The sequence below is a fragment of the Enterobacter sp. ECC-019 genome, from assembly GCF_043974075.1.
Classification (GTDB): Bacteria; Pseudomonadota; Gammaproteobacteria; order Enterobacterales; family Enterobacteriaceae; genus Enterobacter; species Enterobacter asburiae_D.
This window is the reverse complement of record NZ_CP143759.1, coordinates 4,300,201-4,353,295: the sequence shown is the minus strand read 5'-3', so window position 1 is coordinate 4,353,295 and position 53,095 is coordinate 4,300,201. Positions and strand designations below refer to the sequence as shown.

Genomic DNA, 53,095 nt, shown 5'->3' with positions numbered 1-53,095 from the left:
ATAACAAGAGTAGGGAGTGGTGTTTCGCTATCCCCCTGCTCGCGTTTTTTGTTTGGCTGCCAATCAATGCCCTTGCTGATTACCCTCGCTGCAACGCGATCCGCGGGTACTCTCGCTACGTCGAAAAAATCTTTTGCCATCTTGAACACCATCAGAAATTCATCAAAAATTTGTACTCAATCAGCGAGCCGAACACGACGGCCACCAGCAACAGGCCAAACAGCAGAGAAAGGAAGAATGCTTTCATTTTCTGTCCTTCAGTTTGCTGTATCGTTCATGGCTCATTACTTCCCAGTTCTGGCCGCCGTCTCGGGACAGCAGTCGCCAGCGGCGATTAACCTTCAGGCTCAGGTTTCCGGAGCCGTGCATACGGCAGGGATGAATCCGCCTGGCTCTGAACTGGCGGAGGACATGGACCGCCTGCAGGTGCACCCACTCAGGAATTCGTATCGCTGTCAGGGCCATTGTCCTTCTCTCCTGCAGGTGGGGTGATCGTGTAACCGGCTTGTTCAGCCATCCATAAAAAAGTCTCCAGCGATGCTGTAACCTCGCCGTTCTGAACCGGGCGCGCGTGGATAACTTTCCCGTTCTCGATTGTCAGCACGATATTTACTGGTTCGTGCGTGATAATTGGTGTCTGGTCACTCATGGCTTGTCTCCGCTGTGACTGTCTTTTGTTTCTTGGCAAACTCGACCAGCTCAGCAATGAGATCGTCGATTAATGCCTTTCCGCTTTCTGTCAGGAACTCACCGCTGCCATTCACATCTACGGCGTTGCTGTAAATTCCTCTGATGGTTTTTACGCCGTCAATATTCCCGTATTCACTGAGAGCCAGCTTTTCGAATCGTCTCAACAGACCATCAAGCAGTATTTCTGTTAATTCGACGGTGTTTATTCCCCCCTTAGGCATATTAATAATGATGCAGGTGCTTCCGGTTTTACGCTGGTGGCGTAATAACGCAGCCTTTAAAATTCGTCGGCGATATGTTTCTATTAATTTATCCATTGCGCTGTTCTTCCTCCAAACTCATAACTATTTCTTCCTCCTTTTCGGTCCATCCGTGAATCTCAGCGGCTAGGTCATAAACCAGAGCGCATAGAGTTTTAAGTTGAAATCGGTCGAGCTTGTCGTGATATTCATATAATGTTTGCGACAAACCAGATAACTGTTCTGCTTTGATATTCACACCCTGAATATCCTGCCTTTTTAAAATGCTCATAATTACCGTCCATATGCTTTTTTAAGGTAAAGTCGAGCGATTACCTCGTAACCGCAGGCCGCATAAAGGCATGCTGATCTATATGCCGTTTTATCTTTGATGAAAGTCATACGAAGCGCCTCACAGCTAAAGATGCGACTACTCTTCCGTGAATACGTATGTCTTTTTGCTCACCGGCATTAAGCGTGTAAGTTTGGTAATGGAGATTGTCAGAAATAATCTTTAGTGCCCCGTCCGACAAGGGTTCTATTCGCTTGATGAACAGGCAGTTACGGCCAAAAACATCGCCCGTAAAAACATAGATTCCTGGGGTAAGAACGCGGCCTCCACAATCAACGAAAGCTACAATCTCACAGGGTTCGATAGTCGGCTGCATTGAATCACCTTCCATCCTGCAGCTCTTAACTCTGTTTCCAAAATCATTAATATTGTCAGAGCCGAAAAGCATTTGTGGTGTTTTAATTGGCTCGTTGAAAGAAAGTGAATTTTGCATTTTCATTTCCTCAGGGTGAGTTTGGTCACGCCAGTTAAGGCGTTATATTTATTTCTATATTTATTTAATCAATGATCTAGCGGAAAACATATTTTTAATATCAGGATGCTCATTAATGATTTTTTTAGCTTCATCACAGGCATCATCATAGCTTTTGAAAAAATCAACTAATACGAAATAGTTTTCATATCTTTGGTAAATCGCAAATTCTATCCCATCGATAAGATTGGTGATAAATTCGTAATTAGCATCGCCCTGATAGGGTTGCGCTGTTTTTAAATATACCCAATGGCTTCTGCTTTCTTTGATTTTTTTATGAATATCAAAGTGCCTATTACCCGTTACCACTTGTGGATCTCTTTTCATTTCTCTGGCTCCGTCACTTGCCGATGAAATGAATAATACTAGATGTTTTAGTATCTGCAATACTAAAAGTATATTTTTGTGGTAAGGATGTGCTTACTTATTGAAATGTAAAGAAATAAAAAAAACCTGTCAGGAGGACAGGTTTTGTACTGTTAGTAGCTTAATCAGAGCCACATCATAGCTTGAACAACGACACCTATGATCCTGCAATTGCCGTTGATTGGAATGAGAGGATATTGAGGATTCAATGGCTTGAGATAGGTTTTCCCGGCGTCAATTACCAGTTTTTTAAAGGTCGCTTCGTTTGCGTCGGTAAGCTTGGCAACTACTAAACTCCCATTGATTGGTTCTTTACCTGTATCGACTAAAACGTACATACCTTCAGGAATGCTCATACCGACAGGAGAAGTCATTGAGTCACCCTGGACTTTCAACCAGAATCCTTGACCTTCAATGTGTGCATCGGAATCGTACCATTCATCAATGTCTTTGAGTGTGTACGGTTCTATAGCCTCACACCATGCCCCTGCACTTACCCAGCTAATGAGCGGGTATGTCCCACGTGGTTTGGCCGGGCCATGATAAGTAACGTTTGATACCTGAGATAACAGCTCAGCTTCTTTAGCAAGAGCTGGGCTGAAACTCGAAATCGGCTCATGAAGCAGTTTCGCAAACTTAGCTGCAACTGGAAGATTCAGTGGGTTTCTACCGTTCAGGTAATGACCGACAGCTCCCTGAGAAATGTCCAGTTCGTCGGCCATATCAGCTTGGGTGATGCCCAATTCTTTTTTCTTCGAGTCATACAAGGCCTTAAGGCGCGCTGCGTCTTGAAGCTGTTCTGTCGTCAATCTGCTTTTCTTTTCCATAGCCTGATTTAATACCAAAAGTTTGATTATGTCTCCTACCTATAGTACCCTTCATTTTAATACTTTTAGTAGTATTTAATCGTAGAGGACGTATGAACCAGATTACTCTTAAGGAATACGTGAAAGAGCACGGCCAGGTAAGAGCTGGCGCAGCGCTCGGAGTAACGCAAATTGCCATAAGCAAAGCATTAAGAGCCGGTCGGGAAATCTTTGTTGTGATTTCTGAGGAAGGGACTGTTTCAGCTTTCGAAAACAAAGCATTCCCATCTAAGCGGCGAAGCGATGAAACCAGAGCCTGAGTTACTCAGCATCTTACCTTCCGATTTTAGCCATGCGGATGCCGAGTGGATTAAGCAGCAGTTACTTAGCCTGACACCAACTGCACGACAAAAAGCTATCCAGCGTTATGCAGCTGTGTATCAGGAGACGTTCGAGGCCGAACCCGTTTCATACCGCAAGGAGAACCGGGCAAGGCATGAAGCAAACACAAGGCTTCGCCTGTTTGTGAGAAATCAGGGCAGGGCTTTACAGGGGTATACCGCCGAACCTCCCCTGGCTGGAACGCAATCGCGCTCCTCATTGTTTCGGGTTTAAAGGTACCCGAACAGAAGCAGGCTTAAAGGTGCCTGTTCAGGTTGGCAACCAACTGACCCAACTCCTCATGTGTACTAGGTAAGTAGTACGTTTTTATGGGGAAGAGGGAAAGGGGGGTAAGGGGGGATTGGGTGTAGGGGCAGGAATAGGGTCTTTTCCAACAGGAGAGATCCATTGGTTAAGTAGATCACTGTCTTAAGGGCGCAATTTAAAAAAACGCCTGTATCAGCAAGGTAGTACAAAGCGCTCAGGCGCTGAGAAACGAAAAGGGTTCTTCCTGGAAGAGTGATTTTTCAGAGGAGCTGAATCAGAAGGGAGGCTGGCAGCCTTTGGGGAGGCCACCAGCCATGTGAGGGGGAATCCATGAAAACCACATCACAAAATGATTATCTCATCAGCACGGGGGCAGCACAATGGAGCTGACGATCACGCCGAATTTTGCACAGGAACGAGCGCTAAACATGTTGCGCCGTGACTGGAAGGCAAACGACACCTTCATGGTGTACTCGCCAACTGGTAGCGGTAAAACGGGTTTGGCCGCCTTCATCGTTGCCGGGTTTGTCAGCCGTGGTATGCGCGTCCTGTTCTGTGCACCGTACACCATCCTGATCGGTCAGACGGCTAATCGGTTCGTGGAGTATGGATTACCGGGCGATGAAATCGGTTATATCTGGGCGGATCACCCGAACTACGATCCGGACCGGAAAATTCAGATTGCCAGCGCCGACACGCTTATTCGTCGAGTTTTTCCTGAAAATATTGATCTGCTGATTATCGACGAAGCACACCTGCGTAAAAAACGCATCCTGAAGGATATCGAACGTCTGCGTGGCAAAGGCGTAAAGGTGATTGGTCTGTCGGGTACTCCGTTTTCCCCGTTCCTGGGCAAATACTATGACCGACTGATTAAGCCGACCACCATCGGCGAGTTAATCCAGCGTGGCGATCTGAGTAATTACGAATTTTACGCGCCAACTAAGCCGGATCTGAAAGGCGTTAAAACCAAAGCATCGCTTGAGTACGGCAGCGATTACAACGAAACGCAGCTGGCTGAAATCATGTGCGGCTCTACGCTGGTGGGCGACATCGTACAGAACTGGCTGGAGAATGGCCGGGATCTGCCTACCATCGCTTTCTGTGTCAACGTAGCCCACGCCAATTACCTGACAATCCAGTTTAACCTGGCGGGTGTTAACGCTGAGGTCATGACCGCCGACACTCCAGTGGATGAGCGCCAGACCATCATTCACCGCTTTGAAACTGGTGCAACGAAAATCATCGTTAGTGTGGGCGTTCTGGTGGCCGGCTTCGATAGTGACGTTCGTTGCATCATCTACGCCAGGCCAACAAAAAGCGAAATTCGCTGGCTGCAGGCGCTCGGGCGTGGCTTGCGCACCGCGCCGGGTAAAGAGTCTTGCCTCATCTTCGATCACAGCGGCACCGTGCACCGTTTGGGTTATCCGGATTCAATCGAGTACGACGATCTTCCCGGTAAGTCTGACGGCATGGAGGAAAGCGCGCGCCGCGCAGCTGAGGAACGGGCCGAAAAACTGCCACATGAATGCTCTCAATGCCATTACATGAAGCCAGCTGGCGTCTATGTATGCCCGAAATGTGGGTATAAGCCGCTGGGCGGTGAGGACGTCGATACCGACACCGGCCGCAAACTCAAAAAGCTGGGTAAAAACCAGCATCAGCCCACGAAGGCAGAGAAACAGGCCTGGTGGAGTCAGATCAAATTCTATCAGCGCCAGCGCGTATCGCAGGGGAAAAAGCCCGTCAGCGATGGCTGGTGCGCAAATACCTTTCGCGAACGGTTTGACGAGTGGCCTAACGGGTTAAGCGATTTCCCGATGGAGATCACGCCGACCGTCTCTAATTTCATCCGGCACAAACAGATTGCGTATGCGAAAGGACAGGAGAAGGCCAAGCGCCTGCAGGAGGCATCAGGCACGGCAGCCCCATCCTCAGTACAGCAAGCACAGAAAGCGATTAGCGATATCAAACAGCAGTTAGGAAAACGAGCATGAAGACGGCAGAAGCAGCAAAAGGCCAATGGGCCATGATTTTCGAACATTACGGACTGCCGCCGATCACCGGTAAACACCATTTCAGAGGCAAATGTCCGCTTTGTGATTCGATTGGTAAATTCCGCATCGATGACCGCGACGGCGCGGGAACCTGGATTTGCACCTGCGGCTACGGTACGGGATTGGACTTGGTTACCAAAACCCAGGGCAAACCATTTAACGAGGTTTGCCGCGAAATTGATGAGCTGATCGGCAATACGTTCAGGCGTGACAAAGTGCCTGAAGCCAGTGACGCTTCTAAACTGCGGAAAAAGGTACTCAACAATTTTGCAAAAATGGCTCCTTTGCGCGGTACATCCGGCGCCGATTACCTTAATTCTCGCGGTATTTTTAAGCTTCCAGCCGAGGCGGTACGGTTAAACCCAAAGCAACGGCATAACGGCCGTGTCTACCAGTCGATCTATTCACTGGCAACGGACGATAAAGGGGAACTGTGTTACCTCCACCAGACGTTACTCGATGGCGCAAAAAAGGCTGATATCGGGGCCAGCGCAAAGCGACAGAAATCACTACAGGAAGATAACTATCTCGATCATGCCCGGTCAGTTGCGATCCGTATGTTCCCGGTCGCCAGCACCCTGGGCATTGCCGAAGGCATCGAAACGGCCCTATCTGCGCACCAGATTTATAACGTGAATACCTGGGCGACTATGACGGCAAATTTCATGAAGAAATTCCGCGTTCCTGCTGGTGTTAAGCACCTGATTATTTTTGCCGACCGCGACGAGAACAGCGCTACCGGGCTGGCGGCTGCGTATGAATGCGCTCATGCCAATCTGCTGGCAAAGAATGACCTGCAGCGCGTGAGCGTGTACTGGCCGGATCACGATGATTTCAACAATATGCTCATGAACGGTGATCAGGTTCGTGAGCTGGTTTTCCACAAGAAAAAGGCGGCTGCGTAATGCGTACTGATAACAACGAACATAAAGCACTATTCACCATCCCGACGGCAGCGCACAGCTCCGCCCTCGCAAACATCAAGCCTCTGCCCGAGCAACGGAGAATCACCGGGCATAAGCAAACTGACGCTTATCTTTGGGTGCTGGAGGTGATCCGTCTGAACGAACCCGCACATCTGGACGCAGCCGAAGCCGCGCTGGAGAAAATTAAAATCTCCCCAAAAGAGGCCGAGGAACGTTACGCGCGTTATTTGCTGGCGAATGGTGGCGATCCTTTCCAGGTTGCCTTCGGTACCATCGGCATGGATAACCCGGCCCGGGTAATCAAGAACGCCCGGGAGAACATCAAAAAAGCAGCATCAGTCAGGGCCACGTTCGGCAGCTATGAGGCAGCTCTCGAAGATGTGGAGGCCGAGCGAGTAATCAAGTCTTCCCCGAAATTTATCGACGATCACCTTTGGGGATGGACTCCGGCCGAGAAGAAAGCTGGCAGCATTAACGGCAGCCGTATGAACGAAATTGATGAACAGCGCCGGGCATTTGTTGAAGGCTATCGTGATGTACTGCCAGAGCCCGATACGCTTTCTGACGTTGTTCGTGAGTTTGTTTACTGGGACTGGCTCTACAGCGTTCGTCACACTGCAACTAAAGAACAGGGCTATGAATTTGGTTACTCCGAGCATCACGAATCCGTATATGACCGTGAGCGTTACCTTGAAAAATTGCTGGCAACCATCAAACCCGTGACGCGAGCTGAAGCTATCGAGGTATGTCGCTGGTTCCTTGAAAGTGAAAAGGGCCAATACATGGAGAACCACGGCGCAGCGGTGATTCTTAACCTGGTAGGGGAGTGTGAATAATGAAACTGGAAGCGTCACTCAAACATTTCAGCCCACAGGGAATGCACATCAGCGACGACGTGAAAGGAACCTCTCCGGATCGTATCACCGGCACCGATGTTATGGCGGCCATTGGTACCACCAGCAGCCGAGCGCGGTTTGGCCTGGCTGCCTTCTTTGGTAAGACCGGGATCAGCAAAAGTGATGAGCAGCTGGCTGTACAGGCTCTGGCGCGTCATGCAATGGAATCAGCGCCCAGGAATGTACGTAAAGTAGCTGCAGGAGAGTTTGGCTGGTGCATGCTTACGCTTGCACAATTCGCCTTTGCTGAATACTCCCGTTCAGCGGAAACCAGCGTGACGTGTCACAGCTGCAGCGGCAGCGGATTAACCTCTCAGTATGAGGATGTGATCAAACATCCTGGAGTCTTCAACTCTGACGGAATGGAAATCGTACCGCCGAAAATCAAGCACGAACTGGTCAAGCGTAAATGCGCGGCATGTAACGGTAAAGGTGAGCTGCTGGCCCGATGCCGTTGCGGCGGCAAAGGTGAGGTGCTCGACCGCAAAGCCACAAGCGAGCGCGGCGCGCCGGTGTTCAAAACCTGCGAGCGCTGCAGCGGAAACGGATTTTCTGGGGTGCCGTCTACTGCAGCCTATAAAGCGATACTGAAGCGAGTCCCGGATCTGCACGTCAGAACGTGGACCCGTAACTGGAAACCGTTTCTGGAGGCGCTTGTCGACGTCTGCCACAGGGAAGAACAAAAAGCGGACTCGGCGTTTCAGGACGCAACGAGCTTTCGTGATGATGTGAACAAAATTTAGCATATTAGCGACTTAAAACTTGATTTTGTCCGAACTTGTCGTGTATGCTTCAAATCGTAGGTTATTGCGCCTGCACGAAATCAAACCCGCCTCCGAGCGGGTTTTTTTATGGCCGTAACAGGGAAGAGCATTGGGCTTATGGGCGTTCTGCGTCGAGGGCCACCCTTCGGGGGTAAGAGTGACGATAACCCGTCACAGTAGGCTCAGTGCTCTCCCCGTTACGGTTAATTGCAGTCCTCAGAGACAAGCCGAAGATAAGCATCGGCAACCGTAACCAATTACTCCCGAATCAGGTCAACACGAATGACAACATTCATCATTTGTGCGTCCGGCCCGTCTCTCACTAAATCAGATTGCGAACTGATCTCCGGATCGGGGCTGCCGGTTATTGCTGTTAACTCCACCTGGCGAGCCGTGCCTGATTGTGAATACATTTACGCGGGTGATCTGCGCTGGTGGGATGCAAACATCGATGTTCTGCCGTCCTCAGCCTCTCGCTGGACCTGTAATTACCGGGCTCATAAACGCTATGGGCTAAATCTGTTTGATACAGATACCCGGTGGGCCTTCAACTCCGGGCAGCGCTCGATTCTGTTTGCTGCCAGCCAGGGGGCGAAAAACATCATCCTGTTAGGGTTTGACTGCTCCATTAATGGCGGTAGTCACTGGCATGGTGATCACGTCGGGCTGGATAATCCTACAGCAGAGAGTGTTACGCGATGGCGCGGGGAGTTTGCCAATACCGCCAGAGCGCTGACCGGTAAGGTGAATATCATCAACAGTAGCCGCCAGACAGCGCTTAAGTGCTTCCGGCGTCTCGGCCTCAATGAGGCTTTACGCGAGGTAGCATGTTAAACGTTCCTCTATTCATTGAAGGCATGCTGGGCATGGGTGACAACATCTACCAGCGCGCTTTCGTTAAGCAGTTGCCCGCCGGTACTTATATCCGGACCGCCTGGCCCGAACTGTATGAAGATTTGCCCGTTCTGCCTGTTCGCAGTTTTACAACGCTCCGCACGCAGCGCAAAAACGAGTACCGGACGCAGGCCGCTTTTCACCTGCCGCCAGATATGCGCCAGACAAAACGGATTTTCTACGGTCCGGATCATCTACGGCGCGGTTCAATATTTGACGCGATGCGCCAGCAGTTTGGCTCCGAGCCGTCAGAACTCGACTTGCCCTCTTACGGACCCGCTGAATTTACGTCTGAAAAGCCGATCGCGGTAATTCGTCCGGCTACTGTTCGCAGTGAATGGCGCAGCGACTCCCGTAATCCTGATCCGGATTACCTGTTGCAGGCATCACGGCTACTGAGAAAGCATTTCTGCGTAATCAGCGTGGCTGACCTGCAGGAAGGGGAGGAGTGGGCCGTCGGCGAACTTCCCGAAGCAGATCTGCGCATGCACTCCGGCCAGCTCAACTTCAAATCGCTGATGCGCCTGATTGAGCATGCCGCCGTGGTGGTTACGCCGGTGGGCTGGGCGCTTCCTGCTGCTATTGCCTATAAAACGCCGGTGTACGTTGTCGCTGGTGGGCGAGGAGGTCACAACGCCCCGGAAATCGTAACCGATCCGGCGATGGACCTTTCTCGTGTTGGCTGGGCAATTCCCGACAATTACTGCCGCTGTGAAGCATGGGATCACCACTGCGACAAGCGGATTTCAAATTTCTCCGATAAATTCGAGGCCTGGCTCCATGAAGTCGTTTTATCAGGAACTGGAAAGCGGTCTGGTATTTTTACCGGAGCTGGGGATCGGACGTTACCCGGTTCCTGCGTCACGCCCGTATGACGAGCAGTATTTTGCGAAGTATCAGCTGCTGGCCGACACCGAAACGGGCAGAGCTTTAACGCAATCCCGTATTGAGCTGGTGGAGCGCCATTTTCACGGCCCTGTTCTCGACGTTGGTATCGGTGCCGGTCAGTTCGTCTCTACCCGACCGGGAACGCTTGGGTATGACGTTAATCCGGCCGGTATTGCCTGGCTGAACGAGCGGGGCGCATTCGCAGATCTCTACGCCAATAAGTGGCGAGCACTGACGATGTGGGATGTACTGGAACACATCGACGAGCCGGAGCTGGCGGTACAGCAGGCCAGTGAATACGTTTTCGTGTCGATCCCGATTTTCACTGATGCCGGAGACATTCTCCGCTCCCATCATTTCAGAAAGAACGAGCACATCTGGTATTTCACTGATGAAGGTATCAGGCGCTGGTTTGCAGAGCAGGGCTATACCTGCGCAGAGCAAAACACAATCGAATGCCAGTTAGGGCGTAAGGGCGTCGCTTCGTACGCTTTCCGCAGAATTTAATTTCCCATTTCATCACACAGCACCCCGAACCCGGAGGTGTGGAATGCAACGTATGAACCCAACAAATGGACACGACTTACCGTATTGGTGGTCGGCTGCTTTAGGGGTGTTCTCTTTGCTCAGCCTACAGGATTACGTATTTATTATCGGTGCCCTTGTATCGGCATTTTTCACGATAAAAACCTACTACGCAAAGCGCAAAGAAGAGCGTGAGCGCATGGCAGAGGAAAGGAAAAGAACCCAACTGCTGGCGAACTACTTATCAGATGTAGGTAAAAAACCACACTCCGATCGTCCGGCTACCGCCGAGGTGGTAACGGAGGCTATGCGGAGAATTTCTAGTGGCACAGTTGAAACTGAGTAAGAAAAGTGGAGCTGCCGGAATTGTTTGCTCGGTAGCTACGATTATCGCAATAGTGCTCAACGCTGGGCATGTTCGGACCAATGAGCGCGGTCTTGAACTCATCGGCAACGCGGAATCATGTCGTCGAGATCCTTATATTTGCCCGGCTGGTGTGCTCACTGATGGCATGGGCAACACCCACGGGGTTAAACCCGGCACAGTTAAAAACGACCAGCAGATCGCGGCGGAATGGGAAAAAAATATCCTCGATGCTGAATCCTGTGTTAACCGGTACGCCAACGGCAGAAATCTGTCTGATGATACTTTCAGCGCTGTAGTATCGGTCACGTTCCGTGCTGGGTGCGGCAATATGCGGAGCTCGACAATGTTCTCCCTGTTCCGAAAAGGTGACCTTAAGGCGGCGTGCTACCAATTTCCTCGCTGGGTTTACGGTGGCGGCCGGGTTCTTCCTGGGTTGGTTACTCGCGCAGGTAAAGAGGAAGCTCTCTGTCTGGACGGTCTGAAATGATCACCATAGCCGATATCAAAGCCTCATGGCGTCTGATACTGCTGGTGGCCGTCATTGCAGTAGTCGCCGTGCTGTGTGTCCTGCTGGCAAACAGCCGCTCTGACGTAGCTACGCTGAAGAGTGATAACGGCGTTCTGCGCAGTGACAACGCCCTGCAGGGGACGGTTATCGCTGCTCAGGCTTTCAACTTCAACCGGTTTAACCAGGTTGCCGAAAACGCCAGCCGACTAAACTCGCTGATTGATGCCAGCTCCGATAAAACCGTTATCGAGTATCGGGAGATCCTCCGCCGTGAAAAAACCTGTGATCTGCCTGTTCCTGCTGATGTCGCTGGTGGGCTGCTCAGCTACGCGAACAGTTTACGTGCCAGCGCAGTGCACACCGATTCCGGGGACGCTGACGCAGCCGGTGATAGCGCCACTACCACCAGCGCGCTGACGTATTGCCAAGCTGTTCTCTGGATCAAGCCGCTGCTGGCCGCTATCGAAAAAGCGAATAACCAGCTGGCTGGGATACGTGAAATAGAGAAAACCAGAGCCTCGCAATAGCGGGGCTTTTTTCTGCGCCTCGTACGCGCATTTCAGAGAGTCTTTCAGTAGTGAGCCTGAGGAGCATCGTTAAAGGTGGCGACCTCTCTCGGGCGTTGCTCCTGTACGACAGGCTCACACCTTAAAGGAAACGCAATGAAGAAATTTTTCACTGATGCAGCAACAAAAATAACTTTTTACGCGCTGCTCGCCGCTTTGCTTTTTGCTGTTACTACAGGTGCCGGTTCTTTATTGAGAGTTGTTGCCGCCGCCTACTGGGTGATCGTATTGCTTGGCGCGGTAGTTGGTTTGTTAGCTCTCATTATTACGTTTGGTGTCGAGTATTCAAAGGATGATAAGTCCCGGCGGGAGGGTATTGAATACCTTGAACGCTTTGCTAAGCGCAAGAACGCAATAGCGAGAGTATGGGGATGGTTCTGCCTGGTGCTGGGGGCTTCCATGCTTGCATACGGTGGGTGGGTGTTTACAGCGGTAGCCTACGTAATAGCGTCATTGTTTGTGCGCCTGTGCTGTTCACTTGCTCGTGATAAGGTCGAGAAACTAACCGAAAAAGAGGTGGCTTGATGGCTCGCTTAAATGTCGAAGTAATCCCGCCGAGTAATGAGCAAATAAACCAGGTGATTGAAGAAATAAGCCGGAAATATGCACGTAAGCCACTTACTCCTCAGATCGAAGGCGAGCTCCAGCGTGAAGCCGCTCGACTGGTGCGCCGGTTTACAAAAACGAAAGTAACGCTGGTCCGATAAATTCATTACAAAAGCCATTCACCGAGTGGCTTTGATAATGTTTTTTGAGTGAGGATTGTTCAGTATGGCTTCGATAAAAGAATCCACTGATGCCAATGGACAATCAAAATATTACGTCCACTGGAAGGATGAAAAATCCGGTCATGGACGCCGCCGCATTTTTAAGAATATTGATGATGCTGCACATCTTTTCTGGCAAAAACAGAATATCGAGCTGGATTGTCGAACCGCCAGCTGGACCGGAATAGACCATTCCTGGACTTTCCGAAAGTTAATTCTGTTTTATCTGGGGTATCAGGCCGGCAAGCTGGAAAAAAATATTATACGGCTGTCGTCATATACGAAATGCCGTCACGATCTTCTCGCTGTAGACGGGCCGATACTGGAAAAAAATATTCTCCATATCAGCCATCGTGATATCGTTGATTCGGTTCGCACCGGCTGCCATCGCTGGATTCGTTCGGCTTTCTTCCTGCTGGTGGAAAAGCGGCTCATCACTTTTAACCCTGTTGACCGTCCCGCGCGCCGGAAGCGTCGACCCATCACCATACCGCCATCATCATCGGTCAGAGAGCTACTGAATAACGCGCCAGTTCGTGAGCGTATCGCGTGCTGGCTCGGGATTTGTGGCCTGCGCATCGGTGAGGCTCTGGCGATTACTTATAACGACGTGTCAGCCGACTGGATCGACATCCGGGGACATGTTGTTGACGGCGTTATACATGAGGGGCTGAAAAGAGGAGTGGAGCGCCGTGTACGGATGCCGCGTGAGCTTTTCGCGTTGCTGGATAAAAGTAAACTCGGTACCTCTGAGCCTCTTATCTGCAACCAGTTTACCGGCGCATGCCTCGCTACCAGCTACGGCACTCAGGGCGTTCTCGTCAGAACCCTGAACGACTATGGCATTAAACGATTCCATCATCTTCGCCACTTTGCTGTATCTCGCCTGGCAAACAAAGGCGTCGATATTCTGAAGGTTTCCCGACTTATTGGGCATTCGAACATCAAAACCACAATGGACGTTTACGGTCACCTTTTCGGTGAAGTGGTGGAGATGGATTTGGACGACTGAGTTATCCACATAGTGGAAATATTAGGGCGATCCACTATCTCCCCATTCTGCGCGGCCTCCGGGCATCAAATCGCAGTTTTTACGGAAAATCGATAACTCCGCATTTTTTGACGTTTTTAATTCCGCACTCAAACCCAGAAGGCTTGCGGCCTCGGAGCAGATTTTTTCTCAGAATTATTCCGCACACAAAATGCGGAAAAATGATTTTGAACAAAATATGAACAGCACTCGATTTCAGGTAAGCGTATGGCCCGTAAAAATAGCTTTAAGAAGGCCTACGTCGGTATCGTTATTGATATGGCTTTGGCCCGTAACAAGATCTCAAACCGTATGGTCGCCCAGCGACTGGAAATTGACGAGGCGACTATCCGCAACTGGCGCAAGGAACATGCCGACTTTAATCGTGCCTTTACCGAGGCTCGCGAAGTTCTGATGGAAAAAATTAACAACGTTGCAGCTAAAAGCCTGGACGTTCGCAAGCGAAAGATTGTCACCAAATCCTCGGATGGACTGAAAACAACCGTCGAGGATGTTTTACCAACGCACAATGATGTTGCGGTGTTTGCCAAAGCTCTTGGACTCGGCCGCAGTGTTTATGGGGAAGAAGACCGTCAGCGTGATGTGCTTCGTGAGGTGATGAAGCACAAGGTGGCCGGGAAATACAACGCGCTGGAGGCGGCGCAGCTGCTTGAGGCTGAGGGGGTAAAAGTTCCGGCAACCCTGCTTATGGAGCTGGGAGCACCGAAAATTTTCGAACCGTTCAACAATATGGACGAGGCAGCCAAAGCCGACGCGGCGAACCTGACCCCGCAGGAAGCAGCAGATATCTACAAAAAATACCTGGGCTGAAAATTGCAAAAACAGGCGTTTCGAACCGTAAAAACGCTATGCACTTTTTGACCCGTTTTATGCACGTTTTATTCATCCCGATTTGACCACTTTTCTGTTCAAAACACAGGCTTCACGCCGTTTGCGTGATGGGTGCTGTTGCGCCAGTGCGGGTAACGACCATTATGTTAAATCGGGGCGTTTTTGAGGAATTTTTCTGTGCCGATCCCGTTCCCCTTTGACTTCCGCAAACCGGACTATACCGCCGTGTTTGAGTGGAGAATGGAGAGGCTGGAGCGGATCAGGAAAGCGCCTGAAATGCTTCCGGCACTCCGTGAGTTTTACCGCACTAACCCGGCCCAGTTCATCATCGACTGGGGCATGACGACGGACCCGCGTAACCTCGATTATGGCCTGCCTGCCACCATCCCGTTTTTGCTGTTCCCCCGCCAGGAGGAATGGATTAACTGGATCATGGACAGACGCGGAAATCGTGAAAACGGGCTTACAGAGAAAAGCCGTGAAATGGGGCTGAGCTGGACTTCTGTCGGCCTTGCCTGCTCCCTGTGTCTGTTTAACAAAGATATGGTGATTGGTTTTGGTAGCCGTAAAGAGATGTACGTGGATTCCACGAGCGACCCAAAATCACTTTTCTGGAAAGCAAGAAAATTTATTGAATTGCTCCCGGTAGAGTTTCGCGGTGGCTGGAATGAAAAAAAGCACTCCAGATTCATGGAGGTGGAATTTCCGGAATCAGGGGCGATCATCAAGGGAGAGGCTGGCGATAACATTGGCCGTGGTGACCGTACCACGCTTTATTTCGTGGATGAGTCGGCATTCCTTAAACGGCCATTACTCATCGACGCTGCGCTCTCTCAGACGACCCGCTGCCGTATAGACCTCTCATCCGTCAACGGCATGAATAACCCGTTTGCCCGTAAGCGCCACAGCGGAAATATCCCTGTGTTTACGTTCCACTGGCGCAGCGACCCGCGCAAGGATGATGAGTGGTACCGCAACGAATGTTTGAAAATTGATGACCCGATTATCGTTGCTCAGGAACTGGACCTGAACTACAGCGCATCCACAGAGGGGATTCTCATTCCTTCTGAATGGGTACAGGCTGCCGTCGACGCGCATATCAAACTGGGTATTCAGCCCAGCGGCCAGCGCCTCGGCGCAATGGATATCGCAGACGAAGGGAAAGACAAAAACGGCTTTTCTTGCCGCTATGGCTTCCTTCTGCAGAACGTTCACGAATGGTCTGGCATTGGCAGCGACATCTACGCCTCTGTCGTTAAATCGTTTGGGTACTGTGACGATTACGGTCTGGATGAGTTCCGTTTCGATGAGGACGGTCTGGGTGCTGGTGCGCGTGGCGATGCTCGCGTGATAAACGAGCTCAGGCAGGCTGAAGGCCGGGGGACAATCACAGCTACGCCTTTCCGTGGTAGCGGTAGCGTATTCGATCCGGAAGATGAAGCCGTTCCTGGTGATAACGGTAAAGCGGCGCGCCTGAATAAAGACTTCTTCGCGAACGCGAAAGCACAGAGCTGGTGGCATCTTCGCAAGCTTTTTCGTAACACCTTTCGCGCGCTGAACGGGATGGACTACAACCCCGACGAAATCATTTCGATAAGCAGCGAGATAGAAAATATTGACCGCCTGCTGATGGAGCTTTCACAGCCTACATGGTCGAAAAACCCCGTGGGTAAAATCCTCGTGGATAAACAGCCGGAAGGTACAAAATCGCCGAACCTCGCCGACGCCGTGATGATTAACTACGCGCCGATGGATTCCTCTCTCGATATCTGGTCTAAGCTCGGAGCATAAAAGCTATGGCGAAAAAAACAGGAAGAGTCGCCACAGCCGACTCTTACGATAACTTTGTCGCGCGAGTTGGCATGCAGCAGCCAAATCAGCATGCAGCGTCAACTTATCGAGCTAATTACACCAGCCGCAATCGTCTGCTGTTGGAATGGGCGTATCGTTCTTCGTGGATCATCGGCGCAGCTGTTGATGCAAAGCCCGACGATATGACAAAAAAAGGTGCCAGAATAACCAGCGAAATTGACCCAAAGAGGCGGGGGATTCTGGAGGCCAGATTCGAAGAGCTAAAACTCTGGGAAAGGCTGAACCTGATACTGAAATGGTCCAGGCTGTATGGTGGTGCCGTTGGACTAATCCTCATTGAGGGTCAGGCACCTCTGACGCCTCTGGTGCTGGATAAAGTGGGAAAAGGCAGCTTTAAAGGCCTCGCTGTTCTCGATCGTTGGATGATTAACCCTAATCTCGGGCGACGCATCAAGACACTCGGGCCTGAGCTTGGTAAACCAGAAACTTACGAAATCGTTACTTCTGCACAGGGTATTCCCCCCTGGACGGTGAATTACAGCCGGCTGATTCGTATGGATGGGATAACCCTACCGTACCAGCAAGCTCTAACAGAAAACGAGTGGGGAATGTCCGTTGTAGAGCGTATCTTCGACCGCCTGACATCGTATGACAGTACGAGTGTTGGTGCGGCACAGCTCGCTTACAAAGCGCATCTGCGCACGGCAAAAATCAAGGAACTGCGCAAAATTATTGCTATGGGTGGAAAACCATACGAAGCGCTGCTCAAACAAATGGACATGGTGCGCCAGTTCCAGACTAATGAAGGGATGTCTCTCTTTGATGCTGAAGATACCTTCGACACTCACTCCTACTCGTTCGCCGGGTTATCTGATCTGCTGAGCGAGTTCAAGGAGGATATTGCTGGAGCCGTCGGCATTCCGCTGGTTCGCCTTTTTCGCCAGTCGCCGAAAGGGTTTTCAACGGGCGATTCGGATCTGGCGAACTACTACGATGACGTCGGTGCCGCGCAGGAAAATACGCTACGTGGCCCAGTTCGTCTGCTCTATGACGTGCTTCACCGCTCAGAGTTTGGGGAGCCGCTGCCGGACGATTTTACGTTCGAGTTTAACCCTCTCTGGCAGATGTCAGACGTTGACCGTTCAACGGTGGCAACCAACACCACCACCGCACTGGCGACCGCTGTGCGTGAGCTAGGGATGCCTCCGGCAGCCGCATTAACCGACCTCAGGGAAACGGCGCGTGTAACGGGCATCGGTGCATCCATTACCGACGAGGATATTGACCATGCGAAGGCCCAGTGGTCGGAGGATGAATCTGAAACCAGCCCTCCGCCGCCGTTCGGAAATACAGTACCGCAAAAGCCTGTTGGCGATAGCAAATCAGATCGGGCAGATAGTGGATGGTTCTTACGATGGTTCAAAGGCAAGCGCTGACGGCATTGCGCAGATGCTAGTGGACTATTCGGACGTCATCGGTGACTGGGCGGAAATGGTCGGGCGCAAAATGTTTGCCCAGGTCGAGCGCGAAGAGTGGAATCAGTGGCGATCGGTATCAGAGGAAATCGGCGCTGGCCTGCGCGATGTGGTGGGTAATACCCTTGTCGGGCAGGTGGCGCAGGATATAGTGTATCGCCAGATTCAGCTGATGAAGTCCCTGCCGCTGGAAGCTGCCGATCGCGTGATGGACATACAACAGCGTGCAATGCAGGCGGTTATCACTGGCGAACGTCCGGACGAGCTCTACGAGATGATCATGGCCTCCGGTGACGTGGCCGCCAGCAGGGCGCAGCTGATTGCCCGTACAGAGATTGGACGAGCTACCGGCGCGCTGACGCAGGCTAGAGCCCTTTCGGTTGGATCAGAGGGCTACTGGTGGCGTATCGAGGGGGCTGGAACGCGCGATTCTCACCGCAAGATGAAAGATAAATTTGTGCGCTGGGATAACCCGCCGACGCTGGACGGTATGACCGGACACGCCGGATGTCTGCCGAACTGCAAATGCTGGCCTGAAGTACAGATTCCTGCACCGAGAAAATGAAAAATACGGCTTTGAGCATTCATTTCATGCGAACTGCAATACCAGCGAAATGTTATGAAAATGTTGTATTCGAAAAGACCGATTTTCAGCCCAGTTAATCGCTACTTTTACGGCTTTAGGGGGACATTTTAATCGAGTCCATTTTCGTCGGTGCGGGTAAGAACCCTTATGTTAAATAGACCGTTATTTCAAACATTTTTCCCATCTCACAAGGTCGCCATTGAGCGGCTTTTTTGTTGCCCGTAATCAAGCAGGTAACCCATGAAATATTTCTTTAAAACCCGCCTTGGGAACTCCCGTTTTCAATTGGCCGATGGTTCGATTCTTTTCAAAGACGTACCTATCGGGCGAACCGGAGAACAGGTTTATGGCGCGCAAGAGCTGCCTGAATTAACCCCTGACAGCGACGGGCTGATTGTTGTCCGCCGAACGCCTGAAGAGGTATTTAGTGAACGCACTATCGCGTCGTTCGAGGGGATGAACGTCACTATAGGCCACCCGAAAGACTTCGGCGGCAACATCATTTTTGTCACGCCGGAAAACTGGCGCAGGCTGGCAAACGGTCACATTCAGAATGTCAGACGCGGAGAGGGGGCAAACTCTGATCTGCTGCTGGCTGATGTCATCGTCAAGACGCCGGAAGCTATTCAGGCGGTTGAAGACGGAGACGATGAGGTTAGTTGCGGCTATGACGCCGACTACCGTCAAATCTCGCCGGGTGTCGCAGAGCAGTATGCGATCACCGGTAATCACCTGGCCTTAGTCCCTAACGGGCGGGCTGGTTCACGTTGTGCACTGGGAGACGCTATGCCGAGCACTACTAAAAACTGGTTTACCCGGCTTTTAAAGGCCCGTAAAACCAACGACGCCGCCGAAATGGCGAACTTGATCGATAACCCACCAGAAAATATGACTGGTGATAACGACGATGTAACGTCATCCATGACCCCTGGGGGGGTGGTTATCAACCTCTCACCTCAAAACCCTATGCCTGCGCCAACGCTGCCTGTCACGACTGATGCGCAAGAAGATATCCCTGCGTGGGGTAAAGCGCTCATTGAGGCCGTGGCAAAACTCACCCCATCCAATCCAGCGACGGTTGATGAAGATGAAGACGAAAAAGGTGAGGAGGAGGGGGCAGTTACTGGCGATGCTGCTTATCGTGCAGATCTGATTCAGCCAGGCATCCAACTCCCGACGAAGGCGAAACCAACTGCGTTTAAACGTCAGGTTCTGGCTTCTGCCGATCAGGCGCTGGTTCGTTCCATCGTTGGCGATGCGGATGTCGCCGGCCTGAAAAAAGCCACCGTAGATATGGCGTTTAACGCCGTGTCTGAGCTGGCTAAAAACCGCAATACCGCAGCGCAGACTGTCGACAGTTTCCGCACGATGACCACCAACACCACAAAATCTATCGCGGAAATCAATAAAGCCGCGAAAGAACTCTGGGCTAAACGAGGCTAAAACATGGCTAACACCATTCTTTACCGGATGCCTGCGGGCATTGCCGGGGGTATTTCACGCCCACAGGATTTAACCGTAGAACCGCATATTCTCGATGCAACTAAACCGTTCCCGGCGTATGGGCTGGGCGGGAAGATTGTCGGGGGTAAGTTTGTTCCCATCGAGGCAGCCGACCCGGTGACAGTAATGGCGGGGATTTTTGTTCGCCCTTATCCGACGGCTTCGCAGCCCGACAAGATTCGCCAGGTTGGCACCGGCTACAACTTTGCCGGCGACAACCTGAAACGCGGTTATGTCACGGTCAATATCGGTGGTGACGCCTCTGCTGTTGCTCTCTATGCCCCGGTATTTATGCGCGTCGGCACTCCGACCGCAGCAAGCCCGCTGGGCGCTTTCCTCGCGGCTGCGGACGATACAAACACCGTTCAGATCACCAACGCCTATTTCAATGGTCCCGGCGACGCCGACGGCAACATTGAACTGGCATATAACATTTAAGGGAGCATGACAAATGCCAATGACCTTTGATCAGGCAACAGTCGACAGCACTGGTGCTTTTCTGGTTCACGAGCTGGAGCGACTCGACCAGACGCTGAACCTGCCGCTGACCTCCCAGACGTGGAGCCGCGATATCGAACTGCGTGAAGATGTTTCTATCGCGGATGAGATGAGCTCTTTCACCAACACCACGTTTGCGGCCGCTGGCTCTCCGAATGCAAACGGTAAGAACTGGATCAACCAGTTAGCTACTGCCATCTCCGGGCTGAATGTCGATATCACAAAAACAGGCTTTCCTCTGGAACTGTGGGGGATGGAGCTGGGCTGGACCGTGGTTGAACTCGCCGCCGCCGCTCAGGTTGGCCGTCCGATTGACACCCAGAAGTACGATGGCATGCAGCTCAAATGGAACATGGACACGGATGAGCAGGTGTATATCGGAGACGCTGCAAAAGGTGCAAAGGGGCTTTTGAACCTGTCTCAGGTAACCCCAACGAACGCGGCGAAAACTTGGGCGACTTCTACCCCTGACGAAATCCGCGCCAGTATTAACCAGGTACTGAGCAATGCGTGGACCCGTTCCGCATATTCAAAAGTCCCGGAAGACTTGCTAATCCCGCCAGACCAATATTCTTTCCTGGCAAGCACTATCGTTTCATCTGCAGGTAATCAGTCACTGCTGACCTATCTGGAAACCAACACAATTGCTTTCCACCAGAACGGCAAGCCGCTGAACATCCGCCCTGTGAAATGGGCCATCGGCCGTGGCGTTGCAAACAAAGATCGTATGGTCGCATACACGAACGATAAAAAGTTTGTGCGCTTCCCTATGGTTCCCCTGCAGAGCGTGCCGATCCAGTATCGCGGCATCTACCAGCTCGTAACCTACTACGGAAAGCTGGGTGCTGTTGAACCGGTCTATCCGGAAACCCTTAACTACATGGACGGCATTTAAGCCAGTAGCCCCCGGAAGCGGGGGCTTTCCTGAGGAACTGCTATGAAAAAAATCTATGTGCTGTCTGCGTTTAACTTTAACGATGGAGCCAGCATCAAGGCTTTTATCCCCGGGTTTCATGACGTTGAAAATGACGTTGCTGATCACTGGTTTGTGAAAGCGCATTGCTCGCCAGATGGCGAAGCCCCTGCGCTGGCAGATGATCCGCGTATTGCTGATCTGGAAGCGCTGGTGGCAGAGCAGGCAACCCGCATTGCTGAGCTTGAGGAGCAACTTGCAGAGGCTAAAGCCAATGGCAAAAAACCAAAGCCTGCCGACGCCTGAGAAATTCCGCTCTGACTTCCCGCAGTTCGCTGATGAAACGAAATTTCCCACCACGATGATACAGGCCCGTCTCGCTCTAGCAGATGTTTTGATGAGCGAGTCCCGGTTTGGGGAGGATATTTTCCCCTATGTCGTTGAATTGTTCGTGGCGCATTACATGACACTTTATGCCGCTGACATGCGCTCGTCGTCTGTAGGGGGCGCTGGTGGTGCGAATAGTGGTGTTCAGACTTCAAAGTCAGTGGATAAGGTTTCTGTCAGCTATGACGCAAGTGTGACGCTTAATCCTGATGCCGGGTTCTGGAATAACACTCGCTACGGTTCCGAATTCTGGGAATACCTCATGATATTCGGTGCGGGAGCGATACAACTGGGAACACCATAATGAAAAGTGGGTTAACTGTTCGCGCTGATAACGCCGTGGCTGTTCTGGAATCCCTCCGACAGCTATCCGGAATGGATGTGCTGGTGGGAATACCTGAGGACAAGGCAGGGCGTGAGGATGGCTCTCCGATTAATAACGCGGAATTGGGCTATCTCCACTCGACGGGCGCAACGGTGGAAATCGACGGTACAACGGTCACGCTTCCCCCGCGTCCTTTTTTGGATATGGGGATCGAGGATTCAAAACCCCGAACCACTGCGCACCTGAAGGCAGCGGCAACCGCCGCGCTGGAGGGGCAGACTGAAGCAGCAGTGCGTGAGCTGGAGAGCGCCGGACAGATTGCCCGTGACGCTGCAAAAGCCGTTATTGGTGCTGGTGACCGGCTGCACCCACTTTCTGAGAAAACCCTCGAACGCAGAAGGGCCGAGGGCATTCCCGGCGAAAAACCGCTGTATGCCCACGGTTACCTGCTGCGCTCAATTAACTACGTCGTGAGGAAAAAATAATGCCTCTTCTCGATGTGAGCGATGTTCTTCTCGATCCCGACTTCATGGACACCAGTCTGGTGTGTCACCGGCAGGTTCAGACGGTGGATGAGGACAATTTCACGAAAAACACAGCTCAGGATATCCCGTTCTCTGGCGTGGTGACGGTTGACCGTTCTCTGGAAGCCAGGCGAATGGCGGCAGGCCAGAACATCAGCGGCGCGATCCTCATCGTGACGCAGTTCAGATTAACCCAGGGCCAGCCCGGTTCAGACAGTGCCCCGCGACTTGATGCCGATATCGTGAGCTATAACGGGCGTGCTTACCGGGTGACATTTGTCGATCCGTACACCAGTTACGGCGCCGGATTCGTCCAGGCGCATTGTGAGCTGGTGGACTTTAACGGAGGGACGCCAGTTGAGTAATGACAGCACCGCGCGCGGTTATCTGACGCCTGTCGGGGATAGCCCCCAGTATGACGAGGCGCTGGAGCGTGAAATCAGCCGGTGGATTCGTGGCGTTTCTGGCTTGCCGGCCGCGCTTGTTTTCCCCCGATGGACTGACCCGCAGCCGCAGATCCCCAACAACGGGGTAACGTGGTGCGCCTTCGGTATCACTACCGTTCCCCAGCCGTTAAGCCAGTCCGATGTTCAGGTTTCGGAAGAACAGTCCGAGCAATGGACATGGGAACAGGTAACGGTGATTTGCTGCTTCTATGGCCCTCTGGGGGCCAACACTGCATCAACTTTCCGCGCGGGGATATTCGTCGAGCAAAACAACGCCGAACTGAATCGCTCGGGGCTTTCGCTGGTGGAGGCTGGGACTATCTACAACCTGCCAGAGCTCATTAATAACCAGTGGGTGAGGCGCTACGACCTTACCATCACGCTGTCCCGCAAAAACATTCGTACCTACAACGTCCGGACGCTGCAAGATGCGCCCGTCTCATTTTTCGGAGACTAAATTATGCCGCAGGGATTACCTGTATCTAACGTCGTTAATGTCGACGTGATCATTGGGCCGCGTGCGGCTACTGGTCGAAACTTTGGTTCGCTGCTCATTCTCGGGAGCTCAACGGTTATCCCGGTTTCTGAGCGTATTCGCCTCTACTCATCCCCTGAAGATATCGGCTCTGATTTCGGCGTGGATAGCCCGGAATATGAAGCCGCGACCGTGTATTTCTCACAGTCACCGAAACCTCAGCAGGTGTATGTCGGTCGCTGGGCTAAAACGCTGGTATCGGCTGAAAGCGGTTCGACGGAAACGCTGCTGCAGGCGGTGAACGCCGTTCTGAATTACACGAACTGGTACGGCCTAGCCGTGGCTGACGATGAAGATATCGACGATGCCGACTGGCTGAGCGTGGCCGCTGCGATCGAGGCTTCCAGTCTCAGCCGAATTCTGGCGATTACCACTGCAGAGCCTGAAACGGTAAACGCGACCTCCACTACCGACCTGGCTTATAAGCTGAAGGCGGCAAAATACGCTCGCACGTTTGTGCAATATTCCACCAGCAGCAAGTACGCCGCACTGTCTGCATTTGGTCGCGCGTTCACGGTGAATTTCAACGGCAGCAACACCACCATTACCCTGAAATTCAAGCAGGAGCCGGGGATCACCTATGAAACCCTGACCACCAATCAGGCGGCGGCGCTGGATGCCAAAAACTGCAACGTATTTGTGTACTACCAGAACGATACGGCCATCCTGCAGCAGGGCGTCATGTCCAGCGGTGATTTCTTCGACGAACGCCACGGGCTCGACTGGCTGCAGAACTACGTTCAGACCAACCTGTACAACCTGCTCTACACCAGCACAACCAAAGTCCCACAGACCGATGCTGGCGTTACGCGTCTGCTTTCCAATGTTGAGCAGTCGATGGATCAGTCCGTCACGAACGGGCTGGTGGCTGCTGGCGTATGGAACGGTGGCCCGATTGGGCAGCTGGATTCCGGCGACACGCTGACAAAAGGCTATTACGTCTACGCGCAGCCGATTTCCGAGCAGGCGCAGGCTGACCGTGAAGCACGTAAGGCACCTGTTATTCAGGTGGCCTGTAAGCTGGCGGGTGCGGTTCATTTCGCTGATGTGCAGATCAACGTCGTTCGCTAAGGAGAACATGAATGGCTACTTATTCTTTTATGGACGTCACGGCGTCCCTCTCCGGCCCGACCGGCGAGATTGATCTGGGCTACGGTTCCGCCAGTTCAGAGGAGGGGATCACCGTTGCAATGGGCGGCCCCAAAAATACCATGACCATCGGCGCTGACGGCGAAGTGATGCACAGCCTGCACGCGGATAAAAGCGGCACGGTAACCGTCAACCTGCTGAAGACCTCGCCGACAAACAAAAAGCTGTCGCTGGCGTACAACGCGCAGAGTCAGTCCTCAGGTACCTGGGGAAACAACGTCATTGTGATCCGCAACAAGGTGAGCGGAGACATCATCACGGCGCGCAGCGTGGCGTTCCAGAAACAGCCGGATAACGCCAACGCTAAAGCCGGTAATACGATGCCCTGGGTGTTTGACTGCGGCAAAATCGACCAGGTTCTCGGAGAGTTTTAACAGATGGAATGCTCAATCAAAGGCCACGATTACCGCGTGGCAAAACTCAGCGTTTTTGACCAGCTGAAAGTGACCCGCAAACTGCTGCCGGTGCTGGCGGGCATGATGTCAGATTTCGGGAGCATTCGCTCCCAGCTGCCTGCTGATGGCAAAATCGACACCGTGAAATTCGAACAGCTGAAACCGGTGTTTGAAACCCTGCTCCCGCGCATCGCTGAGGAACTGTCTTCCCTGACTGAAGAAGATACCAACGCGATTATTCATCCGTGCCTGGCCGTGGTATCACGTAAGCACATGGACGGATGGACGCCGGTATTCAACAGCGGTCAGCTGATGTTCGATGATATCGATCTGCTAACCATGCTGCAGCTGGTGGCGCGGGTGGTCGCCGATTCACTGGGAAATTTTTTGCCCGTGAGCCCTACCAGCGCGACGCCGGGCCAGCCTCAGGGTTAACCCTCAACAGCCTGCCTGACGGGCTGTCTTATCTCCTTGACCCGGTTGATGCCGGGTTAATCCCTTATTACGCGCTGAAGGATGGATCAATCGATCTGTGCGATATCGCGCTGATGAATGACCACCTGGCCGTTAAGGCCGACAACCAGCGTCGTATTGAGAAATGGAGAGAGGATAATGAACGCTGAGACTATTAAAGATTTCCTCGTCTCGCTCGGTTTTGATATCGACGAAGCGGGCGCGTCAAAATTCGACTCAGTTCTCGCCGGTACAACCGCAAACGCCATCAAAATGGGGCTGGCCGTCGAAGGTGCCGCGCTTACTGTGGTGGCCTTTACGGCTAAGATCGCCTCCGGTCTGGATAATCTCTACTGGGCGTCACAGCGCACCGGCGCGACGGTTCAGGGGATTCAGTCTATTGGCTATGCGGTTTCGCAGGTGGGCGGCAGCGTTGACGCGGCGCGAACCTCTCTGGAAAGCCTCTCCCGGTTTGTTCGTAACAATCCCGGCGCGGAAGGCTTCCTGAATCGCCTGGGCGTACAGACCCGTGACGCCAGCGGCAACATGCGCGACATGGCCGCTATCTTTACGGGTGTCGGCCAGAAGCTCAGCAGCATGCCGTATTACCGGGCTAACCAGTATGCGCAGATGCTGGGCATTGACGAAAATACCCTCATGGCGATGCGCCGGGGTGTGGGCGGTTTCTCCGGGCAGTACAGCGCAATGGCGAAAGCTATCGGCTTCAATGCTGACGAGGCGGCCAGAAGCTCCAACAAATTCATGACCTCCCTGCGCGAGTTCGGCGCGATGGCAGGCATGGCCCGTGACAAAATCGGCTCTAATCTTGCTGGTGGTCTGGCGGGTTCGCTGGACACGCTGCGCCGCCACATCCTCGATAACTTCCCGCGCATCGAGCAGACCCTGACGAAAGCCATAAAGGGCATTCTGGCGCTCGGTGACATCATCGGGCGGCTTTTCTTCAGACTTATTGAGGGAACATCCAGCCTTATCACCTGGTGGCAATCGCTGGATAAGCAAACCCGGGAGCTGATATCGCTGTTTGGCGCGCTGACGATTGCGCTGCGCATTCTGAACAGTACGTTCTGGAAGTCGCCGATTGGCCTCATTACCGCGCTGGCGGCGGGGATTGCCCTTCTGTGGGAGGACTATCAGACCTGGAAGGAAGGCGGGGACAGCCTGATTGACTGGGGCAAGTGGAAGCCGGAAGTCGACGCTGCGCTGAAGATGGTTCGTGACCTGAAAACGACCGTTAACGACCTTGCGAAAGCGCTGGCGAAACTGCTCAATATTGACCCCAAATCATGGTCCCTGAAGTGGGATTTCAGCAACTTCATCGACCAGATGGGCGAGTTCAGTAAAATGCTGAATATGATCGCCGACCTGCTCAACGCCATTAAAGACGGTCGCTGGGCTGATGCGGCCAGCATCGGCAAACAGATGCTTAATCAGGGCAGCGAAAATCCGTCAGCGATGCCGATGGTAACAGACAGCGCCAACGGTACCGCCGACTGGATTAAAGAGCACTGGGGATTCGATCCTCGCAGCGTGGGCCGAACGGTGCGCGGCTGGTTTGGTGATGATGAACCTGAACAGCTCGGACAGTCAGTCAAGCGACCACAGCCAACCAAAGCGGGCTCTGAGCTGCTGGGATGGATGCAGCCGATGCTTACCAACCTTGAACAGCTTTACCGGCTTCCGGAAGGTTTGCTGCGCAGTGTGGCCATCACGGAATCGGGCGGTAATCAGTTCGCCGTTTCAGGCGCTGGCGCTAAAGGTCTGTTTCAGTTTATGGATGGTACGGCGCGCGACATGGGGCTGCGCGGGAACGATGTTTTCGACCCGGAGAAGGCCGCCCAGGCAGCCGCAAAGTATCTTTCACAGCTGCTGCAGGCGAACGGCGGTGACCTGAGCAAGGCGCTGGCCTCATACAATTGGGGGATCGGGAACGTGCAGAAGCACGGGATGGCCCTTATGCCTCAGGAAACCCGCAACTACATTCCGAAGGTGTTAAGCAACATGCCCGCTGCCGGGGCTCAGGTACAGCAACAGAATACTTATCACATCTACGGTGGTGGTGACCCGCGTTCTGTCGGTACCGAGGTCGAGCGTCGTCAGCAGTCGGCAAATGCCCAGGTCATGCGCGGCAATCAGACGAAGGTGGGCTAATGGATATTCTCTCAACTCTCTTTCAACAGCAGACCCGAAAAATAGGGATGATAGTCCCCAGCGTGGTTGTTTCTGAGAAGCACACCGACACGCTGGAGATAACCGAGCACCCTGTCGAGGTTGGGGCCGCCATCGCCGACCATGCCTACAAAAAACCGTCTGAAGTGGTGATGGAGGTCGGTTTCGCTGGTGGCGGATCGTTGCTGGATTTTGCCAGTAACCTGACGGCCACCAGTCTGCTCGGGCTGAGTCCCCAGCAGACGTATCAGGAGATTCTCGACCTGCAGGCGAGCCGTATCCCTTTCGATGTGGTAACCGGCAAACGGCTGTACAGCAACATGCTAATCCGCGCGCTGGAAGTGACGACAGACAAGACAACCGAAAACGTCCTGTCTGCCGTCCTCACCCTGAGGGAGGTTCTTATCTCGCAGACGCAGCAGATCGCCGTCGCGGATAAAACCAACATGAAGGACGGGACCAGCACGTCGGCGGTACTGAATACCGGCAACAAAACCACAAAGCCGCCAAATACCTCGCTGCTGAAAAGCATCACGGGTAACGCGGCGTCATTACTGGGGCTCGGCTAATGGCAATTCAGGAAATCCCGCTGACAGCGGATAACCAGCAATTCAGCATCATCCTGGCGGGGACCACCTGGCGGATTAGCATCATATGGCGCGATCTGTACTGGATTATGGACCTGCAGAACGACAGAGGGGTGCCGGTAATCTCCGGTATTCCTCTCGTCACCGGCGCTGACCTGCTGGCGCAGTACGCCTATATGGGGCTCGGCTTTAAGCTGGTGGTGGTCTGTGACGACAGCACACAGGATTATCCGACGAAAACCGACCTGGGCGGCCGCAGTCATTTACTGGTATCAACGGAGTAAGCATGTCACAGAACTGGATGAGACATTTCGAGCTGCAGCTCGTGGACGAAAACGGGCAGGGGATTGAGCTCAGCGATTTTAAAGTGACCTTCACGATCGACTGGTTCAACATCAGCAGCGCGTCCCGGGTGGGTACGTTCAAAATCTACAACCTGTCAGCTGATACGGTAAACCGCATCACCGGGCAGGAATTTTCGAAAGTGCGGCTGATTGCCGGTTACGACGGTATCGCGCCGGATGTATCGGTAAGCGACGTCGGGACTGTGCGCGAAGTCGACGCGGCGGACGTGGGCCAGAGCGATGGCCGCAACTACGGGCTGATTTTCAGCGGAGATATTCGCTACTCGGTCACCGGAAAAGACAGCCCTATTGATTCCTACGTCCTGATTCAGGCAGCCGATACGGACCTGGCTTTTGCCACAAGCATAACCTCGCAGACGCTGGCAGCCGGTTACACGGTAGCAGACGTGAATCGCGCGCTGATGAAAGACTTCGAGGCCAAAGGCGCAACCGAAGGCCTGACGCCTGAAATGCCTGCTACTGTGTTCCCACGGGGCCGGGTGCTGTTCGGCATGACACGGCATCTTATGGATAACGTGGCCGGACAATGTGGCGCAACATGGCAGTTCGTGGACGGCCAGCGGCAGATGGTGGCGAATAACGAGTATGTTCACGACGCGATTGTGCTCAACAGCGCCACCGGGTTGATCGGCATGCCGCAGCAGACCATCGGCAACGGCGTAAACGTCCGCGCGCTGATTAACCCGAACATCCGGGTTAACGGGCTTATTCAGCTGGATCAGGCTTCCGTATATCGCACCGCGCTGTCGAACAACGATATCGCTATGGCTGGTGGGCAGATCACCGACCAGAACACTGACGGAAATATCACGCTCAGCGGCACCACGGCGCAGCCTGCCAGCATCGCAACAGATGGCGTTTATATTGTGCGCGGGATTATGTACACTGGCGACACAAGGGGCCAGGCGTGGTACATGGATATGATGTGCGAAGCGCGTGGCGCTATAGATATTAAAACTCAGGCAGCGTTTAACCGGGGTGGATAATGGGTAAGTATGCTTTATTGGCTGGACTATTAGTTTCGTTACCTTCTTTTGCTGCGTTCCAGTGCGGAGGATATAAGATGACGCTATCGGATGCCGAAGGTCTCGTGCGGATTAATGGCGAGTTAGTGACCAGTCAAAAGGTAAAATATCTCGGCGAACAAGGCGATGAATCCAAAGCTGTATGGAATATGGGGTTGATGCCTGCACGCGATGGTAACAACTACGGTTTTGAGTTCGTTAAACGTAACGGAAAATCGTTCTTGAACGTCCAACTGCTGCAGAACCGCATGGATGCTCCGAAAGTTATCGGTTCTTTCCCATGCAAAAAAGTTTCTGACTAAAGTAATCAATGGACTTTATTTATGGCAGTCAGCAGGTCAAAAAAAATAGTTTTATTAGTTGTCATTGTTGTAGGTTATTTAATTGGGAACCATAAAAACAATGAAACTGATAAAGTGTCCAGTAACACCGAGGCCTCTGAACAAGTTAAAGCGCAACAATCAAGTAGTGCCCCAACTCTGTCAGAAGAGGCTCTTTTAAAGAATGAAGTGATATTTACCTGTAAGGATATTGCCCGATCTTCTTTATCGTTGCCGGACACATTCGAAACCGAACAGACTGAAAGCGGAATCGACGAGAACAATGGAAAGCAAATTTATTACTTTACTCTTCATTTTTCTGGGATGAACGCCTTCAATAGTCGCATAACTCATACAATAGAGTGCTACGGGACGCTCGGAGACAAAAAACGAACCGTGACCTATAAAACATTCAACTAACCCGCCACTCGGCGGGTTTTTTGCTTTCTGGAGCCTACCAAATGGCAGTATCTGACCAGACCCGCAGCGGCGACCTTGCCGAAACATTCAAATCTGAGCGGGAAACCACAAAAAACCAGATCCGCGTCGCTTTGCCTGGCATCGTTCAGTCATTCGACCCTGACGCGGTTACGGCGGTTGTGCAGCCTGCTATCCGTTCGGTTGAAACTGATAACGACGGGAACCGTATTACCAAAAATTACCCGCTTCTGGTGGATGTGCCGGTGATATTTCCGCGCGGCGGCGGCTGCACGCTAACGTTCCCGGTGAAAGCCGGTGATGAATGCCTGGTGATTTTCGCCGATCGCTGCATCGATTTCTGGTGGCAGAACGGCGGGGTACAGGAGCCTGTCGACGACCGGGTGCATGACTTATCGGATGCGTTCTGTATCGTCGGGCCGCAGTCACAGGCGCAGAAAATCAGCGGAATCAGCACTGGGGCCGCTCAGCTGCGCAGCGACGACGGAAGCACGTTCTTTGAGCTCAACCCCACTACGCAGAAAATTAAAATCGTAGCGCCTGGCGGTCTGGATGTAGTTACCCCGCAGGCCGACTTCTCGGCGAAAGTTACCATTCACGGGCTCCTGTCCTGGCTGGGTGGAATGGTGGGTTCTGTTGCTTCTGGCGTTGCATCCAAAATCACCGGCGCTGTCGAGTTTATCGGTACCGTCAAAGCTAACGGCAAGACAATCGATGATACGCACACTCACGGCGGCGTGCAGCACGGCACCAGCAACACAGACGGGGTGAACTGATGCGATACAGACGTGAAGATGCCGACGGTGATTACACCTTTGGCAGCGGCGATGATACTTGGCTGATTAACTCACCTGAGGCCGTGGCGCAGGCGGTAAAAACGCGATTCGAATTGTGGTATGGGCAATGGTTTCTCGACACCACCGAGGGGACACCGTGGATTCAGTCCGTACTCGGTAAGCAGAAGCCAGAAACCTACAACCTGGCGATCCGTAAGCGCATCCTCGAAACGCGGGGCGTTAAATCCATCCTCTCTTTCAATACGACAGTGAACACGACGACGCGCCGCGTCCAGTTCTTCGCTGAAATCGACACCATCTACGGAACAACGACAGTAACCAGCGAGGCATAAATGGCCCTCAATTTGGACACACTCGGCTTATCGGCAACGGTAACCGCTGAGGGGATCAGTGCGCCTGATTACCAGACGATACTCGATACCCTGACGAGCTATTTTCAGCAGATTTATGGCAGCGACGCTTATCTGGAGCCAGACAGCAAAGACGGCCAGATGGTGGCGCTGGTGGCGCTGGCTATTCACGATGCCAACAACACGGCCATCTCCGTTTATAACTGCTTCTCACCTGCTACGGGTTACGGTGCAGCGCTGACGAGTAACGTAAAAATCAACGGTATCGCGCGCAGGGGAGCGACGAACTCTACCGTGGATCTGGTTCTGACCGGTACTGCCGGGACATCCATCACAAACGGTACCGTGAAAGACACGAATAACGTGATCTGGCGGCTTCCTGCCTCGGTGACGATCGGTGTCGGCGGTACCGTGACGGTAACTGCAACCTGCTCAAACAGTGGAGCGGTTGCTGCGCTGGCCGGGACGATTACCACTATCAACACGCCGACCCGTGGCTGGGCTTCTGTAACCAACCCGGCTGCGGCCACTGTAGGCGCACCGGCTGAAACTGACGCAGAACTGCGTATCAGACAGGGGCAAAGCGTAGCGCTACCATCCCTCACTCCGTTTGAAGGTGTTGACGGTGCGATCGCCAACGTTGCAGGCGTGACACGTCACAAGCTCTACGAGAACGATACTGGTGCAACCGACAGCAACGGGCTGCCGCCTCATTCCATTTCCGCCATCGTCGATGGAGGGGATGTTACCGAGATAGCCCAGACAATCAGGGGAAACAAAGGGCAGGGAACGGCCACCTACGGGACAACATCTGTCACGGTACCGGACACCTACGGCAACCCACACGTGATCAGCTTTTCGCGATCTACTGATGTCCCGATTTACGGGCATATCACCCTGAAGGCATTCACCGGCTACACGTCGCAAATTGGCGTACAGATTCAGCAGGCCGTCGCGGATTACATCAATGGGCTGACGATCGGTGACGATGTGCTGCTGAGCAGGATTTATTCTCCGGCGAACCTCGGCGTAGTGAGTGGCGGCAATGCGCGCTACTACGACATACAGGAGCTGCTGATTGGCAAATCAGCCGGTAGCGTCGCGGCGGCAAACATCATCATCGCCTATAACGAATCCGCGTCGTGTAAACCCGAAAGCATTGTTCTAACGGTGACGTCATGAGCAAGTACACGGACTTAATCACCAACTATCACGCCACGAAGCCGAAATTTTTTGATCACGTAGACCTGAGCACGCGGCCACTGATTGATATCACCGGCGCCACCCGGGGGCTGGTAAGCGCTTTCGATATTGATACTGCTGTCGGCGTCCAGCTCGATACGCTCGGCCTCTGGATTGGTCGCAGTCGCATAGTCAGCCAGCCGATAAGCGGCGTTTATTTCAGCTGGGACACTGACGGGCTCGGATATGACCAGGGCGTATGGCAAGGCCCGTATGATCCAGATGCAGGCTATACCACGCTGAGCGATACAACCTATCGAATCGTTCTGAAGGCAAAAATCGCCATCAACAACTGGGATGGACGCAATGATTCGCTGCCTCCCATCCTTGACGCTGCAACTGCAGGCTCTGGCCTGAAGATGCAAATCGTCGACAACCAGGACATGACGATCTCGGTCTGGGTTTTTCCTGAGACTGATATTTCTGATGTGTCTCTCGAACTGATCGCTGCTATCAAGCAGGGCTATCTCACCGTTAAAGCAGCTGGTGTATGGGCCGGTGACGTTGAAACGCCTTCGGTAGAAACACCGTCAGAAGGCTCAAAATTCTTTGGCTTTGACATGGACAACGAATATATCGCCGGATTTGATGATGGCGCATGGGGGAAATTACTGTAATGGCTAAAAATGACTTTAAACCATTCGCGACAGCTGCGAATGCTAACGTGATGTCACAGGCAGACTGGGAAGCACTACCGGCGCTTTTGTCCGGCTTTATTAGTGGGCCAGCAAAATCAGCGCAGGTGAACAAAGCTATTCGACAGGCCAGTTTTATCGCGGCAGCGCTGGCGCAATATACCGCCAATAAGAGCGGGCAGGATGTACTTGATGATGGAGATATAGCAGGATTTATCGCGAAGATGTCCACCGCGTTCGGTAAGGACTTCCAGGCGCTTGATGCCACACTGACGGCACTTGCCGGCCTCGCTACAGGAGCAAATAAACTTCCCTATTTCACCGGAACAGATACCGCGGCACAAACTGACCTCACACAAGTCGGTAGGGATGTCGTCGGTCAAACAACCGTGGCGAACCTTCTCACATACCTCGGTTTGGGAGAGGCAGCAAAGCGTGGTGTTTGGGGAGGGAGTGGTAATGTTACAGCGGCAGGAGGATTTTCACTTGGTGTAACCGGAGCCTTTCTTCTGCCAACTGGGACGATTGTACAATGGGATGAGGGAGTTACTGCATCAAATGGAGCACTCGTTAAATCATACCCAACACCATTTCCTAGTGCATGCCTGGCATTAATTCCGACTATATACAACTCATCAGGCACAAGAATATTTGCAACACCAAATAAATCAAGCAAAACTCAAGTCACGATCAACACTGCTGATATCAATGGTTCTGGGGTGGCTGGAGTAAATGTCGGTTATATTGCGATAGGGTATTAATATGTTTAAATATTATTTTTCCGCGTCTAATAAAGCGATTTACACTGATGCTTTATATGATGCATACGTTGAATCAAATTCATGGCCTATCGATGCAGTAGAAATATCGGCAGAGGTGGCGCAAACTTACCATCCGTCAAATCAGCCAGTAAATAAGGTTCTTGGCTCTGATATTGATGGCCTTCCTGTCTGGAAAGATATTCCTCCACCTACCCAGCAGGAGCTGATAGCAGGAGCTGACGCCGAAAAACAATCCCGAATTGATCAGGCTAACGAGTATATGAACAGTAAGCAGTGGCCCGGAAAAGCTGTTATGGGCAGGCTTAACGATACTGAAAAGGCGCAGTACAATCTTTGGCTTGATTATCTCGATGTGCTGGAAATGGTTGATACATCTACCGCTCCGGATATTGCATGGCCTGAAAAACCTGCATAAAAGAGAATGTCGCCGCCCGTCGTATGCAAGAATGGGCGGCGGCTGTTTGCCGGGTGTTAATGCCCGAGCAAACGTGGGAAATATTACCTGAACAGTATCTACAGGCCAACCTGGCGAACTGTCGGGAACTCAGATACCAGCCACATATCGGACTCTTCAAACATATCCTCCAGCATGCGGTTCAGCTTTTCCCGATCGCTTTTGCTGGCATCGCTATTCAAGCCGTTCGCCTGCATCGGCTTCACCCTCACTTCGGCATCAGGGAAGATCTGGTGCACTCGCTTCGTCAGCTCCGCCAGGATAATCTCTCTGGCCCCTTCAAGTCCCTCTACATTTCGCTTGTCATAAACCAGTTCAACGAACATAAAAGCCTCCGGAAAACCGCTGTGGTTGTATACAGTATTTTTACTGTAAAAATAAACAGTGTCAAGGCGAGTTGAGCGTTAGAGAGGTAGCTGGTTTTGTGATTCTCAGATAAATGGAAGGATTAGGCTGTGAGTTCGGGGAGGTTTTAAAGTGCATACACATTAGAATTAAAAATGTAGAAGAAAGAAAAAGGCGTTTATAAGAAGCCCAGCGAGAATAAAGCTAGCTAGGCTAATGTGTGCTAAGATACTTTTCTGAAGATAAGCAATGGGGTTAACCCATAGGATTGCGGGCTGCGCCCCATTAGTTCCCTTATAGTGTGTAGCATCCCATCCATACCTTCTTTCAATTCATTTGATGGAAAACCATCAGAAAGTTCTGGGGCCGTGATCTCTTCTTCAGGGTGAGCATCGATAAAGCCAACAACATGCCAATCACCCGGAATCCGCGGACCATATTTGAGAGTCAAATTACCAGAGTCTATTGTTAAATCGTCAGGTTTAACTGACATCCAAAATAAATTACCTTGCTCATCAGAAAATTCGATTTGGGTAGAAAACGGCAAAAGAGATAGCATACCAATTGCGTTATCAGCATTGTTTATCTCTTCTTTGATTGATTGTTTTTGAGTTACATTCTTAGCGCTTTTTAACTCATCCTGTTTAATTTTTTTGAAAATAGGCATGATGTCATGAACCATTTTAACATCGAAAAGTTTAATTTTTCCGGTAGCTATAATGATCTGGCCTAAATGCGACTTAGAAACATTGTCTTGAATCAGGGATAACTCATCCAGTTTATCGATAAGATTTAAAGGAAGGCTCCATGAAGAATCGAAAAGTCTTTCTTGAGATCTGGCCCATGCTTCCCCTGCATTTGTCTTCGCACTTATAAGGGGGATTCCACCCTTGAGTTCTTTCTGGTCGCTTTCGGACGTGGATGATGTTTGCTTTATGGTACTAAGGACACCTGACGGGAATAGTTGGGCGGTTAAAGAACCTACTCTTTCTCTATCTACATACAAAAAATCAAATAGTGAATCTATGTTTTGTGAGTCTTGAACCATCCTCATGCTCCTCTTTTATTTTCGCTTTTTCCTGAGCTATCCGCTGTTGCTGAGCTTCGATTTCGTCATAAATTTGCTGCAACTCATCTACACCTGCTTTGGGTGCATCAGAAGTAAGCTTTTTAATTAACTTGCGAATCATGACAGTTCTCCAGAGAGCATCTTGGTTAAATTATGTTCTCTAAACAGTATCAATGCAACCTTCACCTGATCAACACGCGGAGAAGTGGCACAACAACGTAATAGCAGCATAAAACGTGAACTGACACTAAGTTACCACGAACTACAGAAGTAGGTAACCTGGTGATTTATCGAGTTAAGAGGGCGCAAAGACCTCGAAGATATGGAATGTATCAAGCTCTTCAAAAAAATTTGTGCAGCACACGTTCTTGCATTCTGGCTCCCTTCGCAGCCGTTGGTCGTTTAGTCTCTTTGCTAGCATTGGTTTCAATTTTACTTTGGCTTCTCGGTAGCCGCTGCACTAGCTTTGACAACCCAGCATGACTGGTAAATAAAAGTCATTAGGTTTAGACCTGAAAGAATGTATTTTTGTTACCCTTAGTTACAAATAGAAAAACCCCAGACCGTTAGATCTGGGGTTCTTTTAAAGTGCACGTGCATTTTACGTGCATATTTTTGTCTTTTCTCGGTCTGTCTGCTGTCTGGTCAGTGTCCGTAAGTGGCTGTTTTTATAGCCGCTGTCCGGTTGCAGTCCTATCAAAAGTGGTGGAGCTGGCGGGAGTTGAACCCGCGTCCGAAATTTCTACATCCTCGGTACTACATGCTTAGTTTGTCTTTACATTCGCACGCCAGCTGCGGACAGACACGCCACTAACGAACTAGCCTGATTAGTTTTAACGCTTCAACCCCAGGCAGGGCTTCCACGCGATCTCTTTTGGGTTTGACCTCTCTTTGATCCCCGTCTTAAGAGCGGAAGCTAGGGAGAGAGGGCTCAGAGCAGGTTATTAAGCTGCTAAAGCGTAGTTTTCGTCGTTTGCGACTATTTTTTTGCGGCTTTTAACGAGGCAAACCGCCCCTCGGCATGCACCTTGGGTTTCGCAAATCCCGTCGAATCCAGAATCAGCCCCAATAGTGTTGGACTAAGTATACCAGATTTCACTTCCTGGATACCAGCCCGGAACGCTAACTTATTGAATAGTACAATAAGTGTGCAGAATCAACGTCCTGCGTTTTTCATGATGCGCGCTTTGTCCAACTGCCACTCGCGCTCTTTCAGGTCAGTTCGTTTGTCGTGCTGTTTTTTACCCTTCGCGACGCCAACTTTCACTTTGCACCAGGCGTTTTTCCAGTACAGCGACAGGGCGACCACGGTGAAACCTTCACGGTTGATACGTCCATAGAGGGATTCCAGCTCACGCTTGTTCAGCAGCAGCTTTCGGGTGCGCGTTGGGTCACATACGTAGTGTGAGGAGGCGACAGTCAGCGGCGTAAAGTTCGCGCCGAACAGGAAGGCTTCGCCATCTTTCAGGATCACGTAACTATCGCCGATGTTGGCTTTACCCGCGCGCAGCGATTTTACTTCCCAGCCCTGCAACGCAAGGCCAGCTTCGAATTCTTCTTCAATGAAATACTCGTGGCGAGCACGCTTGTTGAGCGCAATGGTCGCCGAGCCTGGTTTATGTGCTTTTTTCTTCGTCATAAGTGTCGTAAAGCCGTCGGTAATCTGATTTCAAAAAGTCACCTCATTGCGTCCTGTGAGGTCTAACGCGCTATCTTAGCACGAGATGAGGCTTAGCGTTTTTTTAACAGGTGATAAATGTTATTATTTGTCCGTTGTGTGACCATGGGAAATGCTATGCCTCAGATTAGCCGTACTGCGCTTGTGCCTTACAGCGCGGAACAAATGTATCAGTTAGTGAACGATGTTCAGTCTTATCCAGAATTTATTCCGGGATGCACCGGGAGCCGCGTTCTGGAGTCCGGCCCGACGCAGATGACCGCGGCGGTGGATGTCTCCAAAGCGGGGATCAGCAAGACGTTCACCACCCGCAATACGCTGACCAGCAATCAGAGTATTTTGATGCATCTGGTGGATGGTCCGTTTAAAACCCTGATGGGGGGCTGGAAGTTTACGCCGCTGAGCGCTGACGCCTGTCGCATCGAGTTCCAGCTGGACTTTGAATTTACCAATAAGCTGATTGAGCTGGCGTTTGGCCGCATCTTTAAAGAGCTGGCGTCCAATATGGTTCAGGCGTTCACCACCCGCGCCAAAGAGGTTTACAGTGTCGCATAAGATTGCTGTAGAAGTGGTGTACGCGCTGCCGGAGAAGCAGTATCTGCAGCGCGTGACGCTGGAAGAGGGGGCAACCGTTGAGGCGGCTATCCGCGCGTCCGGCATCCTTGAGCTTCGCAGCGATATCGACCTGGCGAAGAATAAGGTCGGGATTTACAGCCGTCCGGTGAAGCTGGGTGATGTGCTGAAAGAGGGCGATCGGGTGGAGATTTATCGTCCGCTGATTGCCGACCCGAAAGAGCTGCGTCGTCAGCGTGCGGAGAAGGCGGGTAAGTAGCGCTTTCTCCCCCGGTGGCGCTTCGCTTACCGGGGCTACGATTCTGCGCAAGAATTAAGATACAAAAAAGGTGCTCAATGAGCACCTTTTTGCACTTCTGACTTCTGATTATTTGGTCAGGGCAGGCTTGTTGTCGATGTTGGTCAACACGCCGGCGCTGCTGAAGGTCAGCGTCAGGGTCTGCTGGGTCGCATCTTCGTGGCCCGGCTTCTGACGGAATACATAGAACCAGGTGTTAGTGCCGAACGGATCGGACATCATCGGGGTTCCCAGTGTATAAGCGACCTGCTGTTGTGTCATCCCCACACGGATTTTGGACACATCGTTAGGGGTAAGGTAGTTCCCCTGGTTGATGTCAGGACGGTAAACCACTTTCTCCAGAGTGGAACAGCCTGCGGTCAACATCAGAAGAACCGCTGCGGCAGCGGTCAGCATTTTACAACGCATAGTGATTTGATTCCTTTTCGGGCCCGAGCAGAACGCGGCTCATATGTAATATGCCGATGATAATAGACCTTGCCCCACTTTGAAACCGGTCTGGCGGCGTTTTTGTTGTTCTGTATGACCCTGAGATCCCGAAAAAGTTTATGCCGCCAGCAGTTCTTTCGCGTTAGCGAGCGTGTTACGCGTGACTTCGCTGCCGCCAAGCAGGCGTGCCAGCTCCTGCAGGCGCGCGCGTTTATCCAGCGGCTTCATGTGCGTTTCGGTCATTTCACCGTCGGTTTCTTTGCTGACGATAAAGTGATGATGACCACAGCCCGCGACCTGCGGTAGGTGAGTGACACACATCACCTGCGTTGATTCGCCCAACTGGCGCAGCAGTTTACCCACCACCGCTGCCGTTGGGCCGCTGATGCCGACATCCACTTCATCGAAAATCAGCGCCGGGGTTTCCATTTTACGCGCGGTAATCACCTGAATCGCCAGCGCAATACGCGACAGTTCACCGCCGGAGGCCACTTTGGAGATAGCCTGCAGCGGCTGCCCCGGGTTGGTGGTGACGCGGAACTCGATGCGGTCCGCACCTTCCGCCGTCAGGTGGTTCTCTTCAAAGCGGACATCAATGGTGAAGACACCGTGCGGCATCGCCAGCGTGTGCATGCTGTCGGTGATGTGCTGGCTTAGCTCCTGGGCGTAATGCTGACGGATGTCATGCAGCTTTTGTGCTGTCGCCAGCGCCTGTTCATGGTGCAGGTTCACTGCCAGAGAGAGGGTTTCCTGCGAGTCAGCCTGATCGTCAAGCTGCTGCTGTTCTTCCAGCAGAGACTGGTAGTAGCCTGGCAGCTCTTCCGGCGTGACGTGGTGCTTGCGCGCCAGTGAAATCTGACGGGAGATACGCTGCTCCAGCTCAAACAGACGGTTCGGGTCGAGATCCAGACGTTCACAGTAGTGGCGCAGTTCGTCGCTGGCTTCGGAGATCTGAATGGCCGCTTCTTCCAGCATATCCAGGACGCCAGAAAGCTTGCTGTCCATGCCGACCAGTTCGGTAATCAGCTGGCGGACGTTATACAGCTGGCTCTGCAGGTTCACGTCTTCGCCATCCGCCAGCAGGTTGAGTGCATTCTGGCTGGTTGAGAGCAGGTGGCCGCTGTTCGCCAGGCGTTTGTACTCTTCGTCGATTTGCTCAAACTCACCCGGCTGCGGGTTGAATTCGTTCAGCTCTTTAAGCTGGTACGCCAGCAGCTCCGCACGTGCGGCGCGCTCCTGGCTTTGCTGCTGGTGCTGGGCAAGTTCACGGCAGCTCTGATGCCACTGGCGATAGTGTTCCGCCATAAGCTGAGTAAGCGCGTACTCACCCGCATAGCCATCCAGCAGTGCTTTTTGCTGTTCTGGTTTGACGAGTTGCTGGTGCGCATGCTGGCCGTGGATCTGGATAAGCAACTGGCCGAGTTCGCGAAGCTGGGAAAGCGGAACCGCCGTGCCGTTGATAAAGCCACGTGAACGACCGTCGCTGCTGATCACGCGGCGAAGTAAACACTCATGCCCATCTTCAAGCTGGTTCTGTTCCAGCCAGCGCTGGGCGGCAGGGGTGTCTTTTAGGGAGAAACGGGCGCACAGGTCGGCACGGTTTGCGCCCATGCGCACCATGTCGCCCTCGGCGCGGCCGCCAAGGCACAAGCCGAGGGCATCAATGGCAATGGATTTACCTGCACCGGTTTCCCCGGTGATCGCCGTCATGCCGCTGTGGAAATCGATCTCAAGCTCACGAACAATGGCAAAATTGCTGATGGTCAGTTGTGCCAGCATAATTGTTTTCCTGTATGAAAAACCATAACTGTGTTTTCATACAGTATAAACTGGTTTTTTATACAGTAAAGTACTGGATGCAAAATCAGAACAATTTTTTTGACCAGCCAAGCTTCGAGCTTAATGTGTTGAAATAGCTGTAATCTTTCGGATGAATCAAATTCAGGTGGTAATCACACCGACGAATGAGGACATCTTCACCTTCCTGGATCGGCAGCGCTATCTGGCTGTCGCAGCTGATCTCCAGGTCGTTACGGCGGTGCGAGAAGCGCAGACGTATCGTGCTGTCGCCGTTGATGACCAGCGGGCGGGCGGAGAGCGTGTGCGGGAACATTGGCACCAGGGTGATGGCATCCAGCGAAGGCGTCAGGATCGGGCCGCCGGCAGAAAGCGAGTAGGCGGTTGAGCCGGTCGGGGTAGAGATAATCAGCCCGTCAGAACGCTGGGAGAAGGCAAAGATTTCGTCGATATAGACTTCGAACTCGATCATGTGCGCCACTTTCCCGGGGTGAAGGACCACCTCGTTAATCGCGGTGCTGATGCGCTTCTGGCAGTCCTGCTGGCACACCTGCGCTTCCAGTAAAAAGCGTTTTTCGCTGATATAGTGGCCTTCCAGCACGTCGGCCAGCTGCTGTTGCGCATTGTCCGGGTCGAGGTCGGTTAAAAAGCCGAGATTGCCACGGTTGATGCCGATGACCTTGATGTCATAGCGCGCCAGCGTGCGGGCCGCGCCGAGCATGTTGCCGTCGCCACCCACCACCACGGCGAGATCGGCCTGTTGGCCAATTTCCGCCAGCGTGCCGGTTTTGACGCTCTTGAGCTGCAGCTCCTGGGCAATCTGCTGCTCGACCATCACTTCATAGCCTTTGCTACACAACCAGCGATACAACATTTCATGTGTCGTTAGTGCGGTAGGGTGACGCGGATGCCCGACTATCCCAATACACCTGAAATGATTATTCATTTTCTGGAGGTCCTTGTGCCTGATGAATGATGACAATCTGTCTTGTTCCCTTGAATCCCGGAAACTGATCCCCATAATAAGCGAAGTTAGCGAGATGAATGCAGAAAAACGCGGAGAAATTCATGAGTAGTAAAGAACAGAAAACGCCTGAGGGGCAAGCCCCTGAAGAAATTATCACGGAACAGCACGATGAAGTTGAGGCTGTAGAGCCAGACGCATCTGCTGAGCAGGTGGACCCGCGCGATGAAAAAATTGCGAATCTGGAAGCCCAACTGGTAGAAGCACAGAATCGCGAACGCGATGGTGTTCTGCGCATCAAGGCGGAAATGGAAAACCTGCGTCGTCGTACCGAGCAGGACGTTGAGAAGGCGCATAAATTTGCGCTGGAGAAATTCGTCAACGAACTGCTGCCGGTAATTGATAGCCTCGATCGCGCGCTGGAAGTGGCTGACAAAGCGAATCCGGACAACGCGGCGATGATCGAAGGTATCGAACTGACGCTGAAATCCATGCTCGACGTGGTGCGTAAGTTTGGCGTGGAAGTGATTGCCGATACCGACGTACCGCTGGATCCAAACGTTCACCAGGCGATTGCCATGGTCGAGTCCGAAGAGGTGGAAGCCGGTAAAGTGCTGGGCGTGATGCAGAAAGGTTACACCCTGAACGGCCGTACCATTCGCGCTGCGATGGTGACCGTGGCGAAAGCGAAAGCGTAATTTGGCCATCCGTAGTGCCGGGTGGCGGCGTTCGCCTCACCCGGCCTACAGCCTTACTCAGCGATACTTTCGCGCAGGGGTTTAACGGGCAGGACTTTCACTTGCTTAATCATATTGTCCTGCACGTCCAGGATATCAATATCGTATTGCTCAATGCGTACCCGTGTGCCCGCCGCCGGGATCTCTTCCAGCGCTTCCAGAATCATCCCGTTAATGGTCCGAGCCTCATCTTCCGGCAAATGCCAGTTAAAGGCTTTGTTGAGTTCACGAATGTTCGCACTACCGTCAATCAGCACCGAGCCGTCGTTTTGCGGGGTGACCTCTTCCGCGAGGGAAGGCGACATTGACGTGGTAAAGTCCCCGACAATCTCTTCCAGAATATCTTCGACCGTCACCAGCCCCTGAATATCGCCGTACTCATTGACCACCAGGCCGACTTTCTTCTTGTTGCGCTGGAATTTCACCAGCTGGGTGCTGAGCGGGGTTCCTTCCGGCACGTAGTAAATCTCGTCGGCGGCGCGCAGCATCACCTCTTTGGTGAACTCTTTTTTCTCGGTCATCAGACGGTAGGCTTCGCGCACGCGCAGCATGCTGATGGCGTCATCCAGCGAGTCGCGATAGAGCACAATGCGCCCGTGCGGGGAGTGCGTCAGCTGGCGAACGATGGCTTTCCAGTCGTCATTGATGTCGATACCGACGATTTCGTTACGCGGCACCATGATGTCGTTTACGCTCACCTTTTCCAGATCCAGCACCGACAGGAGCATGTCCTGATTGCGTCGGGAAATCTGCGAGCGGGATTCATGCACGATGGTGCGAAGCTCGTCTTTGCTGAGCGCGCTGCTGATGGTGACATCGGCCTTGATTCCCACCATCCGCATCAGCACGCGCGTCACCATGTTCAGCAGCCAGACCAGCGGCATCATCAGGATCAGCAGCGGTGCCAGCAGGAAGCTGCTCGGGTAGGCGACTTTCTCAGGGTAAAGCGCGGCGATGGTTTTCGGCAGCACTTCGGCAAACACCAGCACCACGAACGTCAGCACGCCGGTGGCAATCGCCACCCCGGCGTTGCCGTACAGGCGCATCCCGACAATAGTGCCGAGGGCGGAGGCAAGAATATTGACAAGGTTGTTGCCGATGAGCACCAGGCTTATCAGGCGATCCGGCTTGCGGAGCAGTTTTTCAACGCGACGTGCGGCACGGTTACCCTGCTTAGCGCGATGACGTAACCGGTAGCGGTTTAAGGTCATCATGCCGGTTTCCGAGCCGGAGAAATAGGCGGAGATGACCACCATGACGATCAGGATAACGATCAGCGTGGTGGTAGAGATGTGTTCCAGGGGGAACTCCTTTTGTTACTTAGCCAGCAAATTGCTGTATGAAGCGGCTGCCAAAATAGGCAAGAGTGAGAATGCCCGCGCCCGCGACGTTGAACCAGACCACGCGACGACCGCGCCAGCCTTCATGATAATGACCCCATAACAGGACAATATAGACAAACCACGCGATGATGGAGAGCACCGCTTTATCGATGTTCTCCACGCTGAACAGGTTCTTCATGTAAAACAGGCCCGTGCAGAGCGTCAGCGTCAGCAGCACCACGCCCACTTGGGTGATATGGAACATCTTACGCTCAATGACCATCAGCGGCGGCATTTCATGGTTAAACGCCAGCTTTTTGTTTTTCAACTGGTAGTCAATCCAGGCGAGCTGCATGGCGTAAAGCGCGGCGATGATCAGCGTCGCGTAGGCAAAGAGCGACAGGCCGATATGCACCAGCATCCCCGGGGTGGCCTCAAGATGCGTAATGAATTCATTAGGCATAAAGGTGGCGAGAGCCAGATTGATCAGCGCGAAGGTATAGACAATCGGCAGCAGCAGCCAGCCGCGATTTTTAGACGCGACGATGGTCATTACCGTACAGATCATCAGGCTGACCAGTGAGCCGACGTTGAGGACGCTCAGGTTTTGCACGCTGCCGTCGCCGGGGATTATGCGTGATTCCAGCGCAAACGCGTGGCTAATCAGTGCGATCACCGCGGAAAGAATAGCCATGCGCCGCCAGCCGCTGTTTTTTTGCAGCAGTCCGGGAACGATCAGCGCGAGGCTGACAGAGTAGGCAACAAGGGCGATCAGTGCGAAAACAGGCATATAGGCATCGACAGTTGTCTTAATAAGAAAGAGAAGCAGTATAACGTTACGTGACGCCTGCTCCAACCGTTGCATAACAACAAAGGCGCCTTCATGTTATACTCCGGCAAAATTCTGTGTATGTGTCGCCCATGGCGGCCCAACGTTTCTACTCAGGCGAGAGACAATGTTTGATAATTTAACCGATCGTTTGTCGCGCACGCTGCGCAACATCAGCGGCCGCGGACGCCTTACTGAAGAGAACATCAAGGAAACGCTGCGCGAAGTGCGCATGGCGCTGCTGGAAGCAGACGTCGCGTTGCCGGTTGTTCGTGATTTTATCAACCGCGTAAAAGAGAAGGCGGTTGGTCATGAAGTTAACAAGAGCCTGACCCCGGGTCAGGAGTTCGTCAAAATCGTTCGTAATGAACTGGTTTCGGCGATGGGCGAAGAGAACCAGGTGCTTAACCTGGCGGCTCAGCCACCGGCCGTGGTGCTGATGGCGGGCCTGCAGGGTGCGGGTAAAACCACCAGCGTCGGTAAGCTGGGTAAGTTCCTGCGTGAAAAGCACAAGAAGAAAGTGCTGGTGGTCTCTGCGGACGTCTATCGCCCGGCGGCGATCAAACAGCTGGAAACCCTGGCCGAGCAGGTCGGCGTAGATTTCTTCCCGTCCGACGTGGCGCAGAAGCCTGTCGACATCGTTAACGCGGCGCTGAAAGAAGCGAAGCTGAAATTCTACGACGTGCTGCTGGTGGATACCGCCGGTCGTCTGCACGTTGACGAAGCGATGATGGACGAAATCAAGCAGGTGCATGCCTCTATCAACCCGGTAGAGACCCTGTTCGTTGTCGACGCCATGACCGGTCAGGATGCGGCGAATACCGCGAAAGCGTTTAACGAAGCGCTGCCGTTAACCGGCGTGGTGCTGACCAAAGTGGACGGTGACGCCCGCGGCGGTGCGGCGCTCTCCATTCGTCACATCACAGGTAAGCCGATTAAATTCCTCGGCGTGGGCGAGAAAACTGAAGCGCTGGAGCCGTTCCACCCGGATCGTATTGCCTCCCGTATCCTCGGCATGGGCGACGTGCTGTCGCTGATCGAAGATATCGAGAGCAAGGTTGACCGCGCGCAGGCCGAGAAGCTGGCCAGTAAGCTGAAAAAAGGCGACGGTTTCGATCTCACCGACTTCCTCGAGCAGCTGCGTCAGATGAAAAACATGGGCGGCATGGCCAGCCTGATGGGCAAACTGCCGGGCATGGGCCAGATCCCTGACAACGTGAAAGCGCAGATGGATGACAAGGTGCTGGTGCGTATGGAGGCGATCATCAACTCGATGACCCTCAAAGAACGCGCTAACCCGGACATCATCAAAGGTTCCCGTAAACGCCGTATCGCAGCCGGTTGCGGCATGCAGGTGCAGGACGTTAACCGCCTTCTGAAACAGTTCGACGACATGCAGCGCATGATGAAGAAAATGAAGAAAGGCGGCATGGCGAAGATGATGCGCGGTATGAAAGGCATGATGCCGCCAGGATTCCCTGGACGTTGATCGGCCTGGCTTGTTTGCCATTTTGACGCCGGGGAGTGCTCGACAAAACACCATAGTGTTTTGAACGCCCTTTAGGGCGGCCCGAAGGGCGAGCGGAGCGAGTAAATGCTCACGTACTACGTGTACGCTCCGCTTTCTGCGCGCTCGCCGACGCCAAACTGGCTGCACCGCCGACGGCCTTTTACAGCAGACTTATCAACTGCTGATTGCATTTTCCCCAAAAATCAGTAAAATTTTCGGGCTTTTAATATGACACCCGGGCTCCGTTCCTCGATGGGGCCCGGTTGTTTTATTCACACAAGAGGATGTTATGGTTACTATTCGTTTAGCTCGTCACGGCGCTAAAAAGCGTCCGTTCTACCAGGTTGTTGTGACTGACAGCCGTAATGCACGCAACGGTCGCTTCATCGAGCGCGTTGGTTTCTTCAACCCACTGGCCGCTGGCGCAGAAGAAGAAACTCGTCTGGATCTGGATCGTATCGCTCACTGGGTTGGCCAGGGCGCTACTGTTTCCGATCGCGTTGCTACGCTGATCAAAGCAGCAAACAAAGCAGCTTAATCTGTCACGGTGGTCATGATGAGCAATAAAGCACCTGTTGAACCGATCGTATTGGGAAAAATGGGTTCTTGCTACGGTATCCGTGGTTGGCTCAGAGTGTTTTCCTCCACTGAAGACGCTGATAGCATTTTTGATTACCAGCCCTGGTTTATCCAGAAAGGCGGTAAGTGGGAAGAGGTCGAGCTGGAAAGCTGGCGTCACCACAATCAGGACATCATCATCAAGCTGAAAGGCGTTGACGATCGTGATGCCGCGAATGCGCTGACTAATTGTGAAATTGTCGTGGATTCGTCGCAGTTGCCACAGCTGGAAGAGGGCGACTACTACTGGAAAGACCTTATGGGTTGCCAGGTAGTCACTACCGAAGGCTACAGCCTGGGGAAAGTCATCGATATGATGGAAACCGGGTCAAATGACGTTCTTGTCATTAAGGCAAACCTGAAAGATGCATTTGGCATCAAGGAGCGGTTGGTTCCGTTCCTCGATGGACAGGTTATCAAGAAAGTCGATCTCACTACTCAAACCATTGAAGTAGATTGGGATCCTGGTTTTTAAATTCTCCGGATAAACGGTAAAAGACGGCGCTATGTGGATTGGCATAATTAGCCTGTTTCCTGAAATGTTCCGCGCGATTACCGATTACGGGGTAACTGGCCGGGCAGTAAAGAATGGCCTGCTGAGCATCCAGAGCTGGAGTCCTCGTGACTTTACTCATGACCGGCACCGTACCGTGGACGATCGTCCTTACGGCGGCGGACCGGGGATGCTAATGATGGTGCAACCCTTACGGGACGCCATTCACACAGCAAAAGCCGCGGCAGGTGAAGGCGCAAAGGTGATTTATCTGTCACCTCAGGGACGCAAGCTTGATCAAGCGGGCGTGAGCGAACTGGCGACGAATCAAAAGCTGATTCTGGTCTGTGGGCGCTACGAAGGGATAGATGAGCGCGTAATTCAAACCGAGATTGACGAAGAATGGTCTATCGGCGATTACGTTCTCAGCGGTGGTGAGTTACCCGCAATGACGCTGATTGATTCCGTCGCCCGGTTCATTCCGGGTGTTCTGGGCCATGAAGCTTCGGCAACGGAAGATTCCTTTGCCGACGGGTTGCTGGACTGTCCACACTATACTCGTCCTGAAGTGTTAGAAGGGATGGAAGTACCGGCAGTGTTACTGTCTGGAAACCATGCCGAGATACGTCGCTGGCGTTTGAAGCAGTCGCTGGGCCGAACCTGGCTTAGAAGACCTGAACTTCTGGAAAACCTGGCTCTGACTGAAGAGCAAGCAAAGTTGCTGGCCGAGTTCAAAACTGAACACGCGCAACAGCAGCATGAACATGATGGGAATGCGTAATACGCTCCCGAATATCAGTTTACCCAGGATAAGAGATTAAATTATGAGCAACATTATTAAGCAACTTGAACAAGAGCAGATGAAGCAGGACGTACCTTCCTTCCGTCCAGGTGACACCGTGGAAGTGAAAGTATGGGTTGTTGAAGGTTCCAAAAAACGTCTGCAGGCATTCGAGGGCGTGGTTATCGCTATTCGTAACCGCGGTCTGCACTCTGCATTCACTGTTCGTAAAATTTCCAACGGCGAAGGCGTTGAGCGTGTCTTCCAGACTCACTCTCCGGTAGTTGACAGCATTGCTGTTAAACGTCGTGGTGCTGTACGTAAAGCTAAACTGTACTACCTGCGTGAGCGTACTGGTAAGTCTGCTCGTATTAAAGAGCGTCTGAACTAAGATTCGCTTAAGCGACATCCTGTTAGAAAGGGCTGGCCGAAAGGCTGGCCCTTTTTTTATCCCTGAGCATTTCTCACGTTAACCCTTTTGACATAAATCATTTACAATGCTTGCCTCTTCACCGGAGGGTAAGTGGATAACGTACTGCATCAGCATAATGGGAAACGCGCAGCGGCACTGACCGCGCTGTTCGCGATCCTGCTGATCGTGGTCGCGCCGCTTATCTCTGTCTTGCTGCAAAAAGATCCCATGAGCTCCATGCCGGGCATGCATCATGATATGAGCATGATGTCGATGGATGACCATCACGGCGATATGCAGCATTCCATGCCTGTTGACCATGCGGAAGCGTGCGGCTACTGCGTGCTGTTAGCACACGTCCCTGGCATGATACTGGCGCTGATCGTCCTGCTCAGCGTGATGCTGCAGAGGCTTCGCGTTAAACCGCCGCGCCAGGCGGTCAGCCGCTGGCACTTTTTCCCCTGGCTTTATCCTGATACCCGCGCGCCGCCGCGGCAGTCTGCTTTTTCCCTTTAAAAAATAAATCGATAACTTACTGCCTTAAAAAGGAAAAGTATGACTACCTGCACTCCGCGCGCGGCATGGGGAAACCTGCTGCGTCGCCTCCATTTCTACGTTGGGCTGTTTGTCGGCCCGTTTATCTTCTTTGCCGCGCTGACCGGTACGCTGTATGTGGCGACCCCGCAGCTGGAGAATGCGCTCTACCGGCACGCGCTCCACACGAATTCCGTGGGCGTGCCGCAGCCGCTGGCGGAACAAATTGCCGTGGCGGAAAAAAACGTTGGATCAGATGTGCGTTTGCACGCCGTGCGGCCGGGGCTGGCTGAAGGGGAAACCACCCGCGTGATGTTTGCTGACCCGGCGCTTGGGCCATCGGAGAACCGGGCTATTTTTATTGATCCGGTAAGCCTGGCGGTGCTGGGGGATATGACGGTATACGGTACCAGCGGGATTTTACCGCTGCGTCAGACCATTGATTACCTGCATACCTCTCTGATGCTGGGCGACGTGGGGCGACTCTACAGCGAGCTTGCGGCCTCCTGGATGTGGGTTGCCGCGCTGGGCGGTGTTGGCCTGTGGTTTTATACCCGACCCAAACGGCGGATCAATAATCGCTTCCAGAATCGACGTCGCCTGCACGTGACGCTGGGCTGGAGTCTGCTGGGCGGAATGCTGCTGTTCTCAGCAACCGGGCTGACCTGGTCCCAGTGGGCTGGCGGGAACGTTGACAGGCTGCGGGCTGAGATGAACTGGCTCACCCCGCAGGTGAACACGACGCTTTCCGGCCAGCATGAGATCGTGGATGAACATGCCGAACACCGTGGTCATCACGGCGGAATGATGATGCCGGAAATGGCGATGGATTTGACACAGTTTGACGGGGTGTTAAACGCGGCGCGTAAAGCAGGGATTGATGCCAACAGGCTGGAGATCCGCCCGGCGAAAACGGCGGATCGCGCCTGGACGGTGACGGAAATCGATCGCAGCTGGCCGACCCAGGTGGACGCTGTTGCGGTTGATCCTTCTACGATGCAGATCCTTGACAGAACCCGTTTCGAAGATTTCCCGCTAATGGCAAAACTGACCCGCTGGGGCGTGGATTTCCACATGGGGATCTTATTCGGGCTGACGAATCAGCTGCTGCTCGTGGCGTTCGGTCTCGCCCTGTGCGTGCTGATCATCTGGGGTTACCGGATGTGGTGGATGCGTCGTCCGGCGCAATCGGTCGTGGATCCAGTGCAGACGCTTTGTCAGAGCTGGCTGGCGCTGTCAGGGTGGGGAAGAGGAGTTACGGTGATAATCAGCATACTGCTGGGGCTGGCCTTGCCGGTCATGGGCGTGAGTCTGGCGCTGTTTGTTCTGGTGGACTGGCTGCGCTGGCGAGCGGCAACCAGGCTGACGCTCGCCGAATCATCCGCTAAATAACCCTATGGCGTGCTGATCACCACTGCGACGCGGCGGTTTTCTGCGCGCCCTTGCGGGGTACTGTTGCTCGCAACCGGGTATTTTTGACCTAATCCCTGCGTGGTGAGATTGCTGCGCGGGATATTTGCCCCCTTCGCCCAGGCATCGGCCACGGCGTTGGCGCGTTTTAACGACAGCGCTTCGTTGTAGCTTTCTTCACCGTAATTATCCGTGTGACCGTCCATTCGCGCGTGGTTCAGGCCGGTTTCCGCCAGGCGGGAAGCCATGGATTGGATCTGCGTTTCACTTTCCGGTCGCAGTCTGGCGTCATTTTTATCAAACAGGATAGTGTCCGACATGCCAAGAGACCAGTCACCGTTCAGTTCGTTAAAACCGTAAGACTTCATCGCCGCAATTTGCTCAGGAGTGAATTTGCCTGCCGGCGGCGACTGACAGCCTGCCAGAACCAGTGAGGCCAGTACTATCGGCGCGAAGTAACGTTTTAACATAGTGTATCCTTTCTAACTTATTGTTTTCGTACGCTGGTTTTTCACCTGGTACATATTGCGGTCAGCCCTCTCCAGTAACGCTTCCACGGAAGCATTTTCCCACGCCAGAGCAAAGCCAATGCTGAGTGACATTGATGCTTTTTGTCCGTTATGAAGATCAAACGGACGGATAAACTGCTGCGAAAGCGCAGCGCAAATGTGTTGAACCTCAAGTTCGGAGTGCACGCCGTACAGCACCATGGCAAATTCGTCACCGCCAAGGCGGTATGCCTGGTGACGTTTGTCGCCAAACTCCATCATCCTGCTGGCGACTTCAATTAGCACGCAGTCTCCTGCCGCGTGTCCCCAGGTGTCGTTAATAAACTTAAAATTATCACCGTCGAGGAAGAGCAGGGCCGATTTCGTTTTGGCTGAAGGGTCGTTCATTAAGGCCGCGATGCTGTTACGAAACGCAGCGCGGTTGGCAAGACCGGTGAGCGGGTCGTGCATGGCGGTGCGCAACAGCTGGGCGTTTTTCGCCTGGAGCTTCAGTTGCCACTCTTCCATCTCATCCAGAAGGCTGTTGAAGTCTTCACCAAACTGGTGAAATTCTTCGATACGCCCGTCTTTCACCCGGCGGGAGAAGTTGCGGTTAGTGCGAACGTCATGCACGACGTCGGTAATGTTTTGCAGAGCCGTGACCATGCCGTGATGCAAAGACTGGGTAATGGCAAGCGCGACGGCGGTAGCAAAAAGAATGCAGCCGGTCAGGACGGCAAACGACATCCAGATGAAATGGCTGATCAGGCTGTCACGCGCGGTAAGGCGAATTTCGCCGATCATTGCGCCGTTATGCATGATGGGCTGCGCAACCGGTACGGGGAAAAGCCAGCGGCTAACTAGCGCACCCAGCGTGTCGTTGTTATCTTCCGGGTTCCAGGACCAGTAGGCAAACCGCTTTTTATGGGCGTTGATCACCTCAGCCTGGGCAAACTGGCCCTGTTTGCCCAGGGCTGCAAGCGTTTCGTTGGCCGCCAGGGCATCGTTGAACACCAGCGAGGCTTCCAGGCTGTGACTCATTGTGGCGCCGGTTAGTTCGAGATTCTTTTGCGCGTATTGTTTTAAGGTTACGACGGAAGCAAAACAGAGCAACAGCCATATTAACGTCATCGTGATGATGACGCTTATCATGCTGTTTCGCCTTAACGTTCTTTTAAACGTCGGACGCGGCGTTGAAGTGAAATCTTTATCCATGCTGCTTATTCCGGGCAAGCATTAATACATCCGGATTGACTCTTACGCCACTGCGCGTCAATGCATCCAGGTTGACGGAGAACCGTACCTGGCCGCGATCGATTATCAGGCAAAAGGCACTGCCAATTACGCATTCCGGATTTTGCTCTGAGATTAATAGCAATGCTCTGCCCTGATATTGACTTATTAATTCAAGTTGTTTTGCCGGTGATTCAGACCCGAAATAAATCGCATCGCACGTCGCGGCCAGGGCTTCCCGATCGTTACGAACAATAACGGGAGTATAAGGTAACTCGCTATGGCCTTCATCGCCGCTGAGGGCGTGCGTATAGCGAGAAGTGGCGTAGACGCAGAGTTTAGGCTGGCCGGAAAGTGACGGCCATCGCGTATAGCTCACAATGCCTGAGACAATCGAGCGGACCGATTTATCCGTTTCCGTAAGCGTGCCTGCCGCCGCAGGGCCCACCATAAAGAACAGCATTAAGACCAGAGTGAGTCGGAAAAAAGAGATCAAGAATAAATTTCTCACCAGAATCCGCCACATCGCTCCGGAAATAGATGTCCTTAAGAGTTGCGGGCAGAATACCATTGTTTATCAGAGCCGTCATTATGTCAGAAATAGCCTGAGGCCGACCTAAGCTAAATCCTACTGTTGTTTATTTTCCGGTGGATAAAAATGACTTAATTCAGTCGGCTGGAACGCATACTTTCATCCATCCCTTTCTGCCATGACGCACGCAGTTTTGCCGCGTTTTCGGCAGTATCGCAGCTGGCAGGGAAAGATTTTCCTGCTAATC

Annotated in this window: 74 protein-coding genes and 1 other RNA gene (2 of these 75 running past the window's edge); 53 read left to right on the top strand and 22 right to left on the bottom strand. The window is 52.7% G+C overall.

Annotated features, from left to right (window positions below; genetic code table 11):
• The 8 genes from V1566_RS20650 to V1566_RS20615 all read right to left on the bottom strand — a co-directional run.
• Positions 1–140 carry the beginning of a hypothetical protein gene (locus V1566_RS20650; RefSeq protein WP_395304482.1) on the bottom strand. The gene continues 283 nt to the left of window position 1, outside the view, so 140 of the gene's 423 nt are visible here — the first part of the coding sequence; its start codon is at positions 138–140; its stop codon lies off the left edge, out of view.
• 103 nt (positions 141–243) lie between these two features.
• Entirely contained in the window at positions 244–465 is a 222-nt protein-coding gene (locus tag V1566_RS20645) for a hypothetical protein (protein WP_112018797.1), read from the bottom strand.
• Entirely contained in the window at positions 437–649 is a 213-nt protein-coding gene (locus V1566_RS20640) for a hypothetical protein (RefSeq protein ID WP_023325728.1), read from the bottom strand. The genes V1566_RS20645 and V1566_RS20640 overlap by 29 nt, the downstream gene beginning before the upstream one ends.
• Positions 642–1,007, bottom strand: a complete 366-nt coding sequence (locus tag V1566_RS20635; RefSeq protein WP_395304481.1) for a hypothetical protein — start codon at positions 1,005–1,007, stop codon at positions 642–644. The genes V1566_RS20640 and V1566_RS20635 overlap by 8 nt, the downstream gene beginning before the upstream one ends.
• Complete coding sequence (locus tag V1566_RS20630; protein ID WP_182014130.1) at positions 1,000–1,221, bottom strand: hypothetical protein; 222 nt, start codon at positions 1,219–1,221, stop codon at positions 1,000–1,002. The genes V1566_RS20635 and V1566_RS20630 overlap by 8 nt, the downstream gene beginning before the upstream one ends.
• Before the next feature lie 106 nt (positions 1,222–1,327).
• Positions 1,328–1,714, bottom strand: coding sequence for a S24 family peptidase (locus V1566_RS20625; protein ID WP_302324382.1), 387 nt, complete (start codon positions 1,712–1,714; stop codon positions 1,328–1,330).
• 60 nt (positions 1,715–1,774) lie between these two features.
• Positions 1,775–2,080, bottom strand: a complete 306-nt coding sequence (locus V1566_RS20620; protein WP_395304480.1) for a hypothetical protein — start codon at positions 2,078–2,080, stop codon at positions 1,775–1,777.
• A gap of 164 nt (positions 2,081–2,244) precedes the next feature.
• Entirely contained in the window at positions 2,245–2,946 is a 702-nt protein-coding gene (locus V1566_RS20615; protein WP_103142036.1) for a LexA family transcriptional regulator, read from the bottom strand.
• Between the two features lie 92 nt (positions 2,947–3,038).
• Between V1566_RS20615 and V1566_RS20610 the strand changes: the two genes are divergently transcribed.
• The 43 genes from V1566_RS20610 (at position 3,039) to V1566_RS20400 (ending at position 34,757) form a co-directional block, all read left to right on the top strand.
• Positions 3,039–3,245 carry a Cro/CI family transcriptional regulator gene (locus tag V1566_RS20610; protein WP_060569205.1) on the top strand — a complete coding sequence of 69 codons (207 nt, stop codon included), beginning with the start codon at positions 3,039–3,041 and terminating at the stop codon, positions 3,243–3,245.
• Positions 3,229–3,540, top strand: a complete 312-nt coding sequence (locus V1566_RS20605; protein WP_395304479.1) for a hypothetical protein — start codon at positions 3,229–3,231, stop codon at positions 3,538–3,540. Before V1566_RS20610 ends, V1566_RS20605 begins: the two co-directional genes overlap by 17 nt.
• Positions 3,541–3,953: 413 nt before the next feature.
• Positions 3,954–5,570, top strand: a complete 1,617-nt coding sequence (locus V1566_RS20600; RefSeq protein ID WP_395304478.1) for a DEAD/DEAH box helicase family protein — start codon at positions 3,954–3,956, stop codon at positions 5,568–5,570.
• Positions 5,567–6,535: a toprim domain-containing protein gene (locus V1566_RS20595; protein ID WP_023325720.1), complete on the top strand. Its 969-nt coding sequence runs from the start codon at positions 5,567–5,569 to the stop codon at positions 6,533–6,535. Before V1566_RS20600 ends, V1566_RS20595 begins: the two co-directional genes overlap by 4 nt.
• Complete coding sequence (locus V1566_RS20590; protein WP_395304477.1) at positions 6,535–7,392, top strand: helix-turn-helix domain-containing protein; 858 nt, start codon at positions 6,535–6,537, stop codon at positions 7,390–7,392. Before V1566_RS20595 ends, V1566_RS20590 begins: the two co-directional genes overlap by 1 nt.
• On the top strand, positions 7,392–8,195 hold the full coding sequence (locus V1566_RS20585) for an antitermination protein (protein ID WP_248202814.1): 804 nt from the start codon (positions 7,392–7,394) through the stop codon (positions 8,193–8,195). Before V1566_RS20590 ends, V1566_RS20585 begins: the two co-directional genes overlap by 1 nt.
• Before the next feature lie 303 nt (positions 8,196–8,498).
• Positions 8,499–9,050 carry a hypothetical protein gene (locus tag V1566_RS20580; RefSeq protein WP_395304476.1) on the top strand — a complete coding sequence of 184 codons (552 nt, stop codon included), beginning with the start codon at positions 8,499–8,501 and terminating at the stop codon, positions 9,048–9,050.
• On the top strand, positions 9,044–9,985 hold the full coding sequence (locus V1566_RS20575; protein WP_395304475.1) for a hypothetical protein: 942 nt from the start codon (positions 9,044–9,046) through the stop codon (positions 9,983–9,985). The genes V1566_RS20580 and V1566_RS20575 overlap by 7 nt, the downstream gene beginning before the upstream one ends.
• Positions 9,891–10,505, top strand: a complete 615-nt coding sequence (locus tag V1566_RS20570; protein WP_395304474.1) for a methyltransferase domain-containing protein — start codon at positions 9,891–9,893, stop codon at positions 10,503–10,505. Before V1566_RS20575 ends, V1566_RS20570 begins: the two co-directional genes overlap by 95 nt.
• Before the next feature lie 43 nt (positions 10,506–10,548).
• Positions 10,549–10,869 carry a hypothetical protein gene (locus tag V1566_RS20565; RefSeq protein WP_060569213.1) on the top strand — a complete coding sequence of 107 codons (321 nt, stop codon included), beginning with the start codon at positions 10,549–10,551 and terminating at the stop codon, positions 10,867–10,869.
• Complete coding sequence (locus tag V1566_RS20560; protein WP_084832871.1) at positions 10,847–11,377, top strand: lysozyme; 531 nt, start codon at positions 10,847–10,849, stop codon at positions 11,375–11,377. Before V1566_RS20565 ends, V1566_RS20560 begins: the two co-directional genes overlap by 23 nt.
• On the top strand, positions 11,374–11,925 hold the full coding sequence (locus V1566_RS20555) for a hypothetical protein (RefSeq protein ID WP_135494744.1): 552 nt from the start codon (positions 11,374–11,376) through the stop codon (positions 11,923–11,925). Before V1566_RS20560 ends, V1566_RS20555 begins: the two co-directional genes overlap by 4 nt.
• A gap of 135 nt (positions 11,926–12,060) precedes the next feature.
• Positions 12,061–12,489, top strand: a complete 429-nt coding sequence (locus tag V1566_RS20550; RefSeq protein ID WP_023344738.1) for a hypothetical protein — start codon at positions 12,061–12,063, stop codon at positions 12,487–12,489.
• Positions 12,489–12,671, top strand: coding sequence for a hypothetical protein (locus V1566_RS20545; protein WP_063931084.1), 183 nt, complete (start codon positions 12,489–12,491; stop codon positions 12,669–12,671). Before V1566_RS20550 ends, V1566_RS20545 begins: the two co-directional genes overlap by 1 nt.
• 64 nt (positions 12,672–12,735) lie before the next feature.
• Entirely contained in the window at positions 12,736–13,743 is a 1,008-nt protein-coding gene (locus V1566_RS20540; RefSeq protein ID WP_248202821.1) for a tyrosine-type recombinase/integrase, read from the top strand.
• 246 nt (positions 13,744–13,989) lie between these two features.
• Positions 13,990–14,592, top strand: a complete 603-nt coding sequence (locus V1566_RS20535; protein ID WP_395304473.1) for a hypothetical protein — start codon at positions 13,990–13,992, stop codon at positions 14,590–14,592.
• Positions 14,593–14,790: 198 nt separating this feature from the next.
• Positions 14,791–16,404: a TerL protein gene (locus V1566_RS20530; RefSeq protein ID WP_395304472.1), complete on the top strand. Its 1,614-nt coding sequence runs from the start codon at positions 14,791–14,793 to the stop codon at positions 16,402–16,404.
• A gap of 5 nt (positions 16,405–16,409) precedes the next feature.
• Positions 16,410–17,861 carry a DUF1073 domain-containing protein gene (locus V1566_RS20525; RefSeq protein WP_199557763.1) on the top strand — a complete coding sequence of 484 codons (1,452 nt, stop codon included), beginning with the start codon at positions 16,410–16,412 and terminating at the stop codon, positions 17,859–17,861.
• A gap of 70 nt (positions 17,862–17,931) precedes the next feature.
• The gene (locus V1566_RS20520) at positions 17,932–18,465 is read left to right on the top strand and encodes a phage minor head protein (RefSeq protein WP_199557966.1); all 534 of its coding nucleotides are present in this window, start codon (positions 17,932–17,934) and stop codon (positions 18,463–18,465) included.
• A gap of 261 nt (positions 18,466–18,726) precedes the next feature.
• The gene (locus V1566_RS20515; RefSeq protein ID WP_199557762.1) at positions 18,727–19,929 is read left to right on the top strand and encodes a DUF2213 domain-containing protein; all 1,203 of its coding nucleotides are present in this window, start codon (positions 18,727–18,729) and stop codon (positions 19,927–19,929) included.
• A gap of 3 nt (positions 19,930–19,932) precedes the next feature.
• Positions 19,933–20,427: a hypothetical protein gene (locus V1566_RS20510; RefSeq protein ID WP_199557761.1), complete on the top strand. Its 495-nt coding sequence runs from the start codon at positions 19,933–19,935 to the stop codon at positions 20,425–20,427.
• A 13-nt stretch (positions 20,428–20,440) separates the two neighbouring features.
• Complete coding sequence (locus V1566_RS20505) at positions 20,441–21,382, top strand: DUF2184 domain-containing protein (protein ID WP_058690847.1); 942 nt, start codon at positions 20,441–20,443, stop codon at positions 21,380–21,382.
• Between the two features lie 42 nt (positions 21,383–21,424).
• Positions 21,425–21,706 carry a hypothetical protein gene (locus V1566_RS20500; protein ID WP_199557760.1) on the top strand — a complete coding sequence of 94 codons (282 nt, stop codon included), beginning with the start codon at positions 21,425–21,427 and terminating at the stop codon, positions 21,704–21,706.
• Positions 21,675–22,091 (top strand): DUF4054 domain-containing protein, encoded by a 417-nt coding sequence (locus V1566_RS20495; RefSeq protein WP_199557759.1) that lies wholly within the window; start codon positions 21,675–21,677, stop codon positions 22,089–22,091. Before V1566_RS20500 ends, V1566_RS20495 begins: the two co-directional genes overlap by 32 nt.
• Positions 22,091–22,597, top strand: a complete 507-nt coding sequence (locus V1566_RS20490; RefSeq protein ID WP_023344728.1) for a hypothetical protein — start codon at positions 22,091–22,093, stop codon at positions 22,595–22,597. The genes V1566_RS20495 and V1566_RS20490 overlap by 1 nt, the downstream gene beginning before the upstream one ends.
• Positions 22,597–23,001, top strand: a complete 405-nt coding sequence (locus V1566_RS20485) for a hypothetical protein (protein WP_023344727.1) — start codon at positions 22,597–22,599, stop codon at positions 22,999–23,001. The genes V1566_RS20490 and V1566_RS20485 overlap by 1 nt, the downstream gene beginning before the upstream one ends.
• Positions 22,994–23,539 (top strand): hypothetical protein, encoded by a 546-nt coding sequence (locus tag V1566_RS20480; RefSeq protein WP_023150228.1) that lies wholly within the window; start codon positions 22,994–22,996, stop codon positions 23,537–23,539. Before V1566_RS20485 ends, V1566_RS20480 begins: the two co-directional genes overlap by 8 nt.
• A gap of 3 nt (positions 23,540–23,542) precedes the next feature.
• Entirely contained in the window at positions 23,543–24,688 is a 1,146-nt protein-coding gene (locus V1566_RS20475) for a DUF3383 family protein (protein ID WP_023344726.1), read from the top strand.
• Between the two features lie 11 nt (positions 24,689–24,699).
• Positions 24,700–25,140 carry a DUF3277 family protein gene (locus V1566_RS20470; protein WP_000257260.1) on the top strand — a complete coding sequence of 147 codons (441 nt, stop codon included), beginning with the start codon at positions 24,700–24,702 and terminating at the stop codon, positions 25,138–25,140.
• A gap of 3 nt (positions 25,141–25,143) precedes the next feature.
• Positions 25,144–25,596 carry a phage tail assembly chaperone gene (locus V1566_RS20465; protein WP_063201782.1) on the top strand — a complete coding sequence of 151 codons (453 nt, stop codon included), beginning with the start codon at positions 25,144–25,146 and terminating at the stop codon, positions 25,594–25,596.
• Positions 25,597–25,607: 11 nt separating this feature from the next.
• A complete protein-coding gene (locus V1566_RS20460; protein WP_072205396.1) occupies positions 25,608–25,784 on the top strand; it encodes a DUF6889 family protein in 177 nt (58 codons plus the stop codon).
• On the top strand, positions 25,774–27,783 hold the full coding sequence (locus tag V1566_RS20455) for a transglycosylase SLT domain-containing protein (protein ID WP_395304471.1): 2,010 nt from the start codon (positions 25,774–25,776) through the stop codon (positions 27,781–27,783). The genes V1566_RS20460 and V1566_RS20455 overlap by 11 nt, the downstream gene beginning before the upstream one ends.
• A complete protein-coding gene (locus V1566_RS20450) occupies positions 27,783–28,370 on the top strand; it encodes a phage baseplate protein (protein ID WP_395304470.1) in 588 nt (195 codons plus the stop codon). The genes V1566_RS20455 and V1566_RS20450 overlap by 1 nt, the downstream gene beginning before the upstream one ends.
• Positions 28,370–28,672 carry a phage baseplate plug protein gene (locus tag V1566_RS20445; protein WP_395304469.1) on the top strand — a complete coding sequence of 101 codons (303 nt, stop codon included), beginning with the start codon at positions 28,370–28,372 and terminating at the stop codon, positions 28,670–28,672. Before V1566_RS20450 ends, V1566_RS20445 begins: the two co-directional genes overlap by 1 nt.
• A gap of 2 nt (positions 28,673–28,674) precedes the next feature.
• Positions 28,675–29,739: a hypothetical protein gene (locus tag V1566_RS20440; RefSeq protein WP_395304468.1), complete on the top strand. Its 1,065-nt coding sequence runs from the start codon at positions 28,675–28,677 to the stop codon at positions 29,737–29,739.
• A complete protein-coding gene (locus V1566_RS20435) occupies positions 29,739–30,080 on the top strand; it encodes a hypothetical protein (protein WP_395304467.1) in 342 nt (113 codons plus the stop codon). Before V1566_RS20440 ends, V1566_RS20435 begins: the two co-directional genes overlap by 1 nt.
• 21 nt (positions 30,081–30,101) lie before the next feature.
• Complete coding sequence (locus tag V1566_RS20430; RefSeq protein ID WP_395304466.1) at positions 30,102–30,518, top strand: hypothetical protein; 417 nt, start codon at positions 30,102–30,104, stop codon at positions 30,516–30,518.
• A gap of 41 nt (positions 30,519–30,559) precedes the next feature.
• Positions 30,560–31,312, top strand: a complete 753-nt coding sequence (locus V1566_RS20425; protein WP_395304465.1) for a Gp138 family membrane-puncturing spike protein — start codon at positions 30,560–30,562, stop codon at positions 31,310–31,312.
• On the top strand, positions 31,312–31,665 hold the full coding sequence (locus tag V1566_RS20420; RefSeq protein ID WP_023325694.1) for a hypothetical protein: 354 nt from the start codon (positions 31,312–31,314) through the stop codon (positions 31,663–31,665). Before V1566_RS20425 ends, V1566_RS20420 begins: the two co-directional genes overlap by 1 nt.
• Positions 31,666–32,865 carry a baseplate J/gp47 family protein gene (locus V1566_RS20415; RefSeq protein ID WP_395304464.1) on the top strand — a complete coding sequence of 400 codons (1,200 nt, stop codon included), beginning with the start codon at positions 31,666–31,668 and terminating at the stop codon, positions 32,863–32,865.
• Complete coding sequence (locus V1566_RS20410; RefSeq protein ID WP_395304463.1) at positions 32,862–33,542, top strand: DUF2612 domain-containing protein; 681 nt, start codon at positions 32,862–32,864, stop codon at positions 33,540–33,542. Before V1566_RS20415 ends, V1566_RS20410 begins: the two co-directional genes overlap by 4 nt.
• Entirely contained in the window at positions 33,542–34,321 is a 780-nt protein-coding gene (locus V1566_RS20405) for a phage tail protein (protein WP_395304462.1), read from the top strand. Before V1566_RS20410 ends, V1566_RS20405 begins: the two co-directional genes overlap by 1 nt.
• A gap of 1 nt (position 34,322) precedes the next feature.
• Positions 34,323–34,757 carry a tail fiber assembly protein gene (locus tag V1566_RS20400; RefSeq protein ID WP_395304461.1) on the top strand — a complete coding sequence of 145 codons (435 nt, stop codon included), beginning with the start codon at positions 34,323–34,325 and terminating at the stop codon, positions 34,755–34,757.
• A gap of 98 nt (positions 34,758–34,855) precedes the next feature.
• Here V1566_RS20400 and V1566_RS20395 read toward each other — a convergent pair whose 3' ends face one another.
• From V1566_RS20395 to smpB, 5 genes are all read right to left on the bottom strand, one after another.
• Positions 34,856–35,122 (bottom strand): DinI family protein, encoded by a 267-nt coding sequence (locus tag V1566_RS20395; RefSeq protein ID WP_045354872.1) that lies wholly within the window; start codon positions 35,120–35,122, stop codon positions 34,856–34,858.
• A gap of 242 nt (positions 35,123–35,364) precedes the next feature.
• Positions 35,365–36,189, bottom strand: a complete 825-nt coding sequence (locus V1566_RS20390) for a hypothetical protein (protein WP_063418432.1) — start codon at positions 36,187–36,189, stop codon at positions 35,365–35,367.
• A complete protein-coding gene (locus V1566_RS20385) occupies positions 36,152–36,331 on the bottom strand; it encodes a hypothetical protein (protein WP_071993592.1) in 180 nt (59 codons plus the stop codon). The genes V1566_RS20390 and V1566_RS20385 overlap by 38 nt, the downstream gene beginning before the upstream one ends.
• Positions 36,332–36,913: 582 nt before the next feature.
• Positions 36,914–37,277: a transfer-messenger RNA gene (gene ssrA, locus V1566_RS20380) on the bottom strand.
• A gap of 89 nt (positions 37,278–37,366) precedes the next feature.
• Entirely contained in the window at positions 37,367–37,849 is a 483-nt protein-coding gene (gene smpB / locus V1566_RS20375) for an SsrA-binding protein SmpB (protein WP_008502505.1), read from the bottom strand.
• Between the two features lie 156 nt (positions 37,850–38,005).
• Between smpB and V1566_RS20370 the strand changes: the two genes are divergently transcribed.
• Together V1566_RS20370 and V1566_RS20365 are read left to right on the top strand one after the other, a co-directional pair.
• On the top strand, positions 38,006–38,443 hold the full coding sequence (locus tag V1566_RS20370; RefSeq protein WP_024908332.1) for a type II toxin-antitoxin system RatA family toxin: 438 nt from the start codon (positions 38,006–38,008) through the stop codon (positions 38,441–38,443).
• Entirely contained in the window at positions 38,433–38,720 is a 288-nt protein-coding gene (locus V1566_RS20365; RefSeq protein ID WP_023308884.1) for an RnfH family protein, read from the top strand. Before V1566_RS20370 ends, V1566_RS20365 begins: the two co-directional genes overlap by 11 nt.
• Positions 38,721–38,828: 108 nt before the next feature.
• On the opposite strand, the gene bamE is transcribed toward V1566_RS20365, so the two are convergent.
• The 3 genes from bamE to nadK all read right to left on the bottom strand — a co-directional run bounded on the left by bamE (position 38,829) and on the right by nadK (position 41,931).
• Positions 38,829–39,167 carry an outer membrane protein assembly factor BamE gene (gene bamE, locus V1566_RS20360; protein WP_023308883.1) on the bottom strand — a complete coding sequence of 113 codons (339 nt, stop codon included), beginning with the start codon at positions 39,165–39,167 and terminating at the stop codon, positions 38,829–38,831.
• A gap of 138 nt (positions 39,168–39,305) precedes the next feature.
• Positions 39,306–40,967, bottom strand: a complete 1,662-nt coding sequence (gene recN / locus V1566_RS20355; protein WP_395304460.1) for a DNA repair protein RecN — start codon at positions 40,965–40,967, stop codon at positions 39,306–39,308.
• A gap of 85 nt (positions 40,968–41,052) precedes the next feature.
• Positions 41,053–41,931 (bottom strand): NAD(+) kinase, encoded by an 879-nt coding sequence (gene nadK, locus V1566_RS20350; protein WP_008502500.1) that lies wholly within the window; start codon positions 41,929–41,931, stop codon positions 41,053–41,055.
• 122 nt (positions 41,932–42,053) lie between these two features.
• On the opposite strand from nadK, the gene grpE reads away from it, so the two are divergent.
• Positions 42,054–42,647 (top strand): nucleotide exchange factor GrpE, encoded by a 594-nt coding sequence (gene grpE, locus V1566_RS20345; protein ID WP_023308880.1) that lies wholly within the window; start codon positions 42,054–42,056, stop codon positions 42,645–42,647.
• Positions 42,648–42,700: 53 nt separating this feature from the next.
• On the opposite strand, the gene V1566_RS20340 is transcribed toward grpE, so the two are convergent.
• Both V1566_RS20340 and V1566_RS20335 read right to left on the bottom strand, forming a co-directional pair.
• The gene (locus V1566_RS20340; protein WP_395306021.1) at positions 42,701–43,987 is read right to left on the bottom strand and encodes an HlyC/CorC family transporter; all 1,287 of its coding nucleotides are present in this window, start codon (positions 43,985–43,987) and stop codon (positions 42,701–42,703) included.
• A 19-nt stretch (positions 43,988–44,006) separates the two neighbouring features.
• Entirely contained in the window at positions 44,007–44,798 is a 792-nt protein-coding gene (locus V1566_RS20335; protein WP_014884879.1) for an inner membrane protein YpjD, read from the bottom strand.
• Positions 44,799–44,964: 166 nt separating this feature from the next.
• Between V1566_RS20335 and ffh the strand changes: the two genes are divergently transcribed.
• The 7 genes from ffh (at position 44,965) to V1566_RS20300 (ending at position 50,577) form a co-directional block, all read left to right on the top strand.
• The gene (gene ffh / locus V1566_RS20330) at positions 44,965–46,326 is read left to right on the top strand and encodes a signal recognition particle protein (RefSeq protein WP_014884878.1); all 1,362 of its coding nucleotides are present in this window, start codon (positions 44,965–44,967) and stop codon (positions 46,324–46,326) included.
• Between the two features lie 310 nt (positions 46,327–46,636).
• Positions 46,637–46,885, top strand: coding sequence for a 30S ribosomal protein S16 (gene rpsP / locus V1566_RS20325; protein WP_003863133.1), 249 nt, complete (start codon positions 46,637–46,639; stop codon positions 46,883–46,885).
• A gap of 15 nt (positions 46,886–46,900) precedes the next feature.
• Positions 46,901–47,440, top strand: a complete 540-nt coding sequence (rimM, locus tag V1566_RS20320) for a ribosome maturation factor RimM (RefSeq protein WP_029741020.1) — start codon at positions 46,901–46,903, stop codon at positions 47,438–47,440.
• 31 nt (positions 47,441–47,471) lie between these two features.
• Positions 47,472–48,239, top strand: coding sequence for a tRNA (guanosine(37)-N1)-methyltransferase TrmD (gene trmD / locus V1566_RS20315; RefSeq protein WP_008502493.1), 768 nt, complete (start codon positions 47,472–47,474; stop codon positions 48,237–48,239).
• Positions 48,240–48,282: 43 nt separating this feature from the next.
• Positions 48,283–48,630 carry a 50S ribosomal protein L19 gene (gene rplS, locus V1566_RS20310; protein ID WP_002914145.1) on the top strand — a complete coding sequence of 116 codons (348 nt, stop codon included), beginning with the start codon at positions 48,283–48,285 and terminating at the stop codon, positions 48,628–48,630.
• A 132-nt stretch (positions 48,631–48,762) separates the two neighbouring features.
• Complete coding sequence (locus V1566_RS20305; protein ID WP_395304459.1) at positions 48,763–49,167, top strand: DUF2946 domain-containing protein; 405 nt, start codon at positions 48,763–48,765, stop codon at positions 49,165–49,167.
• Between the two features lie 39 nt (positions 49,168–49,206).
• Entirely contained in the window at positions 49,207–50,577 is a 1,371-nt protein-coding gene (locus tag V1566_RS20300) for a PepSY-associated TM helix domain-containing protein (RefSeq protein ID WP_395304458.1), read from the top strand.
• Positions 50,578–50,579: 2 nt separating this feature from the next.
• Here V1566_RS20300 and V1566_RS20295 read toward each other — a convergent pair whose 3' ends face one another.
• The 4 genes from V1566_RS20295 to V1566_RS20280 form a co-directional block, all read right to left on the bottom strand.
• A complete protein-coding gene (locus tag V1566_RS20295) occupies positions 50,580–51,065 on the bottom strand; it encodes an OmpA family protein (protein WP_395304457.1) in 486 nt (161 codons plus the stop codon).
• 12 nt (positions 51,066–51,077) lie between these two features.
• Positions 51,078–52,298 (bottom strand): diguanylate cyclase DgcN, encoded by a 1,221-nt coding sequence (dgcN, locus tag V1566_RS20290; RefSeq protein WP_395304456.1) that lies wholly within the window; start codon positions 52,296–52,298, stop codon positions 51,078–51,080.
• A complete protein-coding gene (locus V1566_RS20285; RefSeq protein WP_395304455.1) occupies positions 52,291–52,842 on the bottom strand; it encodes a YfiR family protein in 552 nt (183 codons plus the stop codon). The genes dgcN and V1566_RS20285 overlap by 8 nt, the downstream gene beginning before the upstream one ends.
• Positions 52,843–52,979: 137 nt before the next feature.
• Positions 52,980–53,095, bottom strand: partial view of a DUF2799 domain-containing protein gene (locus V1566_RS20280; RefSeq protein ID WP_395304454.1) — the 3' portion only. Its footprint extends 259 nt past the window's final position; only the last 116 of its 375 coding nucleotides appear in the window; its start codon lies beyond the right edge, outside the window — the gene reads right to left on this strand; it ends in the stop codon at positions 52,980–52,982.

Excerpts from the sequence above, each read along its gene's own strand:
- V1566_RS20645 (WP_112018797.1), bottom strand. The coding sequence starts at position 465 with ATGGCCCTGACAGCGATACGAATTCCTGAGTGGGTGCACCTGCAGGCG.
- V1566_RS20640 (WP_023325728.1), bottom strand. The coding sequence starts at position 649 with ATGAGTGACCAGACACCAATTATCACGCACGAACCAGTAAATATCGTG.
- V1566_RS20635 (WP_395304481.1), bottom strand. The coding sequence starts at position 1,007 with ATGGATAAATTAATAGAAACATATCGCCGACGAATTTTAAAGGCTGCG.
- V1566_RS20630 (WP_182014130.1), bottom strand. The coding sequence starts at position 1,221 with ATGAGCATTTTAAAAAGGCAGGATATTCAGGGTGTGAATATCAAAGCA.
- V1566_RS20625 (WP_302324382.1), bottom strand. The coding sequence starts at position 1,714 with ATGCAAAATTCACTTTCTTTCAACGAGCCAATTAAAACACCACAAATG.
- V1566_RS20620 (WP_395304480.1), bottom strand. The coding sequence starts at position 2,080 with ATGAAAAGAGATCCACAAGTGGTAACGGGTAATAGGCACTTTGATATT.
- V1566_RS20615 (WP_103142036.1), bottom strand. The coding sequence starts at position 2,946 with ATGGAAAAGAAAAGCAGATTGACGACAGAACAGCTTCAAGACGCAGCG.
- V1566_RS20610 (WP_060569205.1), top strand. The coding sequence starts at position 3,039 with ATGAACCAGATTACTCTTAAGGAATACGTGAAAGAGCACGGCCAGGTA.
- V1566_RS20605 (WP_395304479.1), top strand. The coding sequence starts at position 3,229 with ATGAAACCAGAGCCTGAGTTACTCAGCATCTTACCTTCCGATTTTAGC.
- V1566_RS20600 (WP_395304478.1), top strand. The coding sequence starts at position 3,954 with ATGGAGCTGACGATCACGCCGAATTTTGCACAGGAACGAGCGCTAAAC.
- V1566_RS20595 (WP_023325720.1), top strand. The coding sequence starts at position 5,567 with ATGAAGACGGCAGAAGCAGCAAAAGGCCAATGGGCCATGATTTTCGAA.
- V1566_RS20590 (WP_395304477.1), top strand. The coding sequence starts at position 6,535 with ATGCGTACTGATAACAACGAACATAAAGCACTATTCACCATCCCGACG.
- V1566_RS20585 (WP_248202814.1), top strand. The coding sequence starts at position 7,392 with ATGAAACTGGAAGCGTCACTCAAACATTTCAGCCCACAGGGAATGCAC.
- V1566_RS20580 (WP_395304476.1), top strand. The coding sequence starts at position 8,499 with ATGACAACATTCATCATTTGTGCGTCCGGCCCGTCTCTCACTAAATCA.
- V1566_RS20575 (WP_395304475.1), top strand. The coding sequence starts at position 9,044 with ATGTTAAACGTTCCTCTATTCATTGAAGGCATGCTGGGCATGGGTGAC.
- V1566_RS20570 (WP_395304474.1), top strand. The coding sequence starts at position 9,891 with ATGAAGTCGTTTTATCAGGAACTGGAAAGCGGTCTGGTATTTTTACCG.
- V1566_RS20565 (WP_060569213.1), top strand. The coding sequence starts at position 10,549 with ATGCAACGTATGAACCCAACAAATGGACACGACTTACCGTATTGGTGG.
- V1566_RS20555 (WP_135494744.1), top strand. The coding sequence starts at position 11,374 with ATGATCACCATAGCCGATATCAAAGCCTCATGGCGTCTGATACTGCTG.
- V1566_RS20550 (WP_023344738.1), top strand. The coding sequence starts at position 12,061 with ATGAAGAAATTTTTCACTGATGCAGCAACAAAAATAACTTTTTACGCG.
- V1566_RS20545 (WP_063931084.1), top strand. The coding sequence starts at position 12,489 with ATGGCTCGCTTAAATGTCGAAGTAATCCCGCCGAGTAATGAGCAAATA.
- V1566_RS20540 (WP_248202821.1), top strand. The coding sequence starts at position 12,736 with ATGGCTTCGATAAAAGAATCCACTGATGCCAATGGACAATCAAAATAT.
- V1566_RS20535 (WP_395304473.1), top strand. The coding sequence starts at position 13,990 with ATGGCCCGTAAAAATAGCTTTAAGAAGGCCTACGTCGGTATCGTTATT.
- V1566_RS20525 (WP_199557763.1), top strand. The coding sequence starts at position 16,410 with ATGGCGAAAAAAACAGGAAGAGTCGCCACAGCCGACTCTTACGATAAC.
- V1566_RS20520 (WP_199557966.1), top strand. The coding sequence starts at position 17,932 with ATGTTTGCCCAGGTCGAGCGCGAAGAGTGGAATCAGTGGCGATCGGTA.
- V1566_RS20515 (WP_199557762.1), top strand. The coding sequence starts at position 18,727 with ATGAAATATTTCTTTAAAACCCGCCTTGGGAACTCCCGTTTTCAATTG.
- V1566_RS20510 (WP_199557761.1), top strand. The coding sequence starts at position 19,933 with ATGGCTAACACCATTCTTTACCGGATGCCTGCGGGCATTGCCGGGGGT.
- V1566_RS20505 (WP_058690847.1), top strand. The coding sequence starts at position 20,441 with ATGCCAATGACCTTTGATCAGGCAACAGTCGACAGCACTGGTGCTTTT.
- V1566_RS20500 (WP_199557760.1), top strand. The coding sequence starts at position 21,425 with ATGAAAAAAATCTATGTGCTGTCTGCGTTTAACTTTAACGATGGAGCC.
- V1566_RS20495 (WP_199557759.1), top strand. The coding sequence starts at position 21,675 with ATGGCAAAAAACCAAAGCCTGCCGACGCCTGAGAAATTCCGCTCTGAC.
- V1566_RS20490 (WP_023344728.1), top strand. The coding sequence starts at position 22,091 with ATGAAAAGTGGGTTAACTGTTCGCGCTGATAACGCCGTGGCTGTTCTG.
- V1566_RS20485 (WP_023344727.1), top strand. The coding sequence starts at position 22,597 with ATGCCTCTTCTCGATGTGAGCGATGTTCTTCTCGATCCCGACTTCATG.
- V1566_RS20475 (WP_023344726.1), top strand. The coding sequence starts at position 23,543 with ATGCCGCAGGGATTACCTGTATCTAACGTCGTTAATGTCGACGTGATC.
- V1566_RS20470 (WP_000257260.1), top strand. The coding sequence starts at position 24,700 with ATGGCTACTTATTCTTTTATGGACGTCACGGCGTCCCTCTCCGGCCCG.
- V1566_RS20465 (WP_063201782.1), top strand. The coding sequence starts at position 25,144 with ATGGAATGCTCAATCAAAGGCCACGATTACCGCGTGGCAAAACTCAGC.
- V1566_RS20455 (WP_395304471.1), top strand. The coding sequence starts at position 25,774 with ATGAACGCTGAGACTATTAAAGATTTCCTCGTCTCGCTCGGTTTTGAT.
- V1566_RS20450 (WP_395304470.1), top strand. The coding sequence starts at position 27,783 with ATGGATATTCTCTCAACTCTCTTTCAACAGCAGACCCGAAAAATAGGG.
- V1566_RS20445 (WP_395304469.1), top strand. The coding sequence starts at position 28,370 with ATGGCAATTCAGGAAATCCCGCTGACAGCGGATAACCAGCAATTCAGC.
- V1566_RS20440 (WP_395304468.1), top strand. The coding sequence starts at position 28,675 with ATGTCACAGAACTGGATGAGACATTTCGAGCTGCAGCTCGTGGACGAA.
- V1566_RS20435 (WP_395304467.1), top strand. The coding sequence starts at position 29,739 with ATGGGTAAGTATGCTTTATTGGCTGGACTATTAGTTTCGTTACCTTCT.
- V1566_RS20430 (WP_395304466.1), top strand. The coding sequence starts at position 30,102 with ATGGCAGTCAGCAGGTCAAAAAAAATAGTTTTATTAGTTGTCATTGTT.
- V1566_RS20425 (WP_395304465.1), top strand. The coding sequence starts at position 30,560 with ATGGCAGTATCTGACCAGACCCGCAGCGGCGACCTTGCCGAAACATTC.
- V1566_RS20420 (WP_023325694.1), top strand. The coding sequence starts at position 31,312 with ATGCGATACAGACGTGAAGATGCCGACGGTGATTACACCTTTGGCAGC.
- V1566_RS20415 (WP_395304464.1), top strand. The coding sequence starts at position 31,666 with ATGGCCCTCAATTTGGACACACTCGGCTTATCGGCAACGGTAACCGCT.
- V1566_RS20410 (WP_395304463.1), top strand. The coding sequence starts at position 32,862 with ATGAGCAAGTACACGGACTTAATCACCAACTATCACGCCACGAAGCCG.
- V1566_RS20405 (WP_395304462.1), top strand. The coding sequence starts at position 33,542 with ATGGCTAAAAATGACTTTAAACCATTCGCGACAGCTGCGAATGCTAAC.
- V1566_RS20400 (WP_395304461.1), top strand. The coding sequence starts at position 34,323 with ATGTTTAAATATTATTTTTCCGCGTCTAATAAAGCGATTTACACTGAT.
- V1566_RS20395 (WP_045354872.1), bottom strand. The coding sequence starts at position 35,122 with ATGTTCGTTGAACTGGTTTATGACAAGCGAAATGTAGAGGGACTTGAA.
- V1566_RS20390 (WP_063418432.1), bottom strand. The coding sequence starts at position 36,189 with ATGGTTCAAGACTCACAAAACATAGATTCACTATTTGATTTTTTGTAT.
- V1566_RS20385 (WP_071993592.1), bottom strand. The coding sequence starts at position 36,331 with ATGATTCGCAAGTTAATTAAAAAGCTTACTTCTGATGCACCCAAAGCA.
- smpB (WP_008502505.1), bottom strand. The coding sequence starts at position 37,849 with ATGACGAAGAAAAAAGCACATAAACCAGGCTCGGCGACCATTGCGCTC.
- V1566_RS20370 (WP_024908332.1), top strand. The coding sequence starts at position 38,006 with ATGCCTCAGATTAGCCGTACTGCGCTTGTGCCTTACAGCGCGGAACAA.
- bamE (WP_023308883.1), bottom strand. The coding sequence starts at position 39,167 with ATGCGTTGTAAAATGCTGACCGCTGCCGCAGCGGTTCTTCTGATGTTG.
- recN (WP_395304460.1), bottom strand. The coding sequence starts at position 40,967 with ATGCTGGCACAACTGACCATCAGCAATTTTGCCATTGTTCGTGAGCTT.
- nadK (WP_008502500.1), bottom strand. The coding sequence starts at position 41,931 with ATGAATAATCATTTCAGGTGTATTGGGATAGTCGGGCATCCGCGTCAC.
- grpE (WP_023308880.1), top strand. The coding sequence starts at position 42,054 with ATGAGTAGTAAAGAACAGAAAACGCCTGAGGGGCAAGCCCCTGAAGAA.
- V1566_RS20335 (WP_014884879.1), bottom strand. The coding sequence starts at position 44,798 with ATGCCTGTTTTCGCACTGATCGCCCTTGTTGCCTACTCTGTCAGCCTC.
- ffh (WP_014884878.1), top strand. The coding sequence starts at position 44,965 with ATGTTTGATAATTTAACCGATCGTTTGTCGCGCACGCTGCGCAACATC.
- rpsP (WP_003863133.1), top strand. The coding sequence starts at position 46,637 with ATGGTTACTATTCGTTTAGCTCGTCACGGCGCTAAAAAGCGTCCGTTC.
- rimM (WP_029741020.1), top strand. The coding sequence starts at position 46,901 with ATGATGAGCAATAAAGCACCTGTTGAACCGATCGTATTGGGAAAAATG.
- trmD (WP_008502493.1), top strand. The coding sequence starts at position 47,472 with ATGTGGATTGGCATAATTAGCCTGTTTCCTGAAATGTTCCGCGCGATT.
- rplS (WP_002914145.1), top strand. The coding sequence starts at position 48,283 with ATGAGCAACATTATTAAGCAACTTGAACAAGAGCAGATGAAGCAGGAC.
- V1566_RS20300 (WP_395304458.1), top strand. The coding sequence starts at position 49,207 with ATGACTACCTGCACTCCGCGCGCGGCATGGGGAAACCTGCTGCGTCGC.
- V1566_RS20295 (WP_395304457.1), bottom strand. The coding sequence starts at position 51,065 with ATGTTAAAACGTTACTTCGCGCCGATAGTACTGGCCTCACTGGTTCTG.
- dgcN (WP_395304456.1), bottom strand. The coding sequence starts at position 52,298 with ATGGATAAAGATTTCACTTCAACGCCGCGTCCGACGTTTAAAAGAACG.
- V1566_RS20285 (WP_395304455.1), bottom strand. The coding sequence starts at position 52,842 with ATGTGGCGGATTCTGGTGAGAAATTTATTCTTGATCTCTTTTTTCCGA.